The 57,437-nt window shown below is 48.6% G+C and carries 57 protein-coding genes, 1 tRNA gene and 3 pseudogenes (2 of these 61 only partly in view); 27 read left to right on the top strand and 34 right to left on the bottom strand.

Annotated elements, in window-relative coordinates:
* On the top strand, positions 1-642 hold the 3' portion of the coding sequence (yddG, locus tag OH773_RS12785) for an aromatic amino acid DMT transporter YddG (RefSeq protein ID WP_270139224.1). 249 nt of this gene lie to the left of the window's left edge; 642 of the gene's 891 nt are visible here — the last part of the coding sequence; its start codon lies off the left edge, out of view; its stop codon occupies positions 640-642.
* Positions 643-751: 109 nt separating this feature from the next.
* On the opposite strand, the gene hutU is transcribed toward yddG, so the two are convergent.
* Positions 752-2,449: a urocanate hydratase gene (hutU, locus tag OH773_RS12790; protein WP_270139225.1), complete on the bottom strand. Its 1,698-nt coding sequence runs from the start codon at positions 2,447-2,449 to the stop codon at positions 752-754.
* Between the two features lie 17 nt (positions 2,450-2,466).
* Entirely contained in the window at positions 2,467-4,011 is a 1,545-nt protein-coding gene (gene hutH / locus OH773_RS12795) for a histidine ammonia-lyase (RefSeq protein WP_270139226.1), read from the bottom strand.
* Positions 4,012-4,203: 192 nt separating this feature from the next.
* Here hutH and hutC point away from each other — a divergent pair, with 192 nt between their 5' ends.
* On the top strand, positions 4,204-4,956 hold the full coding sequence (hutC, locus tag OH773_RS12800; protein ID WP_183271767.1) for a histidine utilization repressor: 753 nt from the start codon (positions 4,204-4,206) through the stop codon (positions 4,954-4,956).
* Here the strand turns inward: hutC and ves are convergent, their stop codons facing one another.
* On the bottom strand, positions 4,957-5,502 hold the full coding sequence (gene ves, locus OH773_RS12805; protein ID WP_183271768.1) for an environmental stress-induced protein Ves: 546 nt from the start codon (positions 5,500-5,502) through the stop codon (positions 4,957-4,959).
* Positions 5,502-6,866, bottom strand: coding sequence for a formimidoylglutamate deiminase (locus OH773_RS12810; RefSeq protein WP_270139227.1), 1,365 nt, complete (start codon positions 6,864-6,866; stop codon positions 5,502-5,504). Before OH773_RS12810 ends, ves begins: the two co-directional genes overlap by 1 nt.
* A 216-nt stretch (positions 6,867-7,082) precedes the next feature.
* Here OH773_RS12810 and hutI point away from each other — a divergent pair, with 216 nt between their 5' ends.
* Together hutI and hutG are read left to right on the top strand one after the other, a co-directional pair.
* Entirely contained in the window at positions 7,083-8,312 is a 1,230-nt protein-coding gene (gene hutI, locus OH773_RS12815) for an imidazolonepropionase (RefSeq protein ID WP_270139228.1), read from the top strand.
* Complete coding sequence (gene hutG, locus OH773_RS12820) at positions 8,296-9,093, top strand: N-formylglutamate deformylase (RefSeq protein WP_270139229.1); 798 nt, start codon at positions 8,296-8,298, stop codon at positions 9,091-9,093. The genes hutI and hutG overlap by 17 nt, the downstream gene beginning before the upstream one ends.
* Before the next feature lie 101 nt (positions 9,094-9,194).
* On the opposite strand, the gene spy is transcribed toward hutG, so the two are convergent.
* The 6 genes from spy to astC form a co-directional block, all read right to left on the bottom strand.
* Positions 9,195-9,683 (bottom strand): ATP-independent periplasmic protein-refolding chaperone Spy, encoded by a 489-nt coding sequence (gene spy, locus OH773_RS12825; RefSeq protein ID WP_270139230.1) that lies wholly within the window; start codon positions 9,681-9,683, stop codon positions 9,195-9,197.
* A 307-nt stretch (positions 9,684-9,990) separates the two neighbouring features.
* Positions 9,991-10,956, bottom strand: coding sequence for a succinylglutamate desuccinylase (gene astE / locus OH773_RS12830; RefSeq protein ID WP_270139231.1), 966 nt, complete (start codon positions 10,954-10,956; stop codon positions 9,991-9,993).
* 11 nt (positions 10,957-10,967) lie between these two features.
* The gene (astB, locus tag OH773_RS12835) at positions 10,968-12,296 is read right to left on the bottom strand and encodes an N-succinylarginine dihydrolase (protein ID WP_270139232.1); all 1,329 of its coding nucleotides are present in this window, start codon (positions 12,294-12,296) and stop codon (positions 10,968-10,970) included.
* A 2-nt stretch (positions 12,297-12,298) separates the two neighbouring features.
* On the bottom strand, positions 12,299-13,771 hold the full coding sequence (gene astD, locus OH773_RS12840) for a succinylglutamate-semialdehyde dehydrogenase (protein WP_270139233.1): 1,473 nt from the start codon (positions 13,769-13,771) through the stop codon (positions 12,299-12,301).
* The gene (gene astA, locus OH773_RS12845) at positions 13,768-14,802 is read right to left on the bottom strand and encodes an arginine N-succinyltransferase (RefSeq protein WP_270139234.1); all 1,035 of its coding nucleotides are present in this window, start codon (positions 14,800-14,802) and stop codon (positions 13,768-13,770) included. Before astA ends, astD begins: the two co-directional genes overlap by 4 nt.
* A complete protein-coding gene (gene astC / locus OH773_RS12850) occupies positions 14,799-16,019 on the bottom strand; it encodes a succinylornithine/acetylornithine transaminase (protein ID WP_270139235.1) in 1,221 nt (406 codons plus the stop codon). The genes astA and astC overlap by 4 nt, the downstream gene beginning before the upstream one ends.
* 424 nt (positions 16,020-16,443) lie before the next feature.
* On the opposite strand from astC, the gene xthA reads away from it, so the two are divergent.
* Positions 16,444-17,250: an exodeoxyribonuclease III gene (gene xthA / locus OH773_RS12855; protein WP_183271778.1), complete on the top strand. Its 807-nt coding sequence runs from the start codon at positions 16,444-16,446 to the stop codon at positions 17,248-17,250.
* A gap of 175 nt (positions 17,251-17,425) precedes the next feature.
* A complete protein-coding gene (locus OH773_RS12860; RefSeq protein ID WP_270145851.1) occupies positions 17,426-17,839 on the top strand; it encodes a pyrimidine (deoxy)nucleoside triphosphate diphosphatase in 414 nt (137 codons plus the stop codon).
* On the opposite strand, the gene OH773_RS12865 is transcribed toward OH773_RS12860, so the two are convergent.
* From OH773_RS12865 to OH773_RS12880, 4 genes are all read right to left on the bottom strand, one after another.
* Positions 17,799-18,080 carry a YnjH family protein gene (locus OH773_RS12865; protein ID WP_270145853.1) on the bottom strand — a complete coding sequence of 94 codons (282 nt, stop codon included), beginning with the start codon at positions 18,078-18,080 and terminating at the stop codon, positions 17,799-17,801. The two genes, OH773_RS12860 and OH773_RS12865, sit on opposite strands and share 41 nt — an antisense overlap.
* Positions 18,007-19,995, bottom strand: coding sequence for a DNA topoisomerase III (locus tag OH773_RS12870; RefSeq protein ID WP_270139236.1), 1,989 nt, complete (start codon positions 19,993-19,995; stop codon positions 18,007-18,009). The genes OH773_RS12865 and OH773_RS12870 overlap by 74 nt, the downstream gene beginning before the upstream one ends.
* A 4-nt stretch (positions 19,996-19,999) precedes the next feature.
* A complete protein-coding gene (gene selD / locus OH773_RS12875; protein ID WP_270139237.1) occupies positions 20,000-21,043 on the bottom strand; it encodes a selenide, water dikinase SelD in 1,044 nt (347 codons plus the stop codon).
* 118 nt (positions 21,044-21,161) lie between these two features.
* On the bottom strand, positions 21,162-21,713 hold the full coding sequence (locus OH773_RS12880; protein WP_270139238.1) for an NAD(P)H nitroreductase: 552 nt from the start codon (positions 21,711-21,713) through the stop codon (positions 21,162-21,164).
* A 155-nt stretch (positions 21,714-21,868) separates the two neighbouring features.
* Between OH773_RS12880 and sppA the strand changes: the two genes are divergently transcribed.
* The 4 genes from sppA (at position 21,869) to OH773_RS12900 (ending at position 26,941) form a co-directional block, all read left to right on the top strand.
* Positions 21,869-23,719 carry a signal peptide peptidase SppA gene (sppA, locus tag OH773_RS12885; protein WP_270139239.1) on the top strand — a complete coding sequence of 617 codons (1,851 nt, stop codon included), beginning with the start codon at positions 21,869-21,871 and terminating at the stop codon, positions 23,717-23,719.
* Between the two features lie 89 nt (positions 23,720-23,808).
* Positions 23,809-24,825 (top strand): asparaginase, encoded by a 1,017-nt coding sequence (gene ansA / locus OH773_RS12890; RefSeq protein WP_270139240.1) that lies wholly within the window; start codon positions 23,809-23,811, stop codon positions 24,823-24,825.
* 9 nt (positions 24,826-24,834) lie between these two features.
* Positions 24,835-25,464, top strand: a complete 630-nt coding sequence (gene pncA, locus OH773_RS12895; RefSeq protein ID WP_270139242.1) for a bifunctional nicotinamidase/pyrazinamidase — start codon at positions 24,835-24,837, stop codon at positions 25,462-25,464.
* 205 nt (positions 25,465-25,669) lie between these two features.
* Complete coding sequence (locus tag OH773_RS12900; protein ID WP_270139243.1) at positions 25,670-26,941, top strand: glycoside hydrolase family 18 protein; 1,272 nt, start codon at positions 25,670-25,672, stop codon at positions 26,939-26,941.
* Positions 26,942-26,987: 46 nt separating this feature from the next.
* Here the strand turns inward: OH773_RS12900 and OH773_RS12905 are convergent, their stop codons facing one another.
* The gene (locus OH773_RS12905; protein WP_183271980.1) at positions 26,988-27,263 is read right to left on the bottom strand and encodes a YeaC family protein; all 276 of its coding nucleotides are present in this window, start codon (positions 27,261-27,263) and stop codon (positions 26,988-26,990) included.
* A gap of 42 nt (positions 27,264-27,305) precedes the next feature.
* Entirely contained in the window at positions 27,306-27,719 is a 414-nt protein-coding gene (msrB, locus tag OH773_RS12910; RefSeq protein ID WP_270139244.1) for a peptide-methionine (R)-S-oxide reductase MsrB, read from the bottom strand.
* A gap of 346 nt (positions 27,720-28,065) precedes the next feature.
* On the opposite strand from msrB, the gene gapA reads away from it, so the two are divergent.
* Positions 28,066-29,061 carry a glyceraldehyde-3-phosphate dehydrogenase gene (gene gapA / locus OH773_RS12915; RefSeq protein ID WP_270139245.1) on the top strand — a complete coding sequence of 332 codons (996 nt, stop codon included), beginning with the start codon at positions 28,066-28,068 and terminating at the stop codon, positions 29,059-29,061.
* Positions 29,062-29,140: 79 nt separating this feature from the next.
* Positions 29,141-30,028, top strand: a complete 888-nt coding sequence (locus OH773_RS12920; protein ID WP_270139246.1) for a D-hexose-6-phosphate mutarotase — start codon at positions 29,141-29,143, stop codon at positions 30,026-30,028.
* A 52-nt stretch (positions 30,029-30,080) separates the two neighbouring features.
* On the opposite strand, the gene OH773_RS12925 is transcribed toward OH773_RS12920, so the two are convergent.
* Both OH773_RS12925 and OH773_RS12930 read right to left on the bottom strand, forming a co-directional pair.
* A complete protein-coding gene (locus OH773_RS12925; RefSeq protein WP_270139247.1) occupies positions 30,081-31,040 on the bottom strand; it encodes a bifunctional helix-turn-helix transcriptional regulator/GNAT family N-acetyltransferase in 960 nt (319 codons plus the stop codon).
* A 290-nt stretch (positions 31,041-31,330) separates the two neighbouring features.
* Entirely contained in the window at positions 31,331-32,080 is a 750-nt protein-coding gene (locus OH773_RS12930; RefSeq protein WP_270139248.1) for a MipA/OmpV family protein, read from the bottom strand.
* 484 nt (positions 32,081-32,564) lie between these two features.
* On the opposite strand from OH773_RS12930, the gene yeaG reads away from it, so the two are divergent.
* Together yeaG and OH773_RS12940 are read left to right on the top strand one after the other, a co-directional pair.
* Entirely contained in the window at positions 32,565-34,499 is a 1,935-nt protein-coding gene (yeaG, locus tag OH773_RS12935) for a protein kinase YeaG (RefSeq protein WP_183271792.1), read from the top strand.
* Positions 34,500-34,569: 70 nt separating this feature from the next.
* A complete protein-coding gene (locus OH773_RS12940) occupies positions 34,570-35,853 on the top strand; it encodes a YeaH/YhbH family protein (protein ID WP_183271793.1) in 1,284 nt (427 codons plus the stop codon).
* 73 nt (positions 35,854-35,926) lie between these two features.
* On the opposite strand, the gene OH773_RS12945 is transcribed toward OH773_RS12940, so the two are convergent.
* Positions 35,927-36,283 carry a D-Ala-D-Ala carboxypeptidase family metallohydrolase gene (locus tag OH773_RS12945; RefSeq protein WP_333482168.1) on the bottom strand — a complete coding sequence of 119 codons (357 nt, stop codon included), beginning with the start codon at positions 36,281-36,283 and terminating at the stop codon, positions 35,927-35,929.
* Between the two features lie 311 nt (positions 36,284-36,594).
* Here OH773_RS12945 and OH773_RS12950 point away from each other — a divergent pair, with 311 nt between their 5' ends.
* Positions 36,595-37,041: a DUF441 domain-containing protein gene (locus OH773_RS12950; RefSeq protein ID WP_270145858.1), complete on the top strand. Its 447-nt coding sequence runs from the start codon at positions 36,595-36,597 to the stop codon at positions 37,039-37,041.
* 5 nt (positions 37,042-37,046) lie between these two features.
* Here the strand turns inward: OH773_RS12950 and OH773_RS12955 are convergent, their stop codons facing one another.
* Entirely contained in the window at positions 37,047-37,835 is a 789-nt protein-coding gene (locus OH773_RS12955) for an AraC family transcriptional regulator (protein WP_270139249.1), read from the bottom strand.
* A 97-nt stretch (positions 37,836-37,932) separates the two neighbouring features.
* Here OH773_RS12955 and OH773_RS12960 point away from each other — a divergent pair, with 97 nt between their 5' ends.
* Positions 37,933-39,138: a CynX/NimT family MFS transporter gene (locus OH773_RS12960; RefSeq protein WP_270139250.1), complete on the top strand. Its 1,206-nt coding sequence runs from the start codon at positions 37,933-37,935 to the stop codon at positions 39,136-39,138.
* Here the strand turns inward: OH773_RS12960 and OH773_RS12965 are convergent, their stop codons facing one another.
* The 4 genes from OH773_RS12965 to cspE form a co-directional block, all read right to left on the bottom strand.
* Entirely contained in the window at positions 39,139-39,846 is a 708-nt protein-coding gene (locus OH773_RS12965) for a CTP synthase C-terminal region-related (seleno)protein (RefSeq protein ID WP_270139251.1), read from the bottom strand. It lies immediately after the preceding gene.
* 159 nt (positions 39,847-40,005) lie between these two features.
* Positions 40,006-40,311, bottom strand: a complete 306-nt coding sequence (locus tag OH773_RS12970) for a hypothetical protein (RefSeq protein WP_183271851.1) — start codon at positions 40,309-40,311, stop codon at positions 40,006-40,008.
* Between the two features lie 159 nt (positions 40,312-40,470).
* Positions 40,471-40,629: a YqaE/Pmp3 family membrane protein gene (locus OH773_RS12975; RefSeq protein ID WP_006687217.1), complete on the bottom strand. Its 159-nt coding sequence runs from the start codon at positions 40,627-40,629 to the stop codon at positions 40,471-40,473.
* A 279-nt stretch (positions 40,630-40,908) separates the two neighbouring features.
* The gene (cspE, locus tag OH773_RS12980) at positions 40,909-41,118 is read right to left on the bottom strand and encodes a transcription antiterminator/RNA stability regulator CspE (protein ID WP_183271852.1); all 210 of its coding nucleotides are present in this window, start codon (positions 41,116-41,118) and stop codon (positions 40,909-40,911) included.
* 369 nt (positions 41,119-41,487) lie between these two features.
* Here cspE and OH773_RS12985 point away from each other — a divergent pair, with 369 nt between their 5' ends.
* Together OH773_RS12985 and OH773_RS12990 are read left to right on the top strand one after the other, a co-directional pair.
* Positions 41,488-42,930, top strand: a complete 1,443-nt coding sequence (locus OH773_RS12985; RefSeq protein WP_270139252.1) for a lytic transglycosylase F — start codon at positions 41,488-41,490, stop codon at positions 42,928-42,930.
* A gap of 105 nt (positions 42,931-43,035) precedes the next feature.
* The gene (locus OH773_RS12990) at positions 43,036-43,278 is read left to right on the top strand and encodes a DinI family protein (protein WP_270139253.1); all 243 of its coding nucleotides are present in this window, start codon (positions 43,036-43,038) and stop codon (positions 43,276-43,278) included.
* Positions 43,279-43,566: 288 nt separating this feature from the next.
* Here the strand turns inward: OH773_RS12990 and OH773_RS12995 are convergent.
* Positions 43,567-43,642 (bottom strand) — tRNA-Thr (locus OH773_RS12995).
* A gap of 322 nt (positions 43,643-43,964) precedes the next feature.
* On the opposite strand from OH773_RS12995, the gene OH773_RS13000 reads away from it, so the two are divergent.
* The 3 genes from OH773_RS13000 (at position 43,965) to OH773_RS13010 (ending at position 46,131) form a co-directional block, all read left to right on the top strand.
* Positions 43,965-44,333 (top strand): hypothetical protein, encoded by a 369-nt coding sequence (locus OH773_RS13000; protein WP_270139254.1) that lies wholly within the window; start codon positions 43,965-43,967, stop codon positions 44,331-44,333.
* Between the two features lie 455 nt (positions 44,334-44,788).
* Positions 44,789-45,493, top strand: a complete 705-nt coding sequence (locus OH773_RS13005; RefSeq protein WP_183271854.1) for an oligogalacturonate-specific porin KdgM family protein — start codon at positions 44,789-44,791, stop codon at positions 45,491-45,493.
* A 188-nt stretch (positions 45,494-45,681) separates the two neighbouring features.
* Entirely contained in the window at positions 45,682-46,131 is a 450-nt protein-coding gene (locus OH773_RS13010; RefSeq protein WP_270139255.1) for a hypothetical protein, read from the top strand.
* A gap of 233 nt (positions 46,132-46,364) precedes the next feature.
* On the opposite strand, the gene OH773_RS13015 is transcribed toward OH773_RS13010, so the two are convergent.
* Positions 46,365-46,541 (bottom strand): hypothetical protein, encoded by a 177-nt coding sequence (locus tag OH773_RS13015; protein WP_183271856.1) that lies wholly within the window; start codon positions 46,539-46,541, stop codon positions 46,365-46,367.
* Positions 46,542-46,769: 228 nt separating this feature from the next.
* On the bottom strand, positions 46,770-47,012 hold the full coding sequence (locus OH773_RS13020) for a hypothetical protein (RefSeq protein WP_183271857.1): 243 nt from the start codon (positions 47,010-47,012) through the stop codon (positions 46,770-46,772).
* Between the two features lie 509 nt (positions 47,013-47,521).
* Between OH773_RS13020 and OH773_RS13025 the strand changes: the two genes are divergently transcribed.
* From OH773_RS13025 to OH773_RS13035, 3 genes are all read left to right on the top strand, one after another.
* Positions 47,522-48,859, top strand: coding sequence for a carbohydrate porin (locus OH773_RS13025; RefSeq protein ID WP_270139256.1), 1,338 nt, complete (start codon positions 47,522-47,524; stop codon positions 48,857-48,859).
* Positions 48,860-49,051: 192 nt separating this feature from the next.
* Complete coding sequence (locus OH773_RS13030) at positions 49,052-50,437, top strand: FAD-binding oxidoreductase (protein ID WP_270139258.1); 1,386 nt, start codon at positions 49,052-49,054, stop codon at positions 50,435-50,437.
* Positions 50,438-50,650: 213 nt separating this feature from the next.
* Positions 50,651-50,824, top strand: a complete 174-nt coding sequence (locus tag OH773_RS13035; RefSeq protein WP_270139259.1) for a hypothetical protein — start codon at positions 50,651-50,653, stop codon at positions 50,822-50,824.
* A 153-nt stretch (positions 50,825-50,977) separates the two neighbouring features.
* On the opposite strand, the pseudogene OH773_RS13040 reads toward OH773_RS13035, so the two are convergent.
* Positions 50,978-51,145 (bottom strand): annotated as a pseudogene (locus OH773_RS13040) (NADP-dependent isocitrate dehydrogenase); the annotation flags it as partial.
* 237 nt (positions 51,146-51,382) lie between these two features.
* Here OH773_RS13040 and OH773_RS13045 point away from each other — a divergent pair.
* Positions 51,383-51,607: pseudogene (locus OH773_RS13045) on the top strand (DinI-like family protein).
* A gap of 625 nt (positions 51,608-52,232) precedes the next feature.
* Here the strand turns inward: OH773_RS13045 and OH773_RS13050 are convergent.
* Complete coding sequence (locus OH773_RS13050) at positions 52,233-52,646, bottom strand: divergent PAP2 family protein (protein ID WP_270139260.1); 414 nt, start codon at positions 52,644-52,646, stop codon at positions 52,233-52,235.
* A gap of 21 nt (positions 52,647-52,667) precedes the next feature.
* Positions 52,668-53,558 carry a decaprenyl-phosphate phosphoribosyltransferase gene (locus OH773_RS13055; protein ID WP_270139261.1) on the bottom strand — a complete coding sequence of 297 codons (891 nt, stop codon included), beginning with the start codon at positions 53,556-53,558 and terminating at the stop codon, positions 52,668-52,670.
* Between the two features lie 296 nt (positions 53,559-53,854).
* Here OH773_RS13055 and OH773_RS22445 point away from each other — a divergent pair, with 296 nt between their 5' ends.
* Together OH773_RS22445 and OH773_RS13060 are read left to right on the top strand one after the other, a co-directional pair.
* Complete coding sequence (locus tag OH773_RS22445; RefSeq protein WP_442865684.1) at positions 53,855-54,028, top strand: EamA family transporter; 174 nt, start codon at positions 53,855-53,857, stop codon at positions 54,026-54,028.
* Between the two features lie 28 nt (positions 54,029-54,056).
* On the top strand, positions 54,057-55,148 hold the full coding sequence (locus OH773_RS13060) for a hypothetical protein (RefSeq protein ID WP_270139262.1): 1,092 nt from the start codon (positions 54,057-54,059) through the stop codon (positions 55,146-55,148).
* Positions 55,149-55,370: 222 nt separating this feature from the next.
* Here the strand turns inward: OH773_RS13060 and OH773_RS13065 are convergent.
* From OH773_RS13065 to OH773_RS13080, 4 genes and pseudogenes are all read right to left on the bottom strand, one after another.
* A pseudogene (locus tag OH773_RS13065) lies at positions 55,371-55,592 on the bottom strand (IS1 family transposase); the annotation flags it as partial.
* Positions 55,593-55,715: 123 nt separating this feature from the next.
* Positions 55,716-56,102 carry a tail fiber assembly protein gene (locus OH773_RS13070; protein WP_270139263.1) on the bottom strand — a complete coding sequence of 129 codons (387 nt, stop codon included), beginning with the start codon at positions 56,100-56,102 and terminating at the stop codon, positions 55,716-55,718.
* Positions 56,102-57,088, bottom strand: coding sequence for a glycine-rich domain-containing protein (locus OH773_RS13075; protein WP_270139264.1), 987 nt, complete (start codon positions 57,086-57,088; stop codon positions 56,102-56,104). The genes OH773_RS13070 and OH773_RS13075 overlap by 1 nt, the downstream gene beginning before the upstream one ends.
* Positions 57,089-57,099: 11 nt before the next feature.
* On the bottom strand, positions 57,100-57,437 hold the 3' portion of the coding sequence (locus OH773_RS13080) for a YmfQ family protein (protein WP_270139265.1). Its footprint extends 244 nt past the window's final position; 338 of the gene's 582 nt are visible here — the last part of the coding sequence; its start codon lies beyond the right edge, outside the window; its stop codon occupies positions 57,100-57,102.

Raw genomic sequence — 57,437 nt, forward strand, 5'->3', positions numbered from 1 at the left:
GCTATTGGGCTGGCAAACAGCCGCAGCCAATCGCTGGAACTGGGGATGATTAACTATTTGTGGCCGAGTCTGACGATTCTTCTTGCGCTGTTTATTAATCAGCAACGCAGCAACCTATGGCTCTGGCCAGGACTGGCACTTTCCCTTGCAGGCATTGTTCAAGTCATGAAAGGAGACGGCGACTGGTCACCGTTGCAGATGTGGCACAACATTCTCGATAACCCACTGGCCTACGGACTGGCCTTTGCCGCCGCGATAATCTGGGCGCTGTATTGCAACATTACGCGTCGCTTTAGCGAGGGGAAAAACGGCGTATCACTGTTTTTCTGCGCCACCGCCATTGTGCTATGGATGAAGTTTGCCTTCGTGAGCGAAGCGCCGATTCATTTTACGCTGCCATCTACACTGCAACTGTTGTTTATGGGGATGTCTACGGCAGTGGCCTACTCTGCGTGGAATCATGGGATCCAGCGCGGGAACATGACACTGCTCGCGACAGCATCGTATTTTACGCCGGTACTTTCGGCGTTGCTCGCAAGTCTTTGGCTGGGTTTACATCCGGGATGGACGTTTTGGCAGGGTGTTGCGATGGTCGTTGGCGGGTCGTTGTTATGTTGGCTCGCAACCCGCCGTTACGGATAGCTCGTCATACTTCAAGCTGCAGGGGTGTTGGCTGCACTCACTTACCCCAGTCACTTACTCAAGTAAGCTCCTGGGGATAAGCTCCCTTGCCGCCTACCTGCAACTCGAATTATTTAGAGCATCTATTAATCATAGGAAGTTTTAAATCATGTTTCTGCGCACACTCAACAGCACTTTCATAACCCGCGTCGGCATGGCGCATGACACCTGTTGCTGGGTCATTCCACAGCACACGACCTAAACGCACCTCGGCTTCTGGCGTGCCGTCGGCAACAATCACCACGCCTGCGTGTTGTGAGAAGCCCATCCCCACGCCGCCACCATGATGCAAACTTACCCATGTGGCACCGCCTGCGGTATTGAGCAATGCGTTCAGCAACGGCCAATCAGAAACCGCATCGGAACCGTCTTTCATCGACTCCGTTTCACGGTTTGGTGAGGCTACAGAACCACAATCGAGATGATCACGGCCAATGACCACTGGCGCTTTCAACTCGCCGTTACGGACCATTTCGTTAAACGCAAGCCCAGCACGATGGCGCTCCCCTAACCCCAGCCAGCAAATACGTGCCGGCAGGCCCTGGAAAGCGATGCGTTCTTGCGCCATATCCAACCAGCGATGCAGGTTCTGGTTATCCGGGAACAGCTCTTTGAGTTTTGCGTCAGTTTTGGCGATATCTTCCGGGTCACCCGAAAGTGCAACCCAGCGGAACGGTCCTTTGCCCTCGCAGAACAACGGTCGAATATAAGCTGGAACAAAGCCTGGGAAATCAAAGGCATTTTCCACGCCTTCATCGAATGCTACCTGGCGGATATTGTTGCCGTAATCCACCGTCGGCACGCCCATTTCCCAGAAATCGAGCATCGCCTGAACGTGCACCGCCATGGATGCCCGAGCGGCTTTTTCCACTGATTTGGGCTGCGATGACCGTTCGTTCTGCCAGCGTTCTACCGTCCAGCCTTGCGGTAAATAACCGTTGATGGGATCGTGTGCCGACGTTTGGTCGGTCACAATATCCGGCTTGATCCCACCGGCTTTGGCACGTTTCACCAGCTCAGGCAGAATTTCAGCCGCGTTACCCAACAGACCCACGGAGATAGCTTTTTTCTCCGCGTTAGCCTGTTCAATAATCGCCAGTGCTTCATCAAGATTTGTCGCTTTGTAGTCGAGATAACGGGTGCGTAGACGGAAATCAATGCGCGACTCCTGGCATTCGATGGCTAATACTGAAGCGCCCGCCAGCACGCCTGCCAATGGTTGCGCCCCCCCCATTCCACCGAGCCCAGCGGTCAGGATCCATTTACCGCGCAAATCGCCACCGTAATGTTGACGCCCAGCTTCCGCAAAGGTTTCAAACGTGCCCTGTACGATGCCTTGCGCGCCAATGTAAATCCACGACCCCGCTGTCATCTGGCCGTACATCATCAGCCCGGCTTTATCGAGCTCATGGAAATGATCCCAGGTTGCCCAATGCGGCACCAGGTTGGAGTTAGCGATTAAGACACGCGGCGCGTCGGCGTGCGTGCGGAAAATCCCCACCGGTTTCCCCGACTGCACCAGCAGCGTTTCATCGGCTTTTAGGCTGCGCAGCGAAGCGAGGATCTGCTCGAAGCATTCCCAGTTACGCGCCGCTTTGCCGATCCCGCCATACACCACCAGATCTTCCGGGCGTTCGGCGACATCGGGATCGAGATTGTTTTGGATCATGCGGTAAGCCGCTTCGATCAACCAGTTTTCGCAGTGCAGTGTGCTACCGTGTGGAGCGCGTACCGTGCGGGCTACCGCCTGTTTTACAGATTCAGTCATTGTGGTGGCTCCCGGCATCAGGCCGACGTAGAAGGAAAGAGTTGAGTAATGACAGCAGGTAACTCACCGCTGGCACCCCACTGGCGCATGCTTTCGATGTCTGGTGCCAGTAAGCGATCTTTATCAAGGAAGGCTACACGCTGGCGTACGCCGCTAAAAACTTCTTCCATTAGCGGAGAACTACGAAGCGGACGAGAAAACTCAATGCCCTGAGCGGCTGCCATGGCTTCAATACCCACCACCGCGGCGGTGTTGAAGCACATATCACCCAAACGGCGAGCGGCGTAGGTCGCCATGGAAACGTGATCTTCCTGGTTTGCTGACGTCGGGAGGCTGTCGACACTGCCTGGGTGCGCCAATGATTTGTTCTCAGAGGCGAGTGCTGCAGCCGTCACTTGCGCAATCATAAACCCGGAGTTGATCCCACCTTCTTTCACCAGGAACGGCGGCAAGCCCGACAGCCCGGTATCGAGCAGCAATGCCAGACGGCGCTCGGAAATCGCACCAATTTCAGCCACCGCCAGCGCAATAATGTCGGCGGCGAACGCCACCGGCTCGGCGTGGAAATTCCCGCCAGAAATGACTTCACCCGTATCGCTAAACACCAACGGGTTATCAGATGCCGCGTTGGCTTCAATTTGCAGGACACGTGCCGCGTGACGCAGGTTATCAAGGCATGCGCCCATCACCTGCGGGACACAGCGAATGGAATACGGATCTTGCACACGTCCACAATGCTGATGGGAATCGACAATTTCACTGTCTGCCAACAACACTCTGACCGCGGCTGCGACATCAATCTGCCCGGTTTGTCCACGCGCTTCATGAATACGCGCATCAAACGGTTTTACAGAACCTTTAATCGCCTCAAGCGATAACGCACCCGCCACCAGACCCGCTCCAAAGACCTTTTCGCCTTCAAACAGGCCGCGCAGCGCGAGGGCTGTAGACACTTGCGTGCCGTTGAGCAGCGCCAGACCCTCTTTTGGCCCAAGCACTAACGGCTCGACGCCTGCCATTTTTAGCCCGACAGTGGCAGGCACTTCTTCGCCATTGATACGCACATTACCTTCACCCAGCAGCATCAGCGAGAGATGCGCCAGCGGAGCGAGGTCGCCCGATGCGCCAACCGATCCTTTTTCCGGGATAACAGGCATCACACCGGCATTAAACAGGCGCAACAAACTGTCGATAACACACATACGCACACCAGAATGGCCCCGCGCAAGGCTGATGATTTTACTGGCCATGACCACGCGGACCACATCGTCTGGCAGAGGTTTCCCAAGCCCTACGCTGTGTGAAAGCACCAGATTGCGTTGCAACTCAGCCAAATGGTCATTGGCAATTGTGGTTTGTGCTAATTTGCCAAAACCCGTATTAATGCCGTAAACCACATCGCCGTGTTTAACGATAGCTTCAACGGTTTGTTGCGCTTTTTCAACCGCATCAATGGCCTGCGGATCAAGACTTAACGTGACGGTTCCATGGTAGATTTCACGCAATGTGGCGAGCGTGACGCGCCCCGGTGTAAGACAGCAAAGCTTTTTTTGCAGTGACATAGCGACATCCTGATGGCATCAATTCAAATGAACGTATAGAGTTGTATAGACAACCTAACTAATAAACCCAAATGGCCGCCAGTGGGTCATAGGTAATTTTTATTGAACAGTGAGCGAGATCGCGCTTTCGCCGCAAAATGAAATGTTTTATCCCCGCCTCTTGAAAGGCTGCGGGTATCAAAGGAACGACCAATGTCTGAAAACCAACCTCTGACACAACTACGCGCAGCTATCAGTGATTTACCCGCCCCAATTTACTTACGGGTTAAGCAGGGGATTATTAGTCAGATTCGTAGTGGCAACTGGCTTGCCCATCAACGCGTGCCTTCGGAAACCGAGCTGGTGAATGCGCTGAATGTCAGCAGGATGACGATTAACCGCGCACTTCGGGAGCTCACTGGTGAAGGCTGGCTGGTACGGATGCAAGGCGTGGGGACATTTGTCGCAGAGCTTAAAGGCCATACCGCATTGCTGGAAGTAGGCAGTATTGCCGAAGAGATTACCGCACGCGGTCACCATTATCGCAATCAAGTCATCGCGCTCGAACAGGTGAAAGCGGATGAACAACTGGCTCACGCCTTTTCGTTCAATGTCGGAGAGCCGCTGTTTTACTCACAATTGGTGCATTACGATAATGATATGGCGGTACAACTGGAGACGCGGTATGTGAATCCGGCGCTGGCTGCGGATTACCTGCAACAAGATTTCCGCTTGTTCACACCCCACCATTATTTGAGTAAGGTCGCGCCGTTAACCTCAGGCGAACACATTGTTGAAGCGGTGCTGGCGGATGAGTCCCAACAAGGGTTGCTCGAAGTGACATCCAGCCAGCCTTGCCTGCTGATTCAGCGCCGGACCTGGCACCATTCGCAGGTCGTGACGGTGGCCCGATTGTTATATCCGGGCTCACGTTATCAACTGGTGGGGAGTTTTACTGGCAAGTGATCAGAGATAGGTAATTTCGCTAAACAGCAATTTACCTTCTGACTTCAGCAAGCGCAGGGTGTGGCGACCATCTTGCCACCATGCACCTTGCTCCGGTGTCAGCAATTTTTCACCCAGTTGCCACTCGCCACTAAGCACATAAACAATGCCACCACGCGGTGCGAAGGTGGTAAACGTACGGTCAGCAACCCGGACTTTGGCGCGGCAACGGTCACGATGGGTCATGATATTAAAATCCATCGACATCCCTTGTTTCAGCTCCGCTTTAACCGTGTAATCCCCGGCAAAAGCAAACGGCTGAAAGTGCTTAAGGGTATGACGGAACGCCTTTCCGGCATCCAGAACCACTTCTCCACCTTCGAGCAGCGTAATGACGCGGTCGACCTGAGGAAAAGCCGAAAACTCGCCGCTACTGGCAATTGAAGCGATACTGGCTCGCCAGTTGAAATCACGTGTTGCAGGCGGAAAGCAGCATATTTCTCGGGTTTCTCCGGCCCCGTTGCGCCACAAGCTGACGGGCACTTTCCGTATATCAAAGAATTCCATCACCACTCCTGAAGGGTGCGCATCACCTGCGCAAACTGTGTATTACTTTGTTCATCGAGCGGGTGCTGTCGGTCACAAATCACCTGTTTTCCTGCAACCCACACGTCTCTAATTTGTTCGCTTTTACCACCAAATAACCAGCGATTAAGCAGCGCGTAGTCTTCAATATTTGCCAACCACGAATCACGCTCGAGGACTAACCAGTCGGCACGTTGCCCCGGCGCAATCATCCCCATCGCCACACCGCATGCTTGCGCCCCACCTACAGCGGCCTGACGCCAGAGCACCTCGCCAACCTGCGGCAATTCGGGTAACACAATTCGGTTACGACGACGGTCACGCAGGCGCTGCGCATACTCAAGCCAGCGTAATTCTTCCAGGGCATTGACTGAAACATGGCTATCCGACCCAATTCCCCAATGGCCGCCTTGCGCGATGAAATTCGTCGCCGGGAAAATGCCATCACCCAGGTTCGCTTCGGTGGTTGGGCACAACCCTGCCACTGCGCGGCTTTCCACAATTTGGGTTAACTCTTCAGCCGATAAATGCGTGGCGTGAACCAGGCACCAGCGGTCATCAACCGCAAAGCGATTAAACAACCATTCCACCGGGCGTTCACCGCTCCAGGCCACACAGTCATTCACTTCCTTTTCTTGCTCTGCAATATGGATATGCACCGGAAGGCGGTAATCGCTCGCCTCGAGGACATCTTCTATTTGCTCTTGCGTTACCGCCCGCAACGAGTGGAAGCACAGGCCGTGATTAATGCGCGGGTAGCGACGTAATACGGTGCCCAATGCCTGTTGCTGGCGCAAATACCGGTCAACATCCTGAATAAATCTTTTCTGCCCTGGCTGTGGTGGCTGTGCACCAAAACCCGCGTGGCTATAGAGCACCGGCAATAGCGTTTGCCCTATTCCGGTATTATCGGCAGCAAGCAGCAATTGCTGTAGCATCAAATCACCTGATGCATAAGGTTTACCGTTAACATCATGATGTAAATAATGAAATTCAGCGACCTGAGTGTAACCGCCCTTGAGCATATCAATATATAAATGCGTGGCAATCGCGCCGACTTGCTCTGGGGATAATTTCTGCACCATGCGGTACATCATGTCACGCCACGTCCAGAAACTGTCCTGGGGATCGCCCGCCACTTCCGTCAGTCCTGCCATCACCCGCTGAAAGGCGTGTGAGTGTAAATTCGAAATAGAAGGGACAACGATGCCCGCGAGCAGAGTGGCATTCTCCCCGGACGCGCCAACATCGACATGAGTAATCATCCCTTGTTCATTGACGGTAATACGCACGTTGTGTCCCCAACCTTGTGGGAGCATCACAACTGGAGCAAAAAATGCAGGCATAGTTTTAATTCCTTCTTTTGCGATGCCAATGATTTAGCGATTAATTCGAGCTAACGCAAACCAAATTTTAATACGATTCACCGTTTGCCAAAAAATTGTGTGGCAGGCGACAAAATGATGTTTTGCCCTGGGCTTTGGATGCAGTGGAGTTGCTCAACGATCAATGCTGCGCTAGGTTGTTGTCAATTGTCTATACAACCTGATGTGGAGAATGTCATGACCTACCCTCGCAGCATAGACAGCCTGTGGAGCGGTGCATCGCTGGTAACAATGAAGGATGGGCAATACCACACCATTGAAGATGGTGTTATCGCGGTACACCAGGGGAAAATAGTCTGGCTGGGTGCCCGTGACGAACTCCCCGAAATAACCGCTCAGGAACATCATCATTTTGATGGTGGAATCGTGACCCCAGGTTTTATCGATTGCCACACCCACCTGGTGTTTGGTGGCGACCGTAGCGCTGAATTTGAAATGCGTCTTAACGGCGTGAGTTACGCGGATATTGCGGCTCAGGGCGGCGGGATCCTCTCCACGGTTCGCCACACGCGTGAAGCGCATGAAGATGAATTGCTTAACTCAGCTCGCCAACGTTTGGAGCATTTGCTGAAAGAAGGCGTGACGACTGTCGAAATCAAGTCCGGTTATGGGCTGGATATCGACAACGAAATCAAAATGTTGCGCGTTATTCGCAGGCTGGGCGAAACGTTCCCGGTAGAAGTGTATGCCACCTGTCTGGCGGCGCATGCGATCCCGCCGGAGTTCAGCGGTGACGGTAACAAATGGGTTGAAGTGGTGTGCGAGCAGTTACTACCGCGCGTCGCAAACGAAAAACTGGCGGATGCGGTCGATGCATTTTGCGAGCATCTGGCGTTTAGCCCCGCGCAAACTGAAACCGTTTTTGCTGCCGCTCGTGCGTTAGGCCTGCCGGTAAAACTCCACGCCGAACAACTTTCCGCCCTCGCAGGCAGCAGCCTGGCAGCGCGTTACCAGGCGTTATCCGCCGATCACCTGGAATATGCAACCGCTGCTGACGCACAGGCAATGGCCGCAGCAAATACCGTTGCAGTTTTGCTGCCAGGGGCGTTTTATCTGTTGCGTGAAAAGCAACAACCGCCTGTCGCCTCATTCCGTCAATTTGGCGTGCCGATGGCCGTCGCCAGCGACATGAATCCAGGTACATCTCCGGCTCTGTCATTGCGTCTCATGTTAAATATGGCCTGCACCCTGTTTGGCTTAACGCCTGAAGAAGCGTTAGCCGGTGTAACGCTGCATGCCGCGCAGGCTCTGGGGATCCGTGAAAGCCATGGCAGCCTTGAATGCGGAAAAGTTGCAAACTTTGTGCATTGGCCCGTGGCACGTCCCGCAGAACTGGTCTATTGGTTAGGGGGGCAATTGCCCTGCACCGTGATTTATCAGGGAGAGAAACGTGACAGCACCTTTTAATTTCAGCCGAGGGAAACTGCCGATCCTTATCAGCATTCCCCATGCAGGCACAGCTTTAACGCCGGAAGTTGAGTCGGCATTAAGCGAGGCAGCAAAGCCATTGCCTGATACCGACTGGCATATACCGAAACTTTATGAATTCGCCACGAGCCTGGGTGGCAGCGTGATTATTGGCAATTATTCGCGCATGGTTATCGATTTAAACCGCCCTGCCGACGATAAACCGCTCTATACCACCGCCACCACGGGTCTATATCCCGAAACATTGTTTGATGGGACTCCCGTATTTATCCCAGGTAAAGAACCGAGCCTGGAGCAACGTAAAGCTGTGCTGGACACTATCTGGCAGCCCTATCATCTGCAATTACAAACCGAACTGGAAAGAATGAAAGCCGAGCATGGCTACGCGTTGTTGTTCGATGCACATTCTATTGCCAGTCAGATCCCTCGTTTGTTTGAGGGAAAATTGCCCGATCTTAATTTCGGCACCAACGGTGGCAAGAGTTGCGACGAGCTAATTGAAGAGCATCTGGTGGCGTGTGCCGCCTCGCAAAAGCAATTTAGCTGGGTGGCAAATGGACGCTTTAAAGGCGGATATATTACCCGCGCTTACGGTCAACCCGCGCAAGGGATCCACGCCGTTCAACTGGAACTGGCGCAATGCAATTATATGGATGAGCAAGCGCCATTTGCCTGGCGTTCAGATCGTGCAGAAAAACTGCAACAGCTGCTTGAACAGTTGGTTCGTTCGATGTTGAGCAGCGCACAGCAGATTGCCTGATGTATGACGGGTAAAAGAAAACCGCCGGTCCTGGCCAAAATAGGCAATAGCACTATTGTGGACAAAACCGGCGGTCTTAAATCAGTTAATCAGTAAATGAGTTATTCCTGATCTGCTGACATTCTACCTTCATGTTGAGGACGTTCTGTCAGACGCTTCTCAAAATTAGCATTAAACTGTTTTTTCTGCTCAGGCGTCAGAATGTTGTAGATCTTATTCTGCGTTTCCATATGAGCCATCATGCGAGCTTTGTTTTGCTCGGCCATTTTATCTACCTGCGCCTGGGCTTTGGCTTTATCGAAGCTGTCACTGGCAATAATGCTGTGTGCTGCACGACGTTCTTCGACGGATGGGCGCTCCATTTTACTGCGGCTTTCTTTCATGATGTCACGCACCTGCTGTTTCTGTGCGTCGGTCAGGTTCAGGTCTTTAAACATCATGTCGTGATGGCCACCACGCATGCCTTTATGGTGCATCATCGGTGCATCAGTTTTTGTCGCTGTTGTCGTGGTGGTGTCAGCTGCATGAGCCAGATTCGCCGCGCCCATAGCCAGAGTTGAAGCAACAAAGAGAGCTGTTAATTTACGCATATTATTATCCTTCATCTTAATTTGGATTTTTCTGCGACGAGGTTGCCGCGTTGACGAAATTAAGTTTACGGGGTTATGCGTCAAGTAACAGTGCTCATCGGTAAAGCATTGAAAGGGGAAAAAACAAATTTTCAGCAATTATGGAGATAATAAGGATAAAACGGAGGGGAATTGCAACAAAATATAACAAGGCAATGATTTTAAAGAAATTATGAAGAGAGTGTATAGCAATTAATACCGAGGTGAAAGCATATCACTAAGATTTATCTGTATATAATTGGCCTCAAGGTCTGAGGCCAATAAATAATTAAATCTCAGTCAGCATTAATCCAGCTCGCAAGCCAATTGCCACATTAGGATTCGGGAATAACACGAACTCGCTATCCTCTTTCACCACATAACGCGTATCACCATCCTCTGCCAGCAAAGTGCCTTTCGGGAAAGCGGTAAAGTTTTGCGTTTGTGCCGACATATGCAAGACAAAATCATCACTGTTGCGCGTTATCTGCTGTGCCACTTTATAGCGTAGCGGTTCGCTGTCAGCGCACGGCGAAGTTCCACCACTCAGCAATGCCTGCAAAGCTTGTTTTGTCACTTCAAACTGGCTGAGATCGTTTTCACCAAACGGCTGCGCTTTACCCAGCTCCAGTGTGCAACTCAGCGCGTTGAAATGCTCGCTGCTGAAATGGGTAAAAGTGCCGCCCGGTGCCTGATGAAATACCAACGCTTGTAAGCCCGCACAGCCTAACCATGAGAGGAACGCCTCATCGTAAGGCTGCGCACGCGCGGGTAGCACGCCAAATCGAGGGTGATACGAGCTGCGAATCGCAGTGTGCATATCCAGATGCCAGCAAGTCGTCTCCTCGCACTGGGCCAGGAACAAATCCAGCGCATGTTCCAGACGACAGGCTCGCTGGGTTTCAATGCTTTCTGGAAATTGCTGCCAGCGTCCACCAAACATGCGATTCATATCACTATGCTGATAGCGCTGATTGCTCCGTAAGGCCGCAGGATTGCCAAGGATCACCAGTACACGCCACTTCAACGCAGTTTCACCCGCCAGCAGACTATCCACCAGCTGTGCGAGTATTTCGACGGGCGCAGTTTCATTACCGTGGATGCCAGCCGACAATACCAGCGTCTGCTCCACAGCCTGATGCGGAATCAAGGTCACGATGCCTTCATCCCACCATTGCCAATGAAGATGAGCATTCTTACCTGCGCTATGGGTTGGCACTTTCCCTGCCAGGGTCTGTGCCAGGAAATCCAGCATTGTGCCTCCAGTTAGAGTTGAAACGGATAAACAGAACCTAAGTCTAGTATACGCGTCAGCTCATCGAGTGCTTCGCGCCCTTCTCGCAGTAATTGCGGGTCGGCTAAATCGGCTTGCGTTAATTGATCACGATACCACTTGTCCACCCAATTATTGAGCGTAACAAACAGTGTGTCGTTCATCATTACCGCTGGATTCAACGCTTGAAGCTCCGTTTCGTTAAGCACCACGCGCAGGCGCAAACACGCAGGCCCACCGCCATTTGCCATACTTTCGCGCAGATCAAACACTTTCAGCTCGCTGATTGGGTTATCTGCCGCCAGCACCTCGTTGAGATAACGCCATACGCCAGCATGCTGGCGTGATTCTTCCGGGAGCACCAACGTCATGCTGCCATCTTCACGGCTCAGTAGCTGGCTGTTAAACAGGTAAGTGCTCACAGCATCGGCAACGGAAACTTTATTTGTCGGCACTTCAATGGCCATAAAGCCTGGTACTCGTTCGCGTAACTGCTGATACAGCGCCTGTTGATGCAAAAAAGCGTGCTCGTGGCAGAACAGCACCTGACGATTCGACACGGCAATTACATCATTGTGGAAAACCCCCTGGTCAATAACCGCAGGGTTTTGTTGGGCATAAACCAATAAATCGGGTTTAACCTGGTTAAGCCTTGCCACCGCCTGGCTTGCTTCGAGGGTCTGGCGCGCTGGATAACGTGCCGGAACTTGCCCGGCTTTGGCCTCTTCTCGTCCATACACAAACAGTTGGGTTGAAGGTTCACCATACGCCCCACCGAGACGGTTATGGTTTGCCGCCCCTTCGTCACCAAACATCGCCACTTGCGGCAATGCCGCATGAACAGAAAAATGCTGCTCGTTACGGAAGATAGCTCGCAACACATTTTCGGTGATCGGCGCTTCGCTGGCACGGTGGAATTTATTGTTTAGATTCGCCACCGTGAAATGCACTTTGCCATCGATGCTGTCAGCCGATGGGCAGACTGTCGCGGCGTTCGCCACCCACATAGAAGAAGCGGAGCTCACCGCCGACAGTAATTGCGGCGCTTGTTTTGCTACCCGCTCAACAATTTGTGCGTCGGTGCCGCTAAAACCCAGTTGGCGCAGCAGCGGAATATTGGGTCTTTCTTGCGGCGCAATAACGCCTTGCGCAAAACCCGCATCCGCCAATGCTTTCATCTTCAGCAAGCCTTGTTTAGCGGCAAGCTTAGGATTGGAGACGCGGAATTGATGTTTAGTGGAGGCTTCGTTGCCAAAAGACAGCCCCGCGTAATGGTGGGTTAACCCCACCAGCCCATCGAAATTGACTTCACGCGTTTTCATGTTTATTCCTCACGGCTGAAATCAAGTCCTGGGCTCAGTGTCGCAGGCAGCGGGAATGATGGGCTTTCCAGTGTTGCCATTGGCCACGCGCAGTAATCTGCCGCATACCAGGCACTGGCGCGATGGTTGCCCGAAGCACCCACTCCACCAAACGGTGCCGCACTCGACGCCCCCGTAAGAGGCTTATTCCAGTTAACAATCCCGGCGCGAGCTTCCAGCACGAGCTGGTCGAACTGTTCACGATGCGGCGAAATCAGTCCACTTGCCAGTCCGTAACGGGTGTCATTCGCCATCGCTATTGCCTGGTCAAAATCGGCATAACGGTACACGGTCAGTAACGGGCCAAAAATTTCTTCATCCGGCACGTTTGCCACACCGGTTAATTCAATGATGCCCGGCGTCAGTAATGAAGAACCCGATTTGATAAGCTTTGGCTCAAGCAGAGGTTTCCCACCGCGTGCGATATGCTCCTGCCAGCCCGTCAATACGCGTTCTGCGGCTTGTACCGAAATCAGCCCACCGATAAACGGCTGCGGTGACGCATCCCACGCATCCGGGCGGATCCGCGCAGCCACTTCAACCAGACGACTTAAAAACGCATCGCCCTGAGCACCTTGTTTTACCAACAAGCGACGCGCACAGGTACAACGCTGCCCAGCGGTGACAAATGCTGACTGAATCACCAGATGCACAGCGCCATCGATATCTTCAGGCTCTTCAACAATCAGCGGGTTGTTGCCACCCATTTCCAGAGCAAGAATTTTTTCCGGCTGCCCGGCAAACTGGCGATGAAGTTGATAGCCCGTGTTGGCGCTGCCGGTAAAGAGCAAACCATCAAGCCCAGGTTGCTGTGCCAGAGCCTGACCTGTTTCGCGCCCGCCCTGCACCAGGTTCAGCACACCATCAGGAATACCGGCCTGCTGCCAAAGTTTCATGACCAACTCACCAATCAGCGGTGTCAGTTCGCTGGGTTTAAACACCAGCGTATTTCCCGCTAACAGACCCGGTACGATGTGGCCATTCGGCAAGTGTCCGGGGAAGTTATACGGACCAAAGACCGCTAACACACCGTGTGGGCGATGGCGTAATGTCGCCGCACCGTCAGGCATCGTGGTGTGTGTTTCACCTGTGCGGGTGTGATAAGCCTTAATCGAGATAGCGATTTTGTTGATCATCGCCGTGATTTCAGTGGCTGACTCCCAGCGCGGTTTGCCGGTTTCCTGGGAGATAGTGACCGTTAATACTTCTTTGTTGGCTTCAAGTAACGCGGCAAATTTTTCGACGATGGCCTGGCGTTCGGCAAACGGGCGTCTGGCCCATGCCGGAAATGCGGCACGTGCCGCATGGCATGCTTGCTCAACCTGCTGCGCATCAGCAGCAAGGCCTTCCCAGAGCAAATCACCATTGACAGGATTGTGCTTTTGCAGCGCTTCGCCCTGACCGGAAATCCATTGTCCATTAATCCACTGAGTCATACTTTTTTCTCCTCGGGGCACAAACGCACCAGACGAACTTTATCGCCCGTGCTGCATTTCAGGGCATCCGCAGTTTTCGCATCAATAATCAGCCGGTCACCTTTCGGATTCGCCTTGAAAAGCATGGCACGGAATTCATTATATTTTTCATTGGCGACCAGACACATCGGCAGCTCTTCGGTTGCCGGTTGCCCAATGACGACTTCAACCAGCCGACTTTTGCGGATCGCACGGACCCGGTCGATATCACATTCAAGCGTTGGCCCGCCGTCAAAAATATCCACGTAATTGCGATAGCGGAAACCTTCGGCTTCGAGAACCGCTCGCGCAGGTGCCGTTTGCGGATGGACTTTACCAATCACCGCCCGCGCTTCTTCCGAGAGGAAATCGGTATAAATAGGATGCTTCGGCATTAACTCCGCGATAAACGCTTTCTGTCCGGTACCGCACAAATAATCTGCGCGGCTAAATTCCATCGAGAAGAAGCGGTTGCCTAGACTTTCCCAAAACGGTGAATGGCCATGCTCGTCAATCACGCCGCGCATTTCAGCGACGACTTTGTCGTTAAAGCGATCGCGGAAAGCGGCCATAAACAGAAAGCGCGATTTAGACAGCAGGTAACCATTGCCCTCTTTGCGCCAGTCGGCATCAAGGAATAGCGTACAAAGCTCGCTGCTACCGGTGTGATCGTGGCTGAGAAAAAGCGTCGGTAACGCGTTGTAGATATTCAACTCTTTGGACGCGTGAACATGCGTGCCAACGTGGTAGTTGTACCAGGGATCGTTTAACCCGACCGCAACTTCAATGGCGCAAATACCCACTACGCGCTCGGTTGATGTGTCTTCCAGGACAAAAACAAAGCCCTGTTCGCCTTTTGGCAGGCCACCCTGCCAGGTATGAATTGAGCGTTCGATACGTGCCGACAGCGTTTTTTCATCCGCAGGCAGCGAGGTCAACCCGCCACCTGTTTTACCCGCCAACGCCAGCAGCCCGGATAAATCGCCGCGCTCAACCGGACGGATAACCATCATGATTGCTCTCCCGCTAAAAAGCGTTCGCAAGCGCGCTCAAAACGATCCAACCCGGTTTGTACTTCGGCTTCACTGACAATTAAGGCTGGAGCAAAGCGAATCACATTCGCGCCAGCGATGAGCATCATCAAGCCTTCCTGAGCGGCCGCCTGTAAGATAAGTTTAGCTTTTCCGCTGTACTCTGGTTGCAGAACGCAGCCAATTAACAGCCCCAATCCACGTACTTCGCTGAACAATTTATGCTTCTGGTTAATCTTGTTTAAACGCTCGACAAACCAGTCATGACGCTGTTTAACGCCATTGAGCACGTCCGGTGTATTAATGATTTCCATCACGCGGCCTGCCACTGCACCTGCCAACGGGTTACCGCCGTAAGTGGTGCCATGGGTGCCCACGACCATGACTTTGGAGAATTTGTCCGTTGTCAGCATTGCGCCAATCGGGAAGCCGCCGCCTAACGCCTTCGCAGTCGAAAGCACATCAGGGGTGATGCCGTAGTGCATATAGGCGTAGAGTTCACCCGTGCGCCCAACGCCGGTTTGCACTTCATCGAAAATCAACACCGCATTGTGGCGGTCGCACAACTCACGTAGCCCTTGCAGGAAGGTAGGATCAGCAGGAACAACGCCACCTTCACCCTGTATTGGTTCAACAATCACCGCGCAGGTATTTTCATTAATCAGTTCACTGGCGGATTGCAGATCGTTATAAATGGCGTGGCTGATTTGCGGAGGTAACGGCGCAAAATCCTGTGAATATGCCGGTTGCCCACCCGCCGAAACGGTGAACAGCGTGCGGCCATGAAACGCGTTTTTGAAGGCGACGATACCGCTTTTCTGCGGGCCAAAATTATCATGCGCATATTTACGTGCCAGCTTCAGTGCGGCTTCGTTGGCTTCCGCACCAGAGTTGCAGAAGAAAACTTTGTCAGCAAAGGTGGCATCAATCAGCTGTTTTGCCAGGCGCAGAATCGGCTCGTTGGTGTAACCGTTGCCGGTATGCCAGAATTTTGCCGCCTGCTCTTCCAGTGCTTTGCGCAATTCAGGATTGGCGTGGCCGAGGGCGTTAACGGCAATCCCACCCGCAAAATCAATGTAATCTTTACCTTGCTGATCCCAAAGCGTCGACCCTTCCCCACGTACCGGAATAAAAGAAGCAGGAGCATAAACGGGCATCATCCATTCGTCGAAATTCTGGCGGGTAATTGACTGCGACATAGCGACCTCATCCGGTAAATAAAAGGTTATTTATATGTTAAATAATTGAGTGTTTGCGTTGTAAATGTAGATTGCACGCTTCGTGCCAGCCAGCGATAAAAATGCATACAGGAGGGTCGTGGTCGTTAAATCAATGAGTTACAAAATGACTCTATTCACATAAAATGAATAAATAGTGCATAGTTTTATGGTCGCGTATGGATCGCCGCATGAAAACGAGAAATATTATGCAGTGGTAAAATTTAATACTGGATTTGTGATCGATGCTGGGATTTGCACAGCGTTTACGCACCATATTGGCGCGAAGCGGCACATTTTGGTGCAGATATTGCTCGGTAATATTCATCGTCAATGTGGAATCAGCACATTGGCACTTTTTCTGCTACCATCCTGCAACATTGTTAAGTAACTACGGCAGCGACTTATGAAATTCGTCTCTTTTAATATCAACGGCCTGCGCGCCCGCCCTCATCAACTAGAAGCCATTGTTGAACAGCATCAACCCGATGTTATCGGTTTGCAGGAAACGAAAGTCCATGACGACATGTTCCCGCTCGAAGATGTCGCGAAGCTTGGCTACAACGTCTTTTATCATGGTCAAAAAGGCCATTATGGTGTGGCGTTGTTAACCAAAGAGACACCGATTTCTGTCCGCCGTGGTTTCCCAGGCGACGATGAAGAAGCGCAGCGCCGACTCATCATGGCTGAAATCCCTTCGCCATTAGGCAACCTGACGGTGATTAATGGTTACTTCCCACAAGGGGAAAGCCGCGACCATCCGACCAAATTCCCGGCGAAAGCGAAGTTTTACCAGGATCTGCAAAACTTCCTCGACAGCGACCTGAAGAAAGACAGTCCGGTGCTGATTATGGGCGATGTGAACATCAGCCCAACGGATCTGGACATTGGCATTGGCGAAGAGAACCGCAAGCGCTGGTTGCGTACCGGTAAGTGTTCGTTCCTTCCGGAAGAACGTGAGTGGATGGAAAGGCTGAAAAGCTGGGGTCTGGTGGATACATTCCGCCACGCTAACCCTGAAACCAACGACAAGTTCTCGTGGTTTGACTATCGCTCGAAAGGCTTTGATGACAACCGTGGCCTGCGTATCGACCTGCTGCTGGCAAGCCATCCATTGGCTGAGCGCTGTGTGGCAACGGGTATTGATTACGATATTCGCAGCATGGAAAAACCGTCTGACCACGCGCCTGTCTGGGCTGAGTTTAAGCTTTAAATTTTGGGTTAAGGGACATCTATACCCAAAATAATTCGAGTTGCTTGAAGGCGGCAAAGCCGTAAATCCCCAGGAGCTTACTCAAGTAAGTGACTGGGGTGAGCGGATGCAGCCAACGCGTAAGCAGCTTGAAGTATGACGGGTATATGCCACGCTGTAAAAATGGATTGGTATGATGAAAACCATTGATGTGGTTGCTGCAATCATTGAGCAGCACGGTAAAATTTTGCTGGCGCGCCGCCCGGAAAGCGGCGATCAGGCGGGTTTGTGGGAGTTTCCTGGCGGTAAGGTCGATGCCAATGAATCGCAACCTGCCGCCCTTGCGCGGGAACTGGAAGAAGAATTGGCGATTCAAGCCGTTGTGGGTGATTACGTTGCCAGCCACCAGCGTGAAGTCTCCGGACGAATCATTCATCTTCACGCGTGGAATGTGCGCGAATTTAGCGGGGAGTTAACGGCGCTTTGCCACAGTGAATTGATTTGGTGTTTACCTGCCGAGGCATTGAATTACCCTCTCGCCCCGGCAGATATCCCATTACTACATGCGTTTATGGCTTTACGCGACGCCAGACTAAAGGATTCGTGCTGAGGGTTTTCTCATCACGTTGGCATTGCAGTAAAACACCGCCATCGGCTTTCACCACTGCCCCTTCAGAATAGTTTTGATCCTGATAGATACAGCATTGACTACACGGTGCCGCACGTTGACCTTGCGAGCTGAAGACTTCTGGCGGCACCGAAATGTCTACCTGTGGATCAAGACGCTGCGCCATCCCCGGCAGGCTCATCATCAGCACTACGGCGGCGGCGAGCAGGTTTTTTATTCGCATCATCACTACCCTCTTTTTTAGCCCATTGCTTGCGCTTTTTTTCCTGCTCAGGAGGTGCTTTCACCCCTTTGAACGCATGATGTACCGGTTTAGTGCGCGCCTGGTGAATCAAGTCATACAGCGTTTGAACCAGCGGCTGCATGAAGTCCTGATAACGACACTGCTTTTCACTGATTTGCGTCAGCGTCGATTCCCACTGCGCCGTCATATCTGGCCGTGCAGCCAATTCAGGGAGCGAGTGAATCAATGCACGTCCGGCATCCGATGAATGAATGTAACGCCCTTTCTTCACCAGGAAAGCACGCTTGAACAGCAGCTCAATGATCCCAGCACGGGTCGCTTCAGTTCCCAGGCCATCCGTCGCACGCAGGATCTTTTTCAGATCTTTATCCTGCACAAAACGGGCAATCCCGGTCATGGCTGAAAGCAATGTCGCATCGGTGAAATGGCGCGGTGGCTGTGTTTGACGTTCATTCACTTCGCCTTTTTCACACAGCAACTCATCACCTTTAGCAACCACTGGCAACGGCGTGCCATCGTTCTCTTCATCGCGCTCTTTACTGCCCAGCAACGTGCGCCAGCCGGCTTCCGCAAGGAATCTCGCCTTAGCGTTAAATTTGCCACCGGCAATATCGAGATCGATGGTGCATTTACGGAACACCGCATCGGCACAGAACTGCATTAAGTATTGTCGGGCGATCAGGTTGTAAACTTTAGCTTCATTTTCTGAAAGCGAGATCTTCGAGCTACGTGCGGTGGGAATAATCGCGTGGTGAGCATCGACTTTTTTATCATCCCAGCAACGGTTACGCAGGTCGGTATTAACCGCAGGCTGTGGCAGCAAATCCGGCTGATGAACGCTAATCGCATTGAGCACCGCATGACGACCCGCAAAATGCTCTTCCGGCAAGTAGCGGCAATCCGAACGCGGGTACGTAATCAGCTTGTGTGTTTCGTATAGTTTCTGGCAAATATCCAGCACGTTCTGCGCACTTAAACCAAAGCGCTTTGCCGCTTCAATTTGCAGGCTGGAAAGAGAGAACGGGAGCGGAGCAACTTCTGATTCCCGTTTATCATTATAGGCCGTGACGATAGCTGGCTGGCCGCCGATGCGCTTCACCACATGCTCCGCTAGCGGGCGATGCAATAAACGCCCTTCTTCATCCTGATACGGTTCGCAGGATTCGCTCGGCTGCCAGGTGGCAACAAAGCGTTCATCCGCAGGCGTAACGATATGCGCTTTTACTTCAAAGAAGTCTTTGGCGACGAAATTCTCGATTTCTTCATCACGACGCACCACCAGACCAAGCACGGGCGTTTGAACGCGCCCGACAGACAGCACGCCCTGATAACCCGCGTTACGCCCAAGAATGGTGTAGGCGCGCGTCATGTTGATACCGTACAACCAGTCGGCACGCGCACGCGCAAGTGCCGATACGCACAATGGGATAAATTCACTGTTGGCGCGCAGACGCGTGATCGCTCGTTCAACGGCCTGCGGGTTGAGATCATTTATCAGACAACGTTGCACCTGCTGACGCTTTTCCGGCGCCAGTTGCAGGTAGTCCAACACTTCGTCCACCAGCAGTTGCCCTTCGCGATCCGGGTCACCTGCATGAACCACTTCGTCAGCTTGCACGAGCAATTTTTTGATGGCGTTGAGTTGTTTGGTGACCGATGGCCGCGGCTGCAACTGCCATTTTTCCGGCACAATCGGCAAATCGGCCAGATTCCAGCGTGCGTAGCGTCCGTCATAAGCATCCGGCTGAGCCTGTTCCAGCAAGTGACCGATGCACCAGGTCACCACTTGCCCGTTGCCACACTCAATGAATCCATCACCCCGACGATGAGGTTTGGGTAGCACATCGGCTATAGCACGAGCAAGGCTGGGTTTTTCGGCAATAAACAGACGCATCCGACTAACGAATCTCAATCATCGGGCGACCGCCACGAGCAGTTCTCAGCTCGCCAATGGCAGTCAGTTTGATGCCATTCTTTTCAGCAACCGCCGCAACCGCGGCTTCTGCGTCGGCTTCAACAGCCAACAGCAGGCCGCCTGACGTTTGCGGGTCGCAAAGCAAATCACGCTGCGCCTGGGTCATTTCGCCCATCAGGTAACCGTAGCTGGCGAAGTTACGCGAGGTGCCGCCTGGCACACAGCCCTGGGCGATATAGTCTTCAACATCAGGCAATTTAGGGACTTTATCGAACCAAATTTCCGCCTGAACACCTGCGCCCTGGCACATTTCGCTCAGGTGTCCCAGCAGACCAAAACCGGTGACATCGGTCATCGCGGTGACGCCTTCGATATCAGCAAACTCAGCACCCGGCTTGTTGAGCTTGCACATCACTTCTGCTGCGAGGCCGTAGTGTTCTGGTTTGAGAAGCGATTTTTTCTCAGCGGTGGTCAACACACCAATACCGAGTGGCTTGGTGAGGAACAGTTTGCAGCCCGCGGTGGCGGAGCTATTTTTCTTCACGCGGTCAGTGGGAACAATGCCGGTGACGGCAAGGCCAAAGATAGGTTCAGGGGCGTCGATAGAGTGACCACCTGCAAGAGAGATCCCTGCTTGCTGGCAAACAAAACGCCCGCCCTCGATGACTTTACGCGCGATTTCAGGTTTCAGGGTGTTGATTGGCCAGCCCAGAATAGCGATAGCCATAATCGGTTTGCCGCCCATCGCATAAATGTCGCTAATCGCGTTGGTGGCAGCAATGCGCCCAAAGTCGAAGGGATCGTCGACGATAGGCATAAAGAAGTCGGTGGTGCTGATGACACAAGTGCCGTTGCCCAGATCGTAAACCGCCGCATCATCACTGGTTTCGTTTCCTACCAGTAAGTTGGGATCGACAAATTTAGCCTGCTCAGAGTGCAGAATAGTTTGTAAAACTTTCGGGGAAATTTTGCAGCCGCAACCAGCTCCGTGGCTGTACTGCGTCAAACGAACGGTTTGCTCACTCATGGACATCTCCTGTCATTGGCAATCGCTCTATGGTAGCGCTCAAATGACGAGGAGGTAAGACTACGTGTCTGAATTGCGCCGTTTCTGGTCACAATCCAGACACCTTTTGCGCGTTTGCTTAGAATTTACGCACAAACGGAGTGATGTCCGGCACACTGACCGTTGTAGAGGCTTTGAGTTGCGGTGTGCCCAGATATAAGAAGCCGACCACTTCATCTTGTTCACGGCAATGAAGCGCTTCCCGCACCGCTTCGCTTTCTGTCCAGATGCCTGTACGCCAGATGCCGTTGTAGCCCTGCGCGACCGCCGCCATCTGCATAGCCATCACTGCGCAACCGGCTGAAACCACCTGTTCCCAGACCGGGACTTTATGATTGTCATCGCAATGAGCGACAACCGCGATAATTTGCGGCGCGCGGAATGGCGCAGTACGCGCTTTTTCGATGCCCTTTTCGTCTTGCCCTTCGTCAATGGCCGCTTGCTCCATGACTTTACTGAAGCGTTCGCGACCTTCGCCTTCAATCACGATAAAGCGCCACGGCTGCAAGGTACCGTGGTCAGGGGCGCGCATACCTGCACGAATAATATTCTCCAGCGCTTCACCTGCAGGAGCGGGTTCTGCCAGGCGTGACGCGCTGCGACGGTTAAGAAGTAGTTCAAGTGCATCCATTTGATAACTCCTGTAATGATTTTAATCAGCGAAATTAACACAGCAGGTGATTTTGTTACAGCGCAGGGCAGATTTCCTACTGACATTTGCCCTGGGGGTAATTAGGATAGCGATTACTTTAGTTATCACGATATTTGATTTCGAACGGAGCATAAATGCGCACAATCGGGCGAGTTATTGCCGGTTTTTTTAAGTGGACCTGGCGTCTGCTTAACTTTATTCGAGAGTTTATTCTCAATCTATTTTTAGTGCTTCTGGTCCTGGTCGTTGTTGGGATCTGGATGCAGATTAACAGCGCCCCAGCAGAACCAGCGCGCGGTGCATTATTGCTTGATATCACCGGCGTGGTGGTCGATAAGCCTTCAGTCAGTAATAAACTGGGTGTTATTGGGCGTCAGTTGCTCGGTGCCAGTTCTGACCGCTTACAGGAAAACTCACTGTTTGATGTCGTCGATACTATTCGTCAGGCGAAAGATGACCGCAATATCACCGGTATTGTGCTGGATTTAAAAGAGTTTGCGGGTGCCGATCAGCCTTCAATGCAATACATCGGTAAAGCGTTACGTGAATTCCGTGACAGCGGCAAACCGGTCTATGCCGTGGGCGACAGCTACAACCAGGGGCAATATTATCTGGCCAGTTTCGCCAATAAAATTTGGCTCTCACCGCAAGGCGTGGTGGATTTGCACGGTTTTGCGACCAACTCAATGTATTACAAAACGCTGCTCGATAAGCTGAAAGTGACGACGCATATCTTCCGCGTGGGGACTTATAAGTCTGCCGTTGAGCCGTTTATTCGTGATGATATGTCCCCTGCTGCCCGTGAGGCCGATAGCCGCTGGATTGGTGAGCTTTGGCAAAACTACCTTGGAACAATTGCGGCTAACCGACAGATTACCGCTCAGCAGGTGTTCCCGGGTGCGCAAGCGTTACTCGATAACCTGCAAAAACTAGGCGGCGACACCGCAAAATACGCACTCGATAACAAACTGGTTGATGAACTGGCAAGCAGCGCGGCGGTTGATAAAGCGATGGTTAAGCAGTTCGGCTGGAATAAAGAAAACAAAGATTTCAGCTACACCAGTATGTATGACTATGTGGTGAAAAAACCTGCTGATAAAGGTGACGCCATTGCTGTCATCCTCGCAGATGGTGCCATCATGGACGGTCAGGAAACACCGGGCCAGGTCGGTGGTGACACCACTGCTCAACAAATCCGCGAAGCGCGTCTTGATCCTAAAGTGAAGGCGATTGTTCTGCGTGTTAACAGCCCGGGTGGCAGTGTCACCGCGTCAGAAGTGATTCGTGATGAACTGGAAGCCGCACGCGAAGCAGGTAAGCCGATTGTCGTTTCAATGGGAGGTATGGCGGCATCTGGCGGTTACTGGATTTCTACGCCAGCCAATTATATTGTCGCAAGCCCAAATACCCTGACCGGTTCCATCGGTATTTTCGGCGTGATTAATACGGTGGAAAACAGCCTCGATTCGATTGGTGTGCATACCGATGGTGTTGCCACTTCTCCGTTGGCCGACGTTGCGGTGACGAAATCGTTGCCACCGGAAGTCCAGCAGATGATGCAGTTGACCATCGAAAATGGTTATAAGCGTTTTATCACTCTGGTTGCGGATTCCCGTAAGAAAACACCTGAACAAATTGATGCCATCGCGCAAGGTCATGTCTGGACAGGTCAGGATGCAAAAGCTAATGGTCTGGTGGATAGCCTCGGTGATTTCGACGATGCCGTTGCCAAAGCCGCCGAACTTGCGAAGCTGAAAACCTGGCATCTCGATTTCTGGCAGGATGAGCCAAGCTTCATCGATATGGTATTCGACAGCATGAGCGGTTCCGTTCGCGCCATGTTGCCACAAGCGCTGCAGGCTTATTTGCCTGCGCCGTTAGCGGATGCAGCGCTGGCTGTAAAAGCGCAAAACGATAAGTTTGGCATCATGAACGATCCACAAAATCGCTATGCCTTCTGCCTCACCTGCGGTGATGTGCGTTAAAACTCCTTCAGCCCGGCATCTGCCGGGCTGATTTTTTTGCCCCTTCCCTCTATACTGCGCCGCATTAAGGACAAAGCGACGAGTCACTCATGCAAAAGAAATCCATCTACGTTGCCTACACCGGCGGTACTATCGGTATGCAGCGTTCAGAACACGGTTACATTCCCGTCTCCGGTCACCTCCAACGTCAGCTGGCTTTGATGCCTGAATTCCATCGTCAGGAAATGCCTGATTTCACTATTCATGAATATCAGCCACTGATGGACTCCTCCGACATGACGCCGGAAGACTGGCAGCACATTGCCGATGACATCAAAGCGCATTACGACGAGTACGACGGTTTCGTGATTCTTCACGGCACTGACACCATGGCATTCACCGCCTCGGCGCTGTCATTTATGCTTGAAAACCTTGGCAAACCGGTGATCGTGACTGGCTCACAGATCCCTTTGGCAGAGTTACGTTCTGACGGGCAAATTAATCTGCTCAACTCGTTGTATATCGCAGCCAACTTCCCGATTAACGAAGTGACGCTGTTCTTCAATAATCGTCTTTATCGCGGCAACCGCACCACCAAAGCCCATGCCGATGGGTTTGATGCGTTCGCTTCGCCGAATCTTGCGCCATTACTTGAAGCCGGGATCCATATTCGACGCCTGAATACCCCAGCCGCGCCACACGGTGAAGGAGAGCTCATCGTTCACCCGATAACGCCACAGCCAATCGGCGTTGTCACGATTTACCCAGGGATCTCTGCCGATGTGGTTGGCAATTTCTTACGCCAGCCCGTGAAAGCGTTGATCCTGCGATCTTATGGTGTAGGCAATGCCCCACAGCATGGGGCTTTCCTCAAAGAGTTACAGGAAGCCTGTTCGCGCGGCATTGTGGTGGTAAACCTGACGCAATGTATGTCTGGTAAGGTGAATATGGGGGGGTACGCCACCGGTAATGCGCTGGCTCAGGCAGGCGTGGTTAGCGGCTACGACATGACGGTAGAAGCGACACTGACTAAACTGCACTATCTGCTCAGCCAAAATCTTGACGCACAGACTATTCGCGAGGAAATGTCGCGTAACTTACGCGGCGAACTCACCCCGGACGAATAAGGAGAGGCCATGAAACGCGCATTATTGATGGTAGATTTGCAAAATGACTTTTGCGCCGGTGGAGCGCTTGCTGTGCCGGATGGCGATAGCACGATTGATGTGGCGAACGCATTGATGAGTTATTGCAAAGCACGTGGCGACGCCATTTTAGCGACTCAAGACTGGCATCCCGCAAACCATGGCAGTTTTGCCAGCGTGCAAAAAACTGAGCCGTATACACAGGGGAAACTCGACGGGTTGAACCAAACCTGGTGGCCGGATCACTGCGTGCAAAACAGCGCAGGTGCGGAACTCCATCCCCTGCTCAATTCGCAGAGAATTGATGCTATTTTCCAAAAGGGCGAAAATCCTCTCGTTGATAGTTACAGTGGTTTTTTCGACAACGGACATCGCCAGAAAACGCAGCTCGACGATTGGCTATCCCGCCACGAGATTAAACAGCTGGTTGTGGTGGGCCTGGCAACGGATTATTGCGTTAAGTTTACTGCGCTCGACGCTCTGTCGCTGGGTTATGAGGTCACGGTTATCACCGATGGTTGCCGTGGTGTGAATCTGCATCCGCAAGATAGCCTTCGGGCGTTTCAGGATATGTCCGCAGCAGGTGCAACGTTGATGACGCTGGCTGATTTCACTTACTAAACCTTTTCAGGGCGCAAACGCGCCCTTCCCCTCGTTTCTCGATTCCGCTCTCATTCTTCACTTTTAAAGCTCGCTCATTTCTGAGAGCGCTCTCATAATCAAGTTGCTCATTAATACAGCATTTTAGCTGTATTTCTTATTAGCCTTCCGTCCCCCGGGCTTCGGCAGGCTTTATCAATATTGCTCGTCAAAGAGGAACTACCCTATGGTCTTCACGCGTAAACTGCTGCCGTTGCTGGCGGTAATACAAATCGCCTGTGCCGGTGTGGCTCAGGCAAGCTCATACCTCTCAGTAGGCTATTTCAACGGAGGGGGCGATGTCACTGCCGGGCCTGGCGGCGATATTGATAAACTCGATGTACGCCAGATAACCCATCTTAACTACTCGTTTGGTCTGATTTACAACGATGAAAAAGATGAGACAAACTCCGCGTTAAAAGACGCGTCTAAACTGCACCAAATCTGGCTTTCGCCAAAAGTGATGTCAGATCTTGAAAAAATCCCCGCGCTACGTAAACAGAATCCGCAACTGAAAGTCCTGCTTTCAGTGGGTGGTTGGGGAGCTCGTGGTTTTTCCGGTGCCGCTGCAACGCCTGAAAACCGTGCGGTGTTTATCCGTTCTGCGCAGGATGTGATTGCACGCTACGGTCTGGATGGTATCGATCTGGATTGGGAGTATCCCGTTAATGGGGCATGGGGTCTGGTGGCCAGCTCGCCTGAAGATCGCGCTAACTTCACCTCATTGCTTAATGAATTGCGTACTGCGTTGGGCAAACAAAAATTACTCACCATCGCTGTGGCTGCCAATGTGAAAGGCCCAACAGAGTGGGTCGACATGAAAGCCATCGCACCCGCGCTTGATTACATCAACCTGATGGCCTACGACATGGCGTACGGCACGCAGTATTTCAACTCGAATCTTTATGATTCGAAAACATGGCCGACGGTGGCAAAAGCGGATAAGTACAGTGCTGATTATGTAGTGAATAACTACATCGCTGCGGGTATGAAACCTGCTCAGCTCAATCTCGGTATTGGTTTCTATGGCCGAGTTCCTAAGCGCGCAGTCGAACCAGGCATTGACTGGGATAAAGCAGATGCGGCTAAAAACCCGGTTACACAACCCTATTTCGGCGCACCAGAGAAAGCCGTGTTTACGTCGTTTGGGCTAGATCTGGCGAAAGACACTTACCTCAAATACAACGATATTGTTAGCAATATGCTCAATGATCCCCAAAAACGCTTTACCGAACATTGGGACAACGATGCTCAGGTTCCGTATCTGACAATGAAATCAGCCGAGGGCAAAGACTTGTTTGCTATCTCTTACGAAAATCCACGTTCAGTGGCGCTTAAAGCCGAGTACATCAAAGCGAAAGGCTTGGGTGGAGCGATGTTCTGGGAATATGGGGCGGATGACAACAATCAGTTGGCAAAAGAGTTAGCAAAAGATTTGGGGATTAAGACGGAGCATTAACTTCCAGATAAGACTGGGTGGCACGACACCACCCAGCTTTTCAAATTTACAGCTTCACCGTCACAATCGGTGCGGGCGTAATGCCGAAGTCTGCTTTGAGCTGTTGTTTACTCTTCATCACCATCTGACCATTCGTGTCAATCGTCATGTGCTGAGCATCAGTGTTGTGACGCGCCTGCCACATCATCACCAATTGCAGACTGTTCTCTTTTTGATCGGGAGTCAGTGCTACACCGTCAGGCCATTTCCCCAGCTCAACGGCAGTCGCCAGACGCTGATAAACTTCCGGTGTCATTGTGTCTAACATTTCATCCAGGTTCATCATTGGACAAGTTCCTGTGGAATAATTTGCTGAATCGATTTTTCAGCCTTCGATCTGCTCACCGTTTTTATCATCGGTGAAGTTTAACGATGCTGAGTTTACGCAGTAGCGCTCGCCTGTAGGTTGCGGACCATCCGGGAAAACGTGTCCCAAATGCGCTTCACAGTGACTACAACGGATTTCAATGCGTTCCATGCCGTGCGAGAAGTCCTTGATGTAGCGGATAGCATTATCACTCACCGGTTCATAGAAGCTAGGCCAGCCGCAACCGGAGTCAAACTTCGACTCTGACATAAACAGCGGTGCATCGCAGACCAGGCAGTGATAAACACCTTCACGCTTGTTATGCAGCAGACGGCCGGAAAACGGAGGCTCGGTGCCATGTTTCTGAGTGACGTAAAACTGCATCTCAGAAAGGTTTTTTTTAGATAAATCAGGAGGTAATTGGTTAGCCATATACGTACATCTCGGGCAGTGGGTACTGTAACTAATAACAGCATGATTCTAACAAAAAATTAACAACGTCGTGCGGTTTTTTGTTCTAAACTTAGCCCTGAATTTCTGGCTCAGCGCCAATTGTGATCGCTGTCACATTCTTGTTGGAATTGATCTTTAAAATTCCTCGCATCGTCCCCATTTGGATAAAGAGCCAAAAGGGAAGCGCGAGGCGGTTCAGTCGTTCAAATGATGTCCACAGGATTGATTTGTCGCAATGATTGACACGATTCCGCTTGACGCTGAGTAAGGTTTTTGTAATTTTACAGGCAACCTTTTATTCACTAACAAATAGCTGGTGGAATATATGACTATCAAAGTAGGTATCAACGGTTTTGGCCGTATCGGCCGTATTGTTTTCCGTGCTGCTCAGGAACGTTCTGACATCGAGATCGTTGCAATCAACGACCTGTTAGACGCTGAATACATGGCTTACATGCTGAAGTACGACTCAACTCACGGTCGTTTTAACGGCACTGTAGAAGTCAAAGACGGCCACCTGGTTGTTAACGGCAAAACTATCCGTGTTACCGCAGAACGTGATCCAGCAAACCTGAAGTGGAACGAAGTCAACGTTGACGTAGTTGCTGAAGCAACTGGTCTATTCCTGACTGACGAAACTGCTCGTAAGCACATCACTGCTGGCGCTAAAAAGGTTGTTCTGACTGGTCCTTCTAAAGACAGCACTCCTATGTTCGTTAAAGGTGCTAACTTCGAGAAATATGCTGGCCAGGATATCGTTTCTAACGCATCTTGCACCACTAACTGCCTGGCTCCACTGGCTAAAGTTATCAACGACAACTTCGGTATCGTTGAAGGCCTGATGACCACTGTTCACGCAACTACCGCTACTCAGAAAACTGTTGATGGCCCGTCTCACAAAGACTGGCGCGGCGGCCGCGGCGCAGCTCAGAACATCATCCCTTCTTCTACCGGTGCTGCTAAAGCTGTAGGCGTTGTACTGCCAGAGCTGAACGGTAAAATCACTGGTATGGCGTTCCGCGTTCCAACTCCAAACGTGTCTGTTGTTGACCTGACCGTTCGTCTGGAAAAAGCTGCGTCTTACGAAGAAATCAAGAAAGCAATCAAAGCGGCTGCTGAAGGCCCAATGAAAGGCGTTCTGGGTTATACCGAAGACGACGTTGTATCTACTGATTTCAACGGCGAAGTTTGCACTTCTGTGTTCGATGCTAAAGCTGGTATCGCACTGAACGACAAATTTGTGAAACTGGTTTCCTGGTACGACAACGAAACTGGCTACTCAAACAAAGTACTGGACCTGATTGCTCACATCTCCAAATAAGTTGAGATGAGCGATTAAATCCTGAGAGGCGACCCATGCGGTCGCCTTTTTTTTCGCCTTTGATCGATAGGTTGAACAAATGATTAATAAAATTTTTGCCCTTCCGGTTATTGAACAAATTACCCCTTCCCTATCTCGTCGCCAGATTGACGAGCTGGAAGTTATCGTGGTTGACCATCCGCAAGTTCGTGCTTCCGTCACTTTGCAAGGCGCGCACCTGTTGTCCTGGAAACCAGCCGGTGAAGAAGAAGTGCTTTGGCTAAGTAACAATACGCCATTCCAGAACGGTAAAGCGATTCGTGGCGGCGTACCTATCTGTTGGCCATGGTTTGGCCCGGCAGCTCAGCAAGACCTGCCAGCGCATGGTTTCGCACGTAACCTGCCATGGACTCTGAGTGCGCACAATGAAGATGAAAACGGCGTCTCTTTGACCTTCGAATTACAGAGCAGCGATGCGACTCGTAAATTCTGGCCACATGACTTTACCCTGTATGCACGTTACAAGCTGGGTAAGACCTGTGATATGGAACTGGAAGCACACGGCGAATTCGACGTTAACTCTGCACTGCACACCTACTTCAACGTGGGCGATATCGCCGCAGTGAAAGTCAGCGGGCTGGGCAACAAGTATATCGATAAAGTGTTGAATGCTACTGAAGGCCAATTGACCGACGGCGTGCAGACCTTCCCGGATCGCACTGACCGCGTTTATCTGGAACCAGAAGAGTGCAGCGTTATCCATGATGCGAGCCTGAATCGCACTATCGACGTCATCCATCACCATCACATCAATGTGGTTGGCTGGAACCCAGGCCCTGCACTTTCTGCTTCTATGGCAGATATGCCAGACGATGGTTACAAGACTTTTGTTTGTGTCGAGACTGCTTGCGCCAGCGCATCACAAAAAGCAACAGCGGATAAGCCTGCACGTTTAGCCGCGACACTGCGTGTAGCCCAAAAAGCGTAAACTAATTCTAAAGGCGTTTAGCGGCCCGGTGCCGAAAACGCCTTTTCCATGCTCAACACTCAGAGGTGTTTTTCTGTCTGGTGAACTGTTGTTCAGTCATCATCATTCCCCACTGGTCGCCCTGCCACTCTTTTAGCAGCTTAAAACCAAAGGATTCATACAGACGTCTGGCCGCATTCAGACCACTGAACGTCCAGAGTTGCACGGCAGCAAATTCGTGCGCGTCACTAAACGCCATAGCTTCGTTGAGCAGCTTTCTGCCCACTCCCGTTCCACGGCAATTATCGTCAAGAATAAACCAGCGCAAATGGGCTTCATTATTTCCCAAATCCTGACCATCTATCGCGACAGAGCCAACAATCCTGCCATGGCTAACAGCCAACCAGATTTGATTGCACGGTTCATCCAGACGACCAGCAAATTCAGCCAGTCCACTTGCCACTTTCCCCTCAAAGAAATGGCCAAAGTTATGATGCTTCGCGTAATACGTACCGTGCATTTCGGCAATGCGTCCAATCATTCCTGGCATATAACCTGTGATAATTTCGATCGTTTCTGACGACGAAGGCATGTCGACATCCCGACAGTTTTCTAACGCGCGAGCATATGCAGACAACCCATGAGCTACTGTCTTCTGTTGTGCGGCATCCAGATTTTCTAACGCTTTTATGACACGCATCGAACCGTATTCATTTATCTTCTTGACCGTATCTGCTCCTTTATCCGTCAGCTTGAGCAGTTTGACGCGCGCGTCATGGCGGGCCTGGACCTCTTGTAACTCACCTGCGGCAAGTAATCGGGTCAGCATCCGGCTGACGCTGGACTTTTCCAGCCCCAAGATTTGCACTAATTGTGCCGCGGTCAACGCGCCATTGTTCTCAATCTCCAACAAACTATGCACTGCTGAAGGAGAATAGTTTGTTGCGGCAAGTGTGGTGTTCATAAATCCAAGCTCACGGACCATAAGTCGGGAAGCCGCTCGGATTTCTTCAATTAACTGGATTTGGGACATGTGTAATCTGCATGCGCTAAACAATGGTTGTACAATACAACCATTATCATCGGGAGATTGTCAACGTTTACCCTATTGACGGTCAACTTAGGCAGAGAATAAAAAAACACCATGTTGGTGCAAATGCACCGGATATGCGCACTATTTTGGAGCAACAACAGAAAGGCAATCTGACAGGATGAGAGCGGATTTAGCAGGAAGGGTATCTGATTATTTTTAAGAAAAGTGTCGATACAAGTCGACATCAAAACGGGGCGATTATGCCCCGTTGAAGTGCACTGAATGCACCATCAGAAACTGTAGGTGATACCTGTCATCAAAATACCCGTCCACTCTTTATCAATCATCGGGCTATCAGTGACTTCATTGGCCAGGTGAACATAGCGCCCCATACCGAAGACATTCCAGCTGTCTGTCAGCTTATAGTTAACAGACAACTCAACGTACGGCGACCAGCTACTTTCAGGATCATAGGAATCTAAACCACTGCGCTGTGATTCGCTCTTACTGATGCCATAGTAATATTGGTTTTGGTTCTCGCTGCTCCACGTGATTCCAATGCCAGGGGTCATTGTCAATCGATCGCTATTGTAGCGATACAACCATGCGGTATCCCAGGTTACGCCGTTGCTATTGCCCAGTGTGTCACCCGCCAGCACGGTACGCAGGAAACCATACTGCGTGTTATGCACGTAGGAAAGCCCCGCCATCAGAGTCGCATGGCGATTTTCTAACTGGCGCATACTCTTTGAGTCACTGTCTTTCGCACGGAAAAAGATCGGTGAAAAGTAGGTAATAATGGAAAGCTTGTCAGCCTGGTCATTCCACAGGTAGTAACCTGCGGTTAACCCGCGCAGATAAACACTCTCCCCTTCGTAACCTATCATCGGAACAGGGTACAAACGGTCTTGCTCGCCTTTGTACATGTTAGGTGTCACCAGAGCTGCTGCCCCTAACGACCAGGGACCCTCCGTAGCCTGTGCTACAGAAAAAGTTGAAGCAATGAGTCCCCCCAATGCAATAATTTTGAAATTGCTCACAATCCATTAAATCCTTTAATCAAATAATTAGCCAAGAGAGTGTAACCCTCTTGCTTTCTTAGCCAAAATTTTTTACCACTTTGAAACATCAGAGCAACCAAACAACATCTCGCGAACAGATTTCATCTTCTTTTCAGTTTTATGAATCACATGTGATACCAACCACTTCCCTTTACAACAAAAGGAGATTTATTTGGATGAGTTATTGATATGTCATTGAAATTGGCTTGTGGCCGTATGCAAGTTTTGCAAATGCCATCTACGCTTTATTTTAGGAAGATGAAATACGCTGAACGCGGCAATGAAAATGCCACGATACCCTAAGACATTCGAGTGGTAGTCAACGCGCTTAAGACTTGAATGATGAGGGGTAAGAGAAGTTGGCATAAGGGTTGCTCGAGATTCAGGAGACGTCTTCCGGGAGCCTCCATTACTCATACGAACGGCTCTCTAACCTGTGCTAAATACGAAAGGACGGCATGCCATGAATATATTCGATCACTATCGCCAGCGTTATGAAGCTGCCAAGGACGAAGAGTTCACACTGCAGGAGTTTCTTGCAATCTGTAAGCAAGATCGCAGTGCCTATGCCAATGCGGCAGAACGGCTATTGATGGCCATTGGTGAGCCAGTGATGGTGGATACTGCCACAGAGCCACGGCTGTCCCGTCTCTTTTCGAATCGGGTGATTTCCCGTTACCCGGCATTTGAAGAGTTCTATGGCATGGAAGAAGCCATCGAACAAATTGTTGCCTATCTTAAACATGCGGCTCAAGGCCTGGAAGAGAAGAAACAGATTCTCTATTTATTGGGGCCTGTAGGTGGCGGTAAATCATCACTCGCTGAACGTCTGAAGGCGTTAATGCAGCGTGTGCCCATTTACACTCTGAGTGCTAACGGCGAACGCAGCCCGGTGAATGACCACCCGCTGTGTCTGTTTAATCCACAAGAAGATGCTTCTATTCTTGAAAAAGAGTACGGCGTCCCTACCCGCTATCTCGGCACGATTATGTCGCCATGGGCGGCAAAACGTCTGCATGAGTTTGGCGGCGACATCACCAAATTCCGTGTAGTGAAAGTCTGGCCGTCAATTCTGGCGCAGATTGCGATTGCCAAAACTGAACCGGGTGATGAGAACAACCAGGATATCTCGGCACTGGTCGGTAAAGTGGATATTCGTAAACTGGAAAACCACGCGCAAAACGACCCGGATGCTTACGGCTATTCCGGCGCACTGTGCCGGTCAAACCAAGGCATCATGGAATTCGTTGAGATGTTCAAAGCGCCAATTAAAGTGCTCCACCCGTTGCTGACCGCAACCCAGGAGGGGAACTATAACGGCACCGAAGGCATTTCCGCCCTGCCATTTAATGGCATTATCCTTGCGCACTCAAACGAATCTGAGTGGGTGACGTTCCGTAACAACAAGAACAACGAAGCATTCCTTGACCGTGTTTACATTGTCAAAGTGCCTTATTGCCTGCGGATCTCCGAAGAGATCAAAATCTACCAAAAACTGCTCACGCACAGTGAATTGTTACATGCTCCATGCGCCCCGGGCACCCTGGAAACGCTTTCGCGCTTCTCGATCCTGTCGCGTTTGAAAGAGCCGGAAAACTCCAGCATTTACTCCAAAATGCGGGTGTACGATGGCGAAAGTCTGAAAGATACCGATCCGAAAGCGAAATCCTACCAGGAGTACCGAGATTACGCTGGCGTGGACGAAGGCATGAACGGGTTGTCGACACGTTTCGCGTTTAAAATCCTCTCTCGCGTGTTCAACTTTGATCACGCAGAAGTGGCCGCAAACCCGGTCCATTTGTTCTATGTTCTGGAACAGCAGATAGAGCGCGAGCAGTTCCCGCAGGAGCTTGCAGAGAAGTATCTTGAGCACCTGAAAGGCTATCTGATCCCGAAATACGCTGAATTTATCGGTAAAGAGATTCAGACGGCGTACCTCGAATCTTACTCAGAGTACGGGCAAAACATTTTCGACCGTTATGTTACCTACGCTGACTTCTGGATTCAGGATCAGGAATACCGTGACCCGGATACCGGCCAGCTGTTTGACCGTGAATCCCTGAATGCAGAACTGGAAAAAATTGAAAAACCGGCAGGTATCAGCAACCCGAAAGATTTCCGTAACGAAATCGTCAACTTCGTGCTGCGTGCCCGCGCCCACAACAATGGTCGTAATCCTAACTGGACGAGTTACGAGAAGCTGCGCACGGTCATCGAGAAGAAAATGTTCTCAAACACCGAGGAGCTGCTGCCTGTTATTTCGTTCAATGCCAAAACTTCTACAGACGAGCAGAAAAAACACGATGACTTTGTCGATCGTATGATGGAGAAAGGCTATACCCGCAAACAAGTTCGCCTGCTGTGCGAATGGTATCTACGGGTACGTAAATCTTCATAACGGCTGAGTCAAAGATGGGGCCACGCATTGTGGCCCCCCTGCGCAGTTGGCAAAGAAGTTTGGGGGAATTATGGCCTATTTTATTGACAGGCGACTGAACGGCAAAAATAAAAGTGCGGTGAATCGCCAGCGCTTTTTGCGTCGTTATAAAGCACAGATTAAACAGTCGATTTCCGAGGCCATCAACAAGCGTTCGGTTACCGACGTGGATAGCGGTGAATCGGTTTCGATCCCAAGTGAAGATATCAGCGAACCGATGTTTCATCAGGGCCGTGGCGGTCTGCGCCATCGTGTACACCCGGGTAACGATCACTTCGTGCAGAATGACCGTATTGAACGTCCGCAGGGGAGTGGCGGGGGCTCCGGTGCTGGCCAGGGTCAGGCAAGCCAGGACGGCGAAGGCCAGGATGAGTTCGTCTTTCAAATATCAAAAGACGAATATCTCGACTTATTGTTTGAAGATCTGGCCTTGCCGAATCTGAAGAAGAATCAGCATCGCCAAATTACTGAATTTAAATCTCACCGTGCGGGTTATACCTCGAATGGCGTGCCCGCCAACATCAGCGTTGTTCGTTCGTTACAAAATTCACTGGCCCGTCGCACCGCGATGACCGCGGGTAAACGCCGTCAGTTACATGAACTGGAAGACAGTCTTGAAATGGTGAGCAACAGCGAACCTGCGCAGTTGCTTGAAGAAGAACGCTTGCGCAAAGAGATTGCTGAACTGCGCGAGAAAATTGCCCGCGTACCGTTTATCGACACCTTCGATTTACGCTACAAAAATTACGAAAAACGTCCTGAGCCTTCAAGCCAGGCGGTGATGTTCTGCTTGATGGACGTCTCCGGCTCGATGGACCAGGCCACCAAAGACATGGCTAAACGCTTTTATATTCTGCTCTATCTGTTCCTGAGCCGGACCTATAAAAACGTGGAAGTGGTGTATATCCGCCACCACACACAGGCCAAGGAAGTCGATGAGCACGAGTTCTTTTACTCGCAGGAAACGGGGGGTACGATTGTTTCAAGCGCCCTGAAACTGATGGATGAAGTCGTTAAAGAGCGCTACGACCCGGCATTATGGAATATTTATGCCGCGCAGGCTTCTGATGGTGATAACTGGGCAGATGATTCACCGTTATGTCATGAATTGCTGTCGAAAAAATTGCTGCCGATGGTGCGTTACTATAGTTATATCGAAATTACGCGCCGCGCCCACCAGACTTTGTGGCGTGAATATGAGGATTTACAATCAACGTTTGAAAACTTCGCCATGCAGCATATTCGCGACCAGGATGATATCTATCCGGTGTTCCGCGAATTGTTCCAGAAGCAGTCCAGTAGCTCTTACAATTAATAAATAAAATCAGCCAGTTAATATACATGCTGGCTGATTTTATTCCTTCCCAATGGCTAATTCGACGCGTAATTTACTCTCGCCAACGAGCAACCGATAAACGCATATCAATATGTGTCCAGGATTCGCTTCGCCCTATTCCATATTTTTGCGGGTACGTCGCTTCAAGATAATTAGCGACGTCATCGGGGGACGTATTTTCCACCGTTATATCCGCCGCCGTTCCTAATAAATGCTGACTTGCGTATTCACCACCGCAGGCTTTGTTATGTTGCGTGCAACTACATCCCCGTCGTATCAAGACAGGTTGTTGAAAATACTCGAATACCGCTTCGAGAAGAGCCACTAATTCAATGCTGACATCAGCAAAACCGCACCCGCACGGGCAACAAAAATCATGTCGATAGAAATGAGGAGATATGGCTTTCACATTAAAATTTCGCTACTGGTAAGAAGAACGCATTGATGTGTAAATATGCGCATTCAGAATGGAAGAAGTAAAAAGTCCAATTCAGCGGCGTCAGAGTACGAGTGAATACCCTTAGTGTTCAAATAGTTTTTATAGATCAATACCCGCCTTATTGATCGTCAAAAACGATGCAACTTTCTCATCATTGCTATGCATCTGCACAAAACATTCGCTATCTGTTTAAAAAGGCTTAAGAAATAACTCGGCGGCACGTAAAATAAAAATTAACAATAAAAAAGCCTTCCCGCCATTTTTCGCAAGGAACAACGATGATCGTCGACTCGACACTTTTAATCCTGCTGGCACTCGCCGCGCTAGGATTTGTCAGCCATAACACTACCGTTGCGGTATCCATTCTGGTTCTTATCATTGTCCGGGTGACTCCATTGAGCCATTTTTTCCCCTGGATTGAAAAACAGGGGCTGTCGGTGGGGATAATCATTTTGACGATCGGTGTGATGGCTCCGATTGCCAGCGGCACCTTGCCTGCAAGTACCCTGTTGCATTCTTTTACCCATTGGAAATCACTGGTTGCGATTGCAGTCGGCGTGTTTGTCTCATGGCTCGGTGGGCGCGGCGTAACGCTAATGAGCAGCCAACCGAGCTTAGTGGCTGGCCTGTTGGTTGGAACGGTTTTAGGTGTGGCATTATTCCGTGGTGTGCCTGTTGGGCCACTTATCGCTGCGGGGCTGGTATCACTTATTATCGGAAAGCAGTGAATCAGCTACCTGAGTTCCAGCGATGCCAGATAGCGTCCAGGTGTGTTTCCCAGCGCCTTTTTAAACATCGTTATAAACGCATTGGTCGAATCATACCCGAGTTCGCCAGCAACCTTTTGTACCGATGAACCGCCAATCAGCAACTGAAGTGCCACGATCAGTTGTAACTGTTGTCGCCACCGCCGAAAACTGAGCCCTGTTTCTTTCACCACCAGGCGCGCAAGATTTCGCTCACTCATCGCCAGCTGTGAAGCCCATTGCTCCAGAGTCTGGCGTTGCTGTGGATCTGACACCAGGCGTTCAGCAATAAAACGGATTTTAGGGTGCCGCGACATGGGCAGATGTAGCTGTTCCACGGCCTGGCGTGGCAATTCATCGAATAAAACCCTTACCAATCTTTGCGTCTCCGGCTGTGCTAAACCAGACTCGTCTTGCTGGGTCAAATGCAGGATCAATTCACGCACCAACGGGGTGATCCGTAATGTGCAGCATTGTGCCGGCATCTCAACAACACCCGGTTCAATAAACAGAAAGCACAGCCGGGCGTTTGCGGTTGCGCGATTGCTGTGTGGCATTTCACCGGGGATCCAGACCGCATGTTGCGTGGGCACCATCCACATCGCCTGCTCAACTTCACAGGTAATCCCGCCATGTAACGCCAAAATCAGCTGGCCTTTGCGGTGATGATGGAAGGCAATTTCGTTCTCACTTTCTGACACCAGGATCCTGAACGCCTGAGCAGGCTGACGGTTGCTATCAGGGTCGAATCCTTCGAGGGCTAATCCGCGCTCCATAATCTTGTCCGGTTTTAGGGATAAACTGGCATTTTACGTTGATTTCTTCCATTCCTAAAACGTGTATCTTGAGCGCATCGTTTTTCGGGGTGTATGTATGTCATCGATTTCGGCTTTAAATGTGAAAAAACACGGCTTGTTATTACTTGGCATCTTAATGATTGCCACCACGCTGCGCGTGACGTTTACCGGTGCAGCTCCCTTGCTGGAGATGATTCGCGAATCATTCAGCCTGACAACGGCACAAACAGGCGTGCTCACTACTCTCCCACTTTTGGCCTTCGCGATAGTTTCTCCACTGGCGGCAGGGATTGCTCGTCGGTTCGGTATCGAACGGTGTTTGTTTGCTGCCCTACTGATTATCTGCGCGGGGATTGCACTACGCTCAATGGGAAATACGGCACTGCTTTATATTGGCACCGCGATTATTGGCTGCGGAATTGCAATAGGGAACGTGCTTTTACCCGGCCTGATTAAGCGTGATTTTCCAGGCCAGGTCGCACGATTGACCGGTGCGTATTCGTTGACGATGGGTGTCGCAGCCGCTATCGGCTCAATGATGGTGGTCCCTCTATCTCAACAGGGCTACGGTTGGCCAGGAGCGCTGATGGCTCTGATGATTTTCCCTGTTGTAGCCTTGTTGGTTTGGCTGCCGCAATTGTCTAATCACAGCATATCAACCTTAAGCAACAGTAATGCCTTACATAGCCGGGGAATATGGACATCCGCGCTGGCATGGCAAGTGACTCTGTTTTTGGGGATCAACTCGCTCATTTACTATGTGGTGATTGGCTGGCTGCCTTCGATACTGATAAGTCATGGTTACAGTGAAGCGCAAGCAGGTTCATTGCACGGCCTGATGCAATTAGCTACCGCCGCCCCCGGCTTATTTATCGGGATGATTTTAAGTCGGCTGAAAGACCATCGCGGTATCGCTATTGTCATGGCCTTGCTGTGTGGAGTGAGTGCTGTCGGGTTACTTATGGTACCGAGCCTCGCCAGTGTGTGGGTTGTGATATTTGGTTTTGGCTCTGGTGCGACGATGATTCTCGGTCTGACATTTATCGGCCTACGCGCCAACAGTGCGCATCAAGCCGCTGCGTTGTCCGGTATGGCGCAATGTATGGGCTATTTGTTGGCGGCTTTTGGCCCACCGTTAATGGGCAAAGTGCATGACCTCTCTGGCCAGTGGAGCCTGCCATTATTAGGATGTGCAGTACTGGCGTGCGTGATGGCAGTATTCGGCGGATTTGCCGGGCGTGATGCAGAGATCAGCCCAGCGCGCCCTGCCCACTCTTCCTGATTAAAGCAGCGCCGCTTTAAGAAATGCTTCAACGAGCGGCGCAGGCTTATCCTTTAATGCGTTACGTTCATGCTGGAAAAGTGTTCCGACAAAAAAGGGATGCCCGCGAAGCTCGACCACGCGGATTTCACCGTGATTATCCCATCCGGTGGGCTGTAATTGAGATGACGCCAGGTGGGCAGTAAAAAAATCGGCTATCCCGTAATTGCAGTGGTAACCCTCTTCAATTTGTGACCGCCCATAAGCCTCAGCAATCAATGACCCCGCCTTAAGTTCGATGGCATCGGATTTTTCCACCAGCGAACAACTCAATGGCCCAATCACCAGTCGCCCATCACGACTCGTTTCGGCATGACCGGCATCATGCCAATCCAGCACATTGCGCGCATATTCAATAATGGCGTGCTGGAAACCACCACATGTACCAAGAAACGGAATTTGGTTCTCGCGGGCATAACGAATTGCCAGTAAAGCACCGTCTTCATTTTGATAGGGACTGGCCGGAACGCACCAAATGGCATCATAACCCACCAGATCTTCAGGACTTGTCACTTCAGGAGTGGGCAACCAATCATAGTCAACGGTGACGTCAACATATTCAGCTGCATTATCTAAAGCCAGAGGAATCGCCTGATGCGCGATAACCGTAGAGTTGTAGTCACCGACCAGCGCAACGCGAAGAGTTTCTTTCAAAGGTAAGGGAGACATTTGTTTGATTATCCTTATGTTTAACAACATCGACTACATAAGGAATGATAGATTATGCCACTGCAATCTGCCTTGCAACGCCCAAAATTAGCAGGGTGACTGGCATTAAAACGGCTCAAAATTCAGGATGGAACCTGGTGCTAATGGCCGTTTAGTCGGCTAGTGAACAGCCTGCTCTTGTTCAATCTCTGGCAATAACGTCTTATCGAGTGGCATCAGATATTCAGCACGAACAAAGGTGTAACCTTCGCGTCCATCGAAAGCCACAACATTACCCGTAACTAACCACAGCGAATGATTCGCATCATGAGGAAGTTGCGTCACCACACCAGTGACTGGATTAACAAAACTTTCGCCCGGTTCGCACAGGCCAAAAAGCTCGACCGATTTACCGATATTCACACGCCCGGCGGCAGTACGGGAACCAATAATCACTGCAAGCATTCCCGGTTTCAACTGATACATAAAATGACTCTATAGCTCATTAAATAATTGGCAGTATCAGAACATTCTTAGGTGTAAAAGTAAACAGGGAGTCGTTGGATGCTGCCCCACGCTTCCTTACGAGCGACCTTTTCAGCCACTCGCTGCGTCAGTTGCAAATCAATAATCAGTTTTATTTTATTAATCGCGGGTTTGCACCCAGAAGGCGTGGATTAATCCAGGAATATAACCCAACAGGGTGAGGACAATATTCAGAATAAATGCCCAACCGAATCCCTTACCTAACAAAACACCAAGCGGGGGTAAAATAATAGTAAAAACAATACGCCAAAAACCCATAAAAAAACTCCAGTTATTAATTTGATATACCTTCAAAAAAGTATATTCCGCTACCAGCATAGTCTACTCTGCGTAAACCAACTGAAGGTACATCGTTAATTAATGTAAAGAATGAAGATAACCATATAAATATAATGGGATTGCAGATAAGGATAGCGGAGGGATTTGAGGGATTTTAGATAAAAAAAAACCCGCACATGGCGGGTTTATTCACTTTGACTACCGGCTCGGGTTATTCACCGTCTTCGCATGCGTCAGTCGCAGTATGCGTTAGCTGTCTTACAGAGCAACAACGTTAGTTGCTGATGGACCTTTAGCGCCGTTCTCGATAGAGAACTCAACTTTCTGGCCTTCGTCCAGAGTTTTGAAATCATTGCTCTGAATGGCAGAGAAGTGAACGAACACATCTTTGCTACCATTGTCAGGAGTAATGAAGCCGAAACCTTTTTCTGGGTTGAACCATTTTACTAAACCAGTCATTTTAGACATAGATACTTCCTCAATATTTTATAGCCATTTAATATGGCGAACGTGGTCTGTATTGCAGAACGTTTCTTATTTAGGCACTTAGGAGGAGACTCACGAAGAAGGGTATCTGATGACTTGATAGCGCTTGAACTGAGGACTGCTTTACTAAAACTGCTTTCATAAGGTCTGTCTTCCAAACCGATGACGCATTAACGCACGCCAGCCCGCTGGAAGCAAGAATTATTTTCAATTAATAATTTTCTCATTTAGAGAGGGAAACATTCCCCTCCACGCACCCCAACCACCAAATCTGCGCATTTTGTAACCAAAACAGGTTTGCGCGAGCTATAGTTAAAAGGTCCGCAGCTAAATTGTTTAGATGGTGTGAACATGGCGCGCCTGGTGCTACTACTTCTCTTGATCACTTCACTTTTGCCGATGACGAACGCAGCCACCGATGAGCAGCATTTGAAATTTGATACCAAAATCAATGTTGTTTATGGTGACTATGATGTGATGAAGGAAAGGCGGATCATTCGAGTTTTGATTCCTTACAGTAAGACATTTTACTTTATTGATAACAGTGGGACTCAGAGAGGCATCATGTTGGAGTTGATGCAACAGTTTGATAAACAGATCAATAAAGGTCTTAAGCCCTCACAAAAAACACACCTTCTCTTTGTACCCACAGCCCGTGACCAACTTATTCCGCAACTTATCGCAGGACGTGGTGATCTCATCGCCGCTAATTTGACGATTACCCCTGAACGCGAAAAATTGGTCGATTTCAGTGAACCATTGGCAAAAAATATCCATGAAGTGCTTGTCGCCAGTAACAAAGCGCCCGAACTCAAAAGTGTCGATTCCCTTTCGGGACAGTCTCTGTTTGTGAATCCTTCGACCAGCTACATTTCAAGCATTGAGATACTGAATAAAAACCTGGCGGAGAAAAAACTGCCACCCGCAGTGGTTATCAAAGCACCGGGCAATTTCGAGCAGGAAGACATCCTGGAAATGGTGAACGCCAACCTTGCCGATTACACAGTGGTTGACCGTTACCTTGCCATCTTATGGAAGCAGATTTATCCAAACCTGGTTGTTTATGAAAACATTACCCTGCGTGATGACGGCTCTATCGCCTTCGCAATGCGTAAAAACTCTCCTCTTCTAAAAGCCCAATTGGATAAATTTACTGCCACGCATAAAATTGGCACGTCATTCGGCAACCAACAGGTTTATAAGTATTTACGCAATACTAAATGGGTGAAAAATGCGCGTTCGGAAAAAGATATAGAGAAGTTTAATCAGGTTACAGAAATTTTCCGCAAGTACGGTCAGCAATACAACATCGACTGGCTCATGATGGTGGCTCAAGGTTATCAAGAGTCCCGGCTTGACCAAAAAGTACGTAGCAAAAGTGGCGCGATTGGTGTCATGCAAGTGCTGCCTACAACCGGTAAAGAGTTAAACGTCGGGGATATCAGGCTGATAGACCCTAACATTAATGCTGGCGTGAAATATATCCGTTTCATGTGCGACCGTTATTTTGCTGACGAAAAAATGACAGATTTAAACAAACTGCTTTTCACCTTCGCCTCTTATAATGCTGGCCCTGCCAAAATAGCCCGATTACGCAAAGAAGCTGTGACACAAGGCTATGATCCTAATGTCTGGTTTAATAATGTTGAACGTATTGCACAACTGAGAATAGGTAATGAAACCGTGCAATATGTGAGCAATATCTTCAAGTATTACGTGGCTTATCAACTCATCATAGAGCAGGCGAAATCACGTAAGACAGAGACCCCACTTATCGCCGAAAAATCGGAATAGACTGCGCAATTATCTTACCTTGAGCTCTATTTTCCGGAACTCTGCTTGCCTTGAATGTAGAGATTCATTACTGTATATAAACACAGCCTTAATAGGGAAGTATTCATGTTCGTAGAATTGGTTTACGACAAACGAAATGTGGCGGGTCTTCCCGGCGCAAACGAAAAGATTCTTGCAGAATTAACTCGACGAGTTCACGTCATCTTCCCTGATGCGGAAGTCAGGGTGAAACCTATGCAGGCCAATGCAGTAAACAGCGACTGCACCAAGAATGAAAAAGAGAAAATCAACCGTCTGGTTGAAGAGATGTTCGACGAAGCAGACTTCTGGTTGGTTTGTGAAGAATAAATGTCAGCCGACGTAGTGTTGAAAAACGAGATTATCCACGGCATGTCTCCTGCTATGATCTTCTCAACGAAACGTCAGGTGTCTTTTTAACAGGTTGAGAAGTCATGAGAAAAACAACGGTAATATTGATTGTCGTGGCCATTGTGGTTTGGTTTGCAAGCCATCAGGGATGGATCTAACCCACAGTCATTGAGGAAGCGCTTTAGCATTTAGCCTTCCTCTTATCCACGTCACGTTTGCTAAAGTACAGACGAAAAAAAACCACCTGAAAGGTGGTTTCTTTAAAAATGGTGCCGACTACCGGAATCGAACTGGTGACCTACTGATTACAAGTCAGTTGCTCTACCTACTGAGCTAAGTCGGCGTGGAGAACATCCTACACAAAGCAGATCCACGATGCAATTCCCCGTGAATCGTTCGCTTAAAAATTCAACTTATTGATATTAAATCAACCAGCCACGAATAAAAAATTACCGTTTTGCTCAAAATTTAACATGTGATAATTATCATCACGTCTCTTTAAACCCGAAAAGTTCTTAGGTTTTGGCCTAAACATGGCTTAACAACCTGGTGATAAAACCCGCATTCGCAAAAAAAACGTCTAAAAACCCTGAACGACCCAAGGTTATATGCAGCGATGATAAATGTTACCCTCGCATTACTATGCATAAAAATTGAGACGCTCTATGAAACTCATCCTCCTGATTAGCCTTTTAGGCTGCATTCATTCATCCGCTTTTGCTGCCACTGCGACCCAGCTTTCATGCCCAATGCGTGAACATGTCGTCATATCACGCTTTAACCATAACCTTTCGACAATGAAATGGGACGATCACTTTTTGATTGCTTCAGGCGTAAAGAAAACAAAAACGGAGAATGGCGTCCCCTTCCGCGTTATCAGCTACCAAAATGGCGATAACCTTGTTTTCTTCCCTGAAAAACAACAGTACTTCTTGTTTTATTCAGGAAACCCAAAACCAGACCGGTGCATAATACAAAGCACAAGCACTTATCAGATAACCCAATTGCCACGCTACGAAAAACCAGATGCGTAGGCCAAAAGCGACTGTCTGGTTATGTTGCGTTATTGCCTGCAATAAATGCGGTAGTCATCCCCGTTTATTTAATTTCCACCTATATGGAACATCTGTGTATGAAGTATTTTCGAATGAAAGTATTAAAATAAACAGTTAAACATATATACCTCAGTTCAGCCTGGCACGTTCGGGCTGCACAAGTGGCACCTCCCCCCATGCTTACCCTCTACCTCTGCCAGACCTCATAATTGACACATATATTTTAGACAATACAATTACAGTTTATTAACATCACCACTTCCGGTTATTAAATATTGTAAAAAAACACAATTATTATTTTATTTAATAATAAACAAAACAATTGAAACATGATTTCATTTTCTTGATCGGGTTATCTCTTTCTTGAGGCGAAATTAATTAGCATCGTTACCAGTCCGATGACTGATTTTTTAATTCACAACAGGGAAAGACAAATGAAATGTTTGTTTAAAATTAGCGCTCTTGCAACATTATTGGTTTCAGTTTCGTCTGGTGCGGTTACACTTGACTATCGTCATGAATTCAAACCTGAAAGTGGCACCAACGCTGACAGAATTAAGATTGGCCATACTACCGAAGATGGATATTTTGCAAGCGTCGAAGGTAAAATTTCTGAGAAAACAGAAGTTGATAACGAAGGCTACAAAAACGGTATCGAGAAATACAGTGGCAACGGTAGCGAATTTGAGTTTGGTAAGAACTTCATTATCAATGACAAGCTAACACTTGCGCCAGCGATTAACCTTGATGTAGGTGATTCCTATATCGGTTACCGCGCACAGATTAAAGCCATCTACAATATTAACGATAACTGGATGACCACTCTGCGCTGGCGTCCAGGTATTGAGGTGAATGAAAACTCCAATGTTAAGGATAAAAACTACAACCAATTTAACTGGGAGTTTGGCTACGCGAATGATCAATTCTCGATAGTCGGCGATTTTGAATATCGCTTCACCAACTACGAAGATTATGAAGGTGAACACAATTACTGGCTGTATAACGTTGTGGCCAGTTATAATATTGATAAGCACTGGAAACCATATACTGAAATCGGTTATGTACCACGTTACAACGAAAACCATGAGAAAGATGAAATGGAAGTTCGTTACCGTTTAGGTATTAAGTACACGTTCTAAACCATGATATTAAAAACGGGAGCTTAAGGCTCCCGTTTTAAGTCCGCATGACTCGCAGTATTTATGTAATCATCCCGCCGAGCAGTAATCAACTGACAGATATCAACTTCCTCTTCCACTGTTCAAAGGCTTTGTGGCTTAATGCTTGCGCCTTTCAACACTGAATCCAATAAATCCAAAGAGGCTTTATGTTTAAGTATCCCGCTGCTGTCGCAATAGATGAAGAGACTGGTGAATACGAAATCAGCTTTCGTGACTTAGAAAATCTGCATTCAGTCGCATTTTCCGATGACGATATCGAACTGGAAGCGCAGGAGGCATTGACGGCCATGATTGGAGAGTTGATTGATACGCGTAAGCCTGTACCGCTCCCATCTCAAGCTGTGAAGGGCGAATTAGCTATTCACCTTCCGGTGCTGACATGCCTGAAGGCTTCGCTACACAATGCAATGATTAACACCGGCACACGTAAGGCTGACCTTGCAAGGATGTTGAACCAACATGGCCCACAGATTGATCGCCTGTTAGATGTCCGCTATGCATCGAAAGTAGAGACCCTGGAACAAGCTTTATATTTATTAGGTTACGAGGTATCCGTATCCGTTTCGATGCTTGTCAATAAGCAGTCTGGTCATTGAGGGCTTGTCGCAAATAGTGGAAAAGAGAATCCGGCGCAGAGATGGCTTTCAGTAAACAGTATTTGTAAAAGCGAGTGATAGAGAAGTTGAAATAAGGTTACTGCTGATTTAGCACATTGGCCTGAGGATTTCTTCACGAAGATGGGCGGCAAATAAAGCCCCCTAAAAAATAACCCGACGATTAAGCCGGGTTTTTTCTGCACTAATCAGGAGTCACTCTTACCCCTTATCTATCAGTGCTTGATATCGCGTTTTTCCTGGCGACAATCGGCATTGCCAACAAGACCGTCACGACACTCTTGCTTAGCTTGACGTCCGTCCTGGCGCTCTTGCGCTTGCTCAGTTGCCAAAGCTGGTACCGCGGTCATTAGGGTGGAAGCAGCAAGCAACACTAATGCATATTTTTTCATGATAAATTCCTAAATGTGTTAAGCCCTGAAGTGACTAGCGCACCCGTATGGCGGGCACAAATAATACCCTTCAGTGGCTTAGCTCGTCGCGCAGGAAGAAATACAATTTTAAACTTATCTTTCCGCGCGACGTGTTGAAATCATTTTGGAATCATGAAATGCCCGGCCAGCAGATTCGCTTCAGTGCTATATCTGACTGGTGCGAGCTCTTACACCTCACAGTGCATCTCAATACTTGATATCGCGGGCTTTATCACGGCCTTCCTGCTTATTTTGACGGTGATCCTGGCGACAATCAGCATTGCCAACAAGACCATCGCGACACTCTTGCTTAATGTCACGCGACACCTGACGAGTGCCCTGTCTCACGTCACGGGCATCCTGACGTTGTCTTGACTGTTCAGTAGCCTGTGCAGGAATTGCCGCTATCAGGGTAGAAGCAGCCAGTAGTATCAATGCATATTTCTTCATAATAAGTCTCCACAATAGGCGAGTCGCGCCAGGATGGCGTGTCTAAATTATAGTCTTCACGAGTGCAACTTCTTAAATCAAAGTCGCTGTCTGGCTCAACCGATTGAAAATTCTTCGATTATCGCCTTGCTAACCGCTTAATGTCTCAAACGAATCAAAATACTCATTAAATACATGATGATTCAAATAATATTGTTTGCACACATTAATTGTGTCAGGGCATCATTTGCAGCGATGCAGCATTATTGGCCATCGTATATTGGCCATTTAACTTAACGCATTACCGAGATAAAAAACACACCCCATTAACTTTATATGGTTTATTTTTAAATAAAAAAACAGCACATGTCCTCTAGCTTATACAAGTTTTCAGACAATATAATGCAAAACTTATAAGGCTTATTTAATTAAACAATCAACACGTTAACTGGACATCAGTTAAACGTGTTTATTTTGTCTTTTATTTAACAAAACTGTGCACATATAATTTTAATTCAGGAAGAAATATAGTGAAAACAACTCTCTTACCCTTAGCTGTTTCCGTTACACTTGCACTACTCCCTACTACTGTATTCGCAACTGAAACTACAGCGGCAGCTTCTAAAACCATCGTTGCCGCTGATCCTTTAGCCGGTATTGATTTCTACGGATATTTCCGTGCTGGGGTTGCGGGTGGTGAAAACGGTTCGATGAAAGAAGCTGTCGGCGGCAGTTTTCAGAAAAATAAAGTAGGCCGTCTGGGTAATGAATTTGATACCTATGCAGAAATTGGCTTTGGAAAAGAGTTATATAACGCAGGTAATCAGTCTGTTTATATTCAGACCATGATTAACATGTATGATGGTGATTCCAACAGTAATAATGGAGATAATCCATTCGGTTGGGAAAACCTGAATATGCAATTCCGTAACTTCCTGGGATTAGAAGAAACATCATGGGTTGGTATCCGTCAATATAACAAATACAGTATTGATGCAAACGACTATGACTACTGGAACCACACTAACGTTGGTGGCGGGATAGAAAAAATGTCTCTGGGGCAAGGCAAACTTTCTGTTGCCGTGCTTCATCGCGATATTGAAGAAGATAACTCAATTGGGGCTGATGGCGAACTCGACAGCGTTGATGTTGATGATTTAGTCGATTCCAACCAATTGGAATTAATGTATGACAGCCAACCTCTGTGGAGTGGTGCAACCCTCGCCGTGGGTTATAAATACCTTGGTGCTGATGCCAGCGATGAGCAAATTCAGCATAACAACCACGATTATTCTGATGGCCAAACGGTTATGGCCGTCGTGAAGCAGCAGGTCCTCGATACCGGCACCAACAATACCGTCATTCAATATTATTCTGACGGTTCAGCCTTACAAGGGGTAACTTTCGGTGCTGCCGATACCCTGAACGGTACAGTGAAAAGCGGTAACGGTTGGGCATTACGCAACTACGGTGTCATCCCATTAGCAAAAGATTGGGATCTGAGCCACGCAATTAACTATGCAACAGCTAACGATGTTGAGCTGTGGAATGGAAACAAAGGGGAAGGCACAACAGTCTCCGCCAGCGCCAAAGTGACCTATCACTGGTCCGACTATACCCGCACCTACGTTGAACTGGGTTACTTCGATGATGAGAAAACTGTTGATGGGGCAAACTATGACCGCAGCGGTTCGAAATATACCATCGCTCAGGCTCTGACTTACGGTCGCGACAAACCTGAATTACGTCTGTATGCCAGCTATTTTGATAGCAGTTCAGATAACTGGGATAACTCAGGTAGCGCCTTCGAAAACGGCCATTCCAACGACACCTGGGCCGTTGGTCTGCAAGCTAACGTTTTCTGGTAATCACAGTATTTGAGTCGTGGGCAACAGATAAAAGCATGCTGTTGCCCACAGCGTCATCCTCTCTGACATCCCAACGCGTTTCACTTCACTGATGACTGCACGTCAATAAACTTCCAATAAATGCTTCGTACACCATCATTGCTCGGGAAAACCACCATAATTAATAGGGGTAATTAAAACCGGGAGACAATCATGAAGGAGTTACAGAAGTTAAATATTGACGAGTTCAAAACGCACTTCAATGGGGAGTTGATACTTCCTGACGATGCAGGCTACGACGAGGTGCGCCAGATCTGGAACGCCATGATCGACCGCAAACCCGCGCTGATCGCTCGCTGCACATCCCCTGAGGATGTGGTCCAGGCCATTGAATTTGGACGCACGCAAAATCTCCTCATTTCGATCCGAGGAGGGGGTCACAATATCGCGGGTAATGCTGTGTGCGACGGCGGTCTGATGATCGACCTCTCGTTGATGAAGAACGTGCAAGTGGACCTGACAACCCGTAGGGCCAGCGTTGAGCCTGGCTGCACCCTTGGCGACTTTGATGAAGTTGTGCAGGCGCATGGACTCGCCACACCGCTGGGCATCAACTCGACTACCGGTGTGGCTGGCCTGACACTCGGCGGCGGGTTCGGCTGGCTGAGTCGGAAGTACGGTATGACTATAGATAATCTGCTCTCCGCGGAGGTCGTCACAGCAGATGGGAGTCAACTGCACGCCAGTGAATCAGAAAATGCGGATCTCTTTTGGGGACTTCGGGGTGGAGGTGGCAACTTCGGTGTTGTGACTCGCTTCGAATTCCAGCTGCACCCCGTCGGGCCGAACGTACTGAGTGGGCTCATCATCTTTCCATTTGATCAGGCAAAGTCCGTGATCTCGCAGTTCGCCCGATTTACCGAGACGATGCCTGAAGAACTCAATGTTTGGATGGTCACGCGCAAGGCACCTCCGCTACCCTTCTTGCCCGAGGACGTTCACGGGAAAGAGATGGTTGCGCTCGCTCTTTGCTATGTGGGCGATCCTAAAGAGGGTGAGAAGCTGATTGAGCCACTGCGCGGGTTCGGTACGGTGCTCGGCGAGCACATCGGAGTACAACCCTATACCGCCTGGCAACAGGCATTCGATCCGTTATTAGCAAAAGGGGCGCGCAACTACTGGAAGTCACATAACTTCTCGCAACTCAGTGACGGCGTTATCGATGCCATCATCGAATACGCAGCGAAGTTGCCATCACCCCAATGTGAGATATTCATCGGGACAATTGGTGGCCAGACAGCGATCGTAGCACCTGAAGCAATGGCCTACTCAAGCCGGGATGCCAATTACGTGATGAATGTGCACGGTCGCTGGGAGTCCGCCGCCGAGGATGAGCACTGCATCGCCTGGGCGCGTGAATTCTTCGCGAAATCACAACCGTTTGCCAGTAGCGGTGCTTACATCAACTTCCTTACCCAGGAGGAGGCCGACCGCATCGCCTTCGCTTACGGAGCGACCTACAATCGACTCGTGGAACTCAAGAATAAGTACGACCCGACGAACCTGTTCCGGATGAATCAGAACATCAAGCCGGTATAAGACCTGGTCTTGCGCCTGACAACAGCATGCAGCAACCGACGCGCTACACAGGCTGATATAAAACGTTAGGCGCAGTAACCCGTGCGGGATACAAGTTCAAATTTGAATTAAAAAACGAATGCTTATTTCCTGAATTCAGGAATTATAACTTTCTACATGCGAGATATATCCAGCCATACCAGGAAGCGGGCTTTAATTCAAAAGAGGTAAAACATGAAAAGATATGTTGTCGCTCTCAGAGATGGCACGGTCGGCGACCTGTATGCCGATACGGTGAAAAAAGGCGATTTAGTTACGGTCTGGCTGCGTGATGCAGATGGAAACCCAACCTATATCACTGAGATAGTAGAAAAAATAATTAAAGAAGATGAGCTACTCGATTTCTGATGAAAATAATTTCTTTGCATTGCATTCATCTGTGCCTATTTCTTTTTACCGCACCAGGCTATCCGCGTTGTCATAATTAAATCTGTTTTGCAAAAGTCTTTCATAAAAAACGGGAGCACCAGGCTCCCGCTTCGAAATCAGCAAAATCGCTAATTACATATGTTCGATCATCGCGTCGCCAAACTCTGAACATTTCAGCAGTTTAGCGCCATCCATCAGACGTTCGAAATCGTAAGTTACGGTTTTAGCGTTAATCGCGCCTTCCATACCTTTAACAATTAAGTCAGCCGCTTCGAACCATTCCATATGACGCAGCAACAGTGGAAGCAAGCAAAGACAATGCCTTGAAATCACATATAAAAATCATCTTTTCATGGCTACAGATCGTGCGAAAACAGAGATCTTTAATTCATTGAATTTATGACAAATAAATTGTGTTTTGCAGAATGGATTTTATCCGATATTACTCTGTATAAATTTTTAACCAAGCATGCAAACAGCATAAAAAATACCTGTATAACAAGCCAGTAGAAGGAATCTGTAGAGTAAGTTGAACTCATTTATGACAAACGCAATGTAGAAAGCCTGCCTGGTACCAAAGATATTATTCTGTCCAAACTGACAAAGCGGTGTATGGTATTTTCCCTTCCGCTGATGTTCGAGTTAAACCTATGCAGGCTAACGCCGTAAACAGCGACTGCTCGAAGAGAAAAAAAAGTAAAATTGAACCGCCTGATTGAAGATATGTTTGAAGAAGCCGAGTACTGGCTCGTTAGCGAGTAGATTATGGATAACATGATCATCGTTGGGATTCGGAGCTACTTCCCAAAAGATAATGTTTTGCCAAGCCATCGAAAGAAATTCGACTTTTGCAGTAGTACATTTTAATTTGCTAGGGCATGTGCCGTTGGAGGTCCGAAACAACGAATGGTCACCTGGCAAAGCTAAATTTTTAACGATATTGGTCACGCTATTTTAGCAGCAGCGAAGGTTGGTAAAAAAACCTTGCAGTGACATAAAATTTCTAACGCTCCAGGAAGTAGCCAAGTATGGCTGCTTTTTTATGCTCCATCAAAGCCTCCCGTCATAATCCCTCACCCGGTTCATCGAATGCGTTACCACTCTGTGAGCCACGACATCATCCGGCGAATCACTTTCTATCTCCTACCCATCTTCCGTTATCAGCGATTTACCCTTCTGCTTAACAACATGATTGAGGTTATCGAACGTGACAAGCGAGGTCTTACGCTGAATCCTAGTGGTTATCCCTAATGTGTCTCTATACCAGACCGGCCTGGCGTATGAAGTCCGCGGTGCTAATTCTTTGATAGCCCTTAGGATTGAAATAAACGGCCTAAAATCGTAAACATCTATAATATTTCAGGATTAAGGTAATCCCGTAATATTTTCAAAAAAAATAACTTACGAACCAAGCGATTACAGTGCCAACTAAAACACCACCGGCTAGCTCTCCCTTTGTGTGCCCCATTCGCTCTCTGAGAGCAATATGGGCGCTATCATCCTGTGCTAATTTATTAACTGACTTTGCTATTTTTCCTATATTTCTACGCAAACTATTGGCATCAAGAATAACGATAAACGCTAGCGTTAATGCTACGCCAAACGAAGGATGTTCAACACCATTCTTCATTGCAATTAGTGCAACCATACTTGATACTATTGCAGCATGATTACTAGGCATTCCTCCATATCCTATTAATTCGTAAGCAGGTTTCCTTTCCTTAAGGCTATTTATAAAAAACTTTAACCCTCCAGCAAAAAACCAAGAAAGAAATGGGGTGATTGCATAAGAAAAATCCATGATTAGCTGTCCATCAATATATCAATGTTTAATTGACCATAAAACATAAATACATGCCATTGTCCAAGCAAGACATGTAAGCAATAGAGGCGCATCTTTAAGCAGTGCATCTGTAGGGGATTCCCCCCTATCTGACATTTCAACAATGTACCAATATCGGAACAAACCGAACAGAACTAAAGGCACAGTGATAACAAGATCTGGATGTGAAGACATCACAAATAAGCTATAAAATATAAGAGCACAAATCGCAGATATTTCTGCATATCTTTCTATCAATGGTAAGGTATAACGCTCCAATACTTGTCGTCCATTTACACCATTTTGATTAAGTTCCTGCCGGCGTTTTATTGCAGCTAGATAAAGTGCAAGACATAATGTTGTTACAAACATCCACGATGACACCGGGACTGATAGCGCCACTGCTCCGGCATAAACACGCAATACAAACCCTATTGCAATGGTAAATATATCCATAACAGGTTGGTGTTTAAGATATAAAGTATATGCAACGTTTAAAGCAAGATATCCAAGCACAACAATTAATACTTTTAAATTTAAAAAGGCACCCATGGATACAATTATAAAAAGTAATCCCATCAATAATAGTAATGCGCATTTAACGGATATCACACCTGAAGCTATTGGACGAGATATCGATTTTTTTGGATGTAACCTGTCTCGCTCCCTATCTTTTATATCGTTAAAAATATAAACAACGGAAGACCCCAAACAAAAAAGAATTACAGCCACAAACGCATTAGCAATTGAATTATAGTTATTGAATTGTCCTGAAAAAATCAGTGGTGCTAATACAAATGTATTTTTAATCCAGTGCTTGGGCCGTAGGAGTTTTATTAGATTCCAAAAAAAACTTTTAGTTTTTCCATGCGCCAATACTTTGGAGTTCATAATTGAGACATCTCACACATAAATATTGCGGTAAAGCAAAAAATTGTTTATAATGTTACATTAAAAATAATATATAGTCAACAGAATAGAGTATTGTAATGTCTATCCTAATATTTTCAGTCGTCATATGTAGTATAACACTGAATGCTATAGCTCAAATTGCCCTAAAAAAGACTATGTCGGCGACCAATCTTTTAGCTGGTCATGGAATTGGAATTCAATTTATTACATCAATAATATGTAATCCATGGTTCATGTTAGGCATATCTTTTTACCTTTTGAGTTTAATACTATGGATGGTGGTTCTAAGTAAATTAGATGTGACTGTTGCGTATCCCCTTTTATCTTTGGGTTATGTCATAACAACAGTTATAGGATATTATTTTTTAAACGAGAGCGTTAACACCTTAAAAGTTGCAGGGCTTGTTTTTATTTGCATAGGCATTATATGTGTATCCAAAAGCGCATAGCCGTGACTTCTCCTCACAAGGAAAAAAAATGAATATTGGATCCATTAAAAACTCCATTTTTACAAAGGGGTTTTTACTATTTGTGATTTTCTGGATGGCATCAAGCGCCAGCTTTTCCGGAGTAATGGGGAAGTGGGCTTTACTTGATGGTCAGGTCAGAAATGGCATCGAAAATATGCTGTCTGGTTCTGCATACAAACCATTTGTTTACAGACAACTTGCACCATTTATTGCTAATACAATAGAAAAAAACACCCCAGAAGAAATAAAAACATTTGTCACGGATAACTTTAAACCAGAAAAAACATTTTCCAAAATTACAGTAAGTAATGATGTTACATTAAAATTCAAATACATCATTATTTATCATCTTTGTTTCGCATCTATATTATTCAGTTTGTTTACACTTAGAAAACTATTGCTTTCCATGGGGTGCAGTCAAATTTCCTCAATAATGTCCCCTATTTTGCTAGCACTCTACTTTCCTTACTTCCTTGCTGGCGGAGGATATTTTTATGATGGGATTGAGTTGTTATTTATGTCACTAGCAGTATATCTATGCATAAATAAAAAATGGTTGCCACTTTTAGTTCTAACTATCCCAGCAACGCTAAATAAAGAAACATTTTTCTTTTTTGCGTTCACCTTGTACCCTCTAATTAACTCTGAAATGGAAAAGAAAAAAGCAATTGTATTTACACTGTCAATTATTCTGATATCTGGAATTATAAACATTATCACAAAGCATATCTATGCAAATAACCTAGGTGGAGCATTAGAATTCCATTTAGTGGAAAATATAAAAGCATATTTCGATTACCATACTTACATCTATGTTGAAAAAGTAAATACTTACGGAATTGTTGGTCTTGGAGGAACATCTTTAGCATTTATTCTATTAATGTTTATTATATTTAAAAACGGCATGCCTTTATGTGATAAAAAAACAAAACAACACATAGGTCTTGTCACATTAATAAGCATACCATTGTTTGTTCTTTTCTCTGGGACTGGTGAAATAAGAAATTTAAGCTTTTTCTTAGTCTCCTTGGCGGTTTTGACTGGGTTAATAATCGATAGGTATTTTTTAAACCAAAATACAAATACTCATTTAAAATAAAAGAATAATCACTCCAATTTATCATGCTGATAATAGGCATAAAACCTACTTTCAGCATGAGTAAATTTCACTCATGTAAGGGATGTTTATTACGGTGATTTTTTTTCATTTCTTTGAGCTAGTTTCCTGCACCCCCCAAGGTTAGGTGTCAGGTAATTCATACAATTAGTAGAATGTATGATTTTCAAAGAACGCACCGATGATTTTTTCATATAACTCAATCTAGAGTGAAAAAGTTGATTATTTTCTGATCAGACGCTTAATGCGGGGTTTTATTTTCAGGTTATTACGCTCAATACACTGAGTAAATACTTTCCCGGTGAGATGCTTATCCTTCGGCACTTCTCTGGCATAACTGCCCCAGTCATCGCTGATTATCAGTCCGATATTAAAAGGCCTAAGCAAGGCCAACAGTTCGTGGTAGGTTCCATCGATACGAGGACCTAAATGTTAGATAGTGAACCGAAAAAAAATCCAAGCCTATCGGGATCTCCCTCAAAAGCTACCTCCTATGGATGTTTTTACTGCTCAAAATTTAAGCACATCCCTGCGCCTCTATCAAAGATTCTATGCTGGCTGAACAGGCCATGTGATATCTGGCGCAGTAGACGTATCCACACGCATCAGCAATACCCGGTATTTTTTACATTCAGGCAACTCGGAGGTTTCTGCTTCTGTCGCTATTCCTGCATCAACAGCGTCCTGACGCCAAGCGATCTCTGAGTCGGCCTCAGCTCGCCGCTGTGCTTTTTGCTGCTCTGCCTGTGCAACAAGTTGCTCATGAGTTAGTGGATGCTGTTCTGGTGAATGGAATGCGCCATCTACATAACCCCAACCTATTCCCGCCGAATCAGATTGCACGGATATAGAGCCTTCTGGCACTGTCCAGTCAGACTCGCTATCCCAGACTGCAACGTTTTCAACAATGCCATATTTAATCAGTGCATATCTCATCAGTAAAGTTCCCATACCAGAACACATCCATCTGAACCATCTCCACCGGCAGCCGCACCACCGGCATCAATAGAAATGGCACCACTACCACCCGCTCCATATCCTGTTGCTGAGAACCCAGGCTGATTACCCTTTACTGACAGACCCACACGCATCCCTCCAGTCCCATACGGTGTTGACCCACCGCCAGATGAAATATTTCCATAGTTCGTTCCCACAGACACCCCCGCAGATTCATTAGAGCCGCAACGAATATTACCGACAGTTCCTTTTCCTGCGTTACCGCCCGCCGCTACAATAGCGTTCGTCTGGGAAATTGCGGTCGTCGTACCGCCAGTTCCGCCAGTGCCACCAGTTGCGATAGCAACAGAACCAAAACTCGTTGTACCCCCATCGGTTCCCGATGTCCCTGCTGTAGTACCGCTTTTTCCTCCAGCGCCAATAGTCACATTGTATGTAGTTACTGGATTTGCAATGAAAGACACTGCCGTGCCCCCTGCCCCGCCACCACCCGTTACAGAGTGTGCACCAGCAGTTGCTGACAGAGTTCCGCCACCGCCCGCCCCTGCACCAATAACCTCTACGATAAGCGCCTTCACACCTGATGGGGTCGTATACGTTCCTGATGTGGCAATGAGTTTTGGTACTCCTGATAATCGACCGCTATAACCACTACCGTTTATCAGACCAAGGTTTGTAAGAGCTTCCGCTACAGCAGCAGCTCCGTCTGCCTTAATGTCAGCGAACGGATGCGCGCGACTCAGTAGTAACGCCTTAAGCGCTGTCAGTAGTTGATTGCGTTTTGCCTTATCTAGTGAGATTCCAGTGGCTTCTACAACTCCCGCAAGCTCTTCCTGAATAGCGTCAAAATAGTCATCATCAAGATCTGTCGCCTGAGTGCCCGTCTGAGGGTTTCCACGCGTAAAGCCGTTCTTACCCGCGCCGAATTTATCCTTCTGCGCAGTAGGTGTATCAATACGATGCATAATGTCTCCGGTTACGGATATTTAAAGATTACGTAGGTATGGGACGGACAGAGTTTATTGATAACGCACTCAGCGACGGTGTCGCCCCAGTAACGGACAGGCGTTTCGCACTTGTCTGTGCAGGTCATCCAGGTCGCATCTGTGGCTGCTGGCATATTGACCTGCCAGTAATACCGCCATTCAGTGGAGTACGTTGCATCAATGCACGATGACGTACACTTAAACGGCCCTTTGTTGTAGCGGGTGATAGTCGCACCAGGTTTGCCCAGTGCAGTCAGCAGCTCAAGAAAAAAAGTCTCGTTAATCCCACCAGCCAGGTTTACTTTCGCATCCAGCCGCTGTTGGCGCT

Origin of the sequence: Buttiauxella sp. WJP83, from assembly GCF_027594725.1 — a bacterium.
Taxonomy (GTDB): domain Bacteria; phylum Pseudomonadota; class Gammaproteobacteria; order Enterobacterales; family Enterobacteriaceae; genus Buttiauxella; species Buttiauxella selenatireducens.

Excerpts from the sequence above, each read along its gene's own strand:
- OH773_RS12975 (WP_006687217.1), bottom strand. The coding sequence starts at position 40,629 with ATGGGTTTTTGGCGTATTGTTTTTACTATTATTTTACCCCCGCTTGGT.
- OH773_RS12985 (WP_270139252.1), top strand. The coding sequence starts at position 41,488 with ATGGCGCGCCTGGTGCTACTACTTCTCTTGATCACTTCACTTTTGCCG.
- yeaG (WP_183271792.1), top strand. The coding sequence starts at position 32,565 with ATGAATATATTCGATCACTATCGCCAGCGTTATGAAGCTGCCAAGGAC.
- OH773_RS13060 (WP_270139262.1), top strand. The coding sequence starts at position 54,057 with ATGAATATTGGATCCATTAAAAACTCCATTTTTACAAAGGGGTTTTTA.
- pncA (WP_270139242.1), top strand. The coding sequence starts at position 24,835 with ATGAAACGCGCATTATTGATGGTAGATTTGCAAAATGACTTTTGCGCC.
- sppA (WP_270139239.1), top strand. The coding sequence starts at position 21,869 with ATGCGCACAATCGGGCGAGTTATTGCCGGTTTTTTTAAGTGGACCTGG.
- astB (WP_270139232.1), bottom strand. The coding sequence starts at position 12,296 with ATGAAAACGCGTGAAGTCAATTTCGATGGGCTGGTGGGGTTAACCCAC.
- OH773_RS12990 (WP_270139253.1), top strand. The coding sequence starts at position 43,036 with ATGTTCGTAGAATTGGTTTACGACAAACGAAATGTGGCGGGTCTTCCC.
- astC (WP_270139235.1), bottom strand. The coding sequence starts at position 16,019 with ATGTCGCAGTCAATTACCCGCCAGAATTTCGACGAATGGATGATGCCC.
- OH773_RS13035 (WP_270139259.1), top strand. The coding sequence starts at position 50,651 with ATGAAAAGATATGTTGTCGCTCTCAGAGATGGCACGGTCGGCGACCTG.
- gapA (WP_270139245.1), top strand. The coding sequence starts at position 28,066 with ATGACTATCAAAGTAGGTATCAACGGTTTTGGCCGTATCGGCCGTATT.
- selD (WP_270139237.1), bottom strand. The coding sequence starts at position 21,043 with ATGAGTGAGCAAACCGTTCGTTTGACGCAGTACAGCCACGGAGCTGGT.
- spy (WP_270139230.1), bottom strand. The coding sequence starts at position 9,683 with ATGCGTAAATTAACAGCTCTCTTTGTTGCTTCAACTCTGGCTATGGGC.
- ves (WP_183271768.1), bottom strand. The coding sequence starts at position 5,502 with ATGGAATTCTTTGATATACGGAAAGTGCCCGTCAGCTTGTGGCGCAAC.
- OH773_RS12940 (WP_183271793.1), top strand. The coding sequence starts at position 34,570 with ATGGCCTATTTTATTGACAGGCGACTGAACGGCAAAAATAAAAGTGCG.
- OH773_RS13010 (WP_270139255.1), top strand. The coding sequence starts at position 45,682 with ATGTTTAAGTATCCCGCTGCTGTCGCAATAGATGAAGAGACTGGTGAA.
- OH773_RS13005 (WP_183271854.1), top strand. The coding sequence starts at position 44,789 with ATGAAATGTTTGTTTAAAATTAGCGCTCTTGCAACATTATTGGTTTCA.
- OH773_RS12860 (WP_270145851.1), top strand. The coding sequence starts at position 17,426 with ATGAAAACCATTGATGTGGTTGCTGCAATCATTGAGCAGCACGGTAAA.
- astD (WP_270139233.1), bottom strand. The coding sequence starts at position 13,771 with ATGACTCAGTGGATTAATGGACAATGGATTTCCGGTCAGGGCGAAGCG.
- astE (WP_270139231.1), bottom strand. The coding sequence starts at position 10,956 with ATGCTGGATTTCCTGGCACAGACCCTGGCAGGGAAAGTGCCAACCCAT.
- hutI (WP_270139228.1), top strand. The coding sequence starts at position 7,083 with ATGACCTACCCTCGCAGCATAGACAGCCTGTGGAGCGGTGCATCGCTG.
- OH773_RS12880 (WP_270139238.1), bottom strand. The coding sequence starts at position 21,713 with ATGGATGCACTTGAACTACTTCTTAACCGTCGCAGCGCGTCACGCCTG.
- hutC (WP_183271767.1), top strand. The coding sequence starts at position 4,204 with ATGTCTGAAAACCAACCTCTGACACAACTACGCGCAGCTATCAGTGAT.
- astA (WP_270139234.1), bottom strand. The coding sequence starts at position 14,802 with ATGATGGTTATCCGTCCGGTTGAGCGCGGCGATTTATCCGGGCTGCTG.
- OH773_RS12925 (WP_270139247.1), bottom strand. The coding sequence starts at position 31,040 with ATGTCCCAAATCCAGTTAATTGAAGAAATCCGAGCGGCTTCCCGACTT.
- OH773_RS12920 (WP_270139246.1), top strand. The coding sequence starts at position 29,141 with ATGATTAATAAAATTTTTGCCCTTCCGGTTATTGAACAAATTACCCCT.
- OH773_RS13000 (WP_270139254.1), top strand. The coding sequence starts at position 43,965 with ATGAAACTCATCCTCCTGATTAGCCTTTTAGGCTGCATTCATTCATCC.
- OH773_RS22445 (WP_442865684.1), top strand. The coding sequence starts at position 53,855 with ATGGTGGTTCTAAGTAAATTAGATGTGACTGTTGCGTATCCCCTTTTA.
- hutH (WP_270139226.1), bottom strand. The coding sequence starts at position 4,011 with ATGTCACTGCAAAAAAAGCTTTGCTGTCTTACACCGGGGCGCGTCACG.
- OH773_RS13055 (WP_270139261.1), bottom strand. The coding sequence starts at position 53,558 with ATGAACTCCAAAGTATTGGCGCATGGAAAAACTAAAAGTTTTTTTTGG.
- OH773_RS13015 (WP_183271856.1), bottom strand. The coding sequence starts at position 46,541 with ATGAAAAAATATGCATTAGTGTTGCTTGCTGCTTCCACCCTAATGACC.
- ansA (WP_270139240.1), top strand. The coding sequence starts at position 23,809 with ATGCAAAAGAAATCCATCTACGTTGCCTACACCGGCGGTACTATCGGT.
- OH773_RS12955 (WP_270139249.1), bottom strand. The coding sequence starts at position 37,835 with ATGGAGCGCGGATTAGCCCTCGAAGGATTCGACCCTGATAGCAACCGT.
- OH773_RS13070 (WP_270139263.1), bottom strand. The coding sequence starts at position 56,102 with ATGAGATATGCACTGATTAAATATGGCATTGTTGAAAACGTTGCAGTC.
- hutU (WP_270139225.1), bottom strand. The coding sequence starts at position 2,449 with ATGACTGAATCTGTAAAACAGGCGGTAGCCCGCACGGTACGCGCTCCA.
- msrB (WP_270139244.1), bottom strand. The coding sequence starts at position 27,719 with ATGGCTAACCAATTACCTCCTGATTTATCTAAAAAAAACCTTTCTGAG.
- OH773_RS12900 (WP_270139243.1), top strand. The coding sequence starts at position 25,670 with ATGGTCTTCACGCGTAAACTGCTGCCGTTGCTGGCGGTAATACAAATC.
- OH773_RS13075 (WP_270139264.1), bottom strand. The coding sequence starts at position 57,088 with ATGCATCGTATTGATACACCTACTGCGCAGAAGGATAAATTCGGCGCG.
- OH773_RS13030 (WP_270139258.1), top strand. The coding sequence starts at position 49,052 with ATGAAGGAGTTACAGAAGTTAAATATTGACGAGTTCAAAACGCACTTC.
- OH773_RS12865 (WP_270145853.1), bottom strand. The coding sequence starts at position 18,080 with ATGCGAATAAAAAACCTGCTCGCCGCCGCCGTAGTGCTGATGATGAGC.
- OH773_RS12965 (WP_270139251.1), bottom strand. The coding sequence starts at position 39,846 with ATGTCTCCCTTACCTTTGAAAGAAACTCTTCGCGTTGCGCTGGTCGGT.
- OH773_RS13050 (WP_270139260.1), bottom strand. The coding sequence starts at position 52,646 with ATGGATTTTTCTTATGCAATCACCCCATTTCTTTCTTGGTTTTTTGCT.
- OH773_RS12970 (WP_183271851.1), bottom strand. The coding sequence starts at position 40,311 with ATGTATCAGTTGAAACCGGGAATGCTTGCAGTGATTATTGGTTCCCGT.
- OH773_RS12810 (WP_270139227.1), bottom strand. The coding sequence starts at position 6,866 with ATGCCTGCATTTTTTGCTCCAGTTGTGATGCTCCCACAAGGTTGGGGA.
- cspE (WP_183271852.1), bottom strand. The coding sequence starts at position 41,118 with ATGTCTAAAATGACTGGTTTAGTAAAATGGTTCAACCCAGAAAAAGGT.
- OH773_RS13020 (WP_183271857.1), bottom strand. The coding sequence starts at position 47,012 with ATGAAGAAATATGCATTGATACTACTGGCTGCTTCTACCCTGATAGCG.
- OH773_RS12960 (WP_270139250.1), top strand. The coding sequence starts at position 37,933 with ATGTCATCGATTTCGGCTTTAAATGTGAAAAAACACGGCTTGTTATTA.
- OH773_RS12870 (WP_270139236.1), bottom strand. The coding sequence starts at position 19,995 with ATGCGTCTGTTTATTGCCGAAAAACCCAGCCTTGCTCGTGCTATAGCC.
- OH773_RS12905 (WP_183271980.1), bottom strand. The coding sequence starts at position 27,263 with ATGAACCTGGATGAAATGTTAGACACAATGACACCGGAAGTTTATCAG.
- xthA (WP_183271778.1), top strand. The coding sequence starts at position 16,444 with ATGAAATTCGTCTCTTTTAATATCAACGGCCTGCGCGCCCGCCCTCAT.